The sequence below is a fragment of the Kitasatospora sp. NPDC058046 genome, from assembly GCF_042885595.1.
In the GTDB taxonomy this organism is placed as follows: domain Bacteria; phylum Actinomycetota; class Actinomycetes; order Streptomycetales; family Streptomycetaceae; genus Kitasatospora.
In genome coordinates, this window is record NZ_JBHVRS010000043.1 from 1 (window position 1) to 52,048 (window position 52,048).

The 52,048-nt window shown below is 75.4% G+C and carries 46 protein-coding genes; 16 read left to right on the plus strand and 30 right to left on the minus strand.

Going from position 1 to position 52,048, the window contains the following annotated elements; all coding sequences use genetic code 11:
* Positions 1-154: 154 nt before the first annotated feature.
* From ACFVU7_RS43460 to ACFVU7_RS43475, 4 genes are all read right to left on the minus strand, one after another.
* Entirely contained in the window at positions 155-898 is a 744-nt protein-coding gene (locus tag ACFVU7_RS43460; protein ID WP_074005763.1) for a transglycosylase family protein, read from the minus strand.
* 556 nt (positions 899-1,454) lie between these two features.
* Positions 1,455-2,123 (minus strand): response regulator transcription factor, encoded by a 669-nt coding sequence (locus tag ACFVU7_RS43465; protein WP_049652130.1) that lies wholly within the window; start codon positions 2,121-2,123, stop codon positions 1,455-1,457.
* A 150-nt stretch (positions 2,124-2,273) separates the two neighbouring features.
* The gene (locus ACFVU7_RS43470; RefSeq protein ID WP_388052116.1) at positions 2,274-3,974 is read right to left on the minus strand and encodes a sensor histidine kinase; all 1,701 of its coding nucleotides are present in this window, start codon (positions 3,972-3,974) and stop codon (positions 2,274-2,276) included.
* A gap of 147 nt (positions 3,975-4,121) precedes the next feature.
* Positions 4,122-6,653, minus strand: coding sequence for a SpoIIE family protein phosphatase (locus ACFVU7_RS43475; RefSeq protein ID WP_388052119.1), 2,532 nt, complete (start codon positions 6,651-6,653; stop codon positions 4,122-4,124).
* A gap of 94 nt (positions 6,654-6,747) precedes the next feature.
* On the opposite strand from ACFVU7_RS43475, the gene ACFVU7_RS43480 reads away from it, so the two are divergent.
* The 3 genes from ACFVU7_RS43480 (at position 6,748) to ACFVU7_RS43490 (ending at position 9,182) form a co-directional block, all read left to right on the plus strand.
* A complete protein-coding gene (locus ACFVU7_RS43480; RefSeq protein ID WP_117493083.1) occupies positions 6,748-7,074 on the plus strand; it encodes a DUF4326 domain-containing protein in 327 nt (108 codons plus the stop codon).
* Between the two features lie 104 nt (positions 7,075-7,178).
* Positions 7,179-8,516 (plus strand): PQQ-binding-like beta-propeller repeat protein, encoded by a 1,338-nt coding sequence (locus ACFVU7_RS43485; RefSeq protein ID WP_117492878.1) that lies wholly within the window; start codon positions 7,179-7,181, stop codon positions 8,514-8,516.
* Between the two features lie 30 nt (positions 8,517-8,546).
* A complete protein-coding gene (locus tag ACFVU7_RS43490; RefSeq protein WP_388052122.1) occupies positions 8,547-9,182 on the plus strand; it encodes a uridine kinase in 636 nt (211 codons plus the stop codon).
* On the opposite strand, the gene ACFVU7_RS43495 is transcribed toward ACFVU7_RS43490, so the two are convergent.
* Positions 9,130-9,978 (minus strand): DNA-formamidopyrimidine glycosylase family protein, encoded by an 849-nt coding sequence (locus ACFVU7_RS43495; RefSeq protein ID WP_049659204.1) that lies wholly within the window; start codon positions 9,976-9,978, stop codon positions 9,130-9,132. The two genes, ACFVU7_RS43490 and ACFVU7_RS43495, sit on opposite strands and share 53 nt — an antisense overlap.
* 52 nt (positions 9,979-10,030) lie before the next feature.
* Positions 10,031-10,492 (minus strand): universal stress protein, encoded by a 462-nt coding sequence (locus ACFVU7_RS43500; protein WP_049659205.1) that lies wholly within the window; start codon positions 10,490-10,492, stop codon positions 10,031-10,033.
* A gap of 148 nt (positions 10,493-10,640) precedes the next feature.
* On the opposite strand from ACFVU7_RS43500, the gene ACFVU7_RS43505 reads away from it, so the two are divergent.
* The gene (locus tag ACFVU7_RS43505; protein ID WP_117492876.1) at positions 10,641-11,024 is read left to right on the plus strand and encodes a hypothetical protein; all 384 of its coding nucleotides are present in this window, start codon (positions 10,641-10,643) and stop codon (positions 11,022-11,024) included.
* A gap of 13 nt (positions 11,025-11,037) precedes the next feature.
* Here the strand turns inward: ACFVU7_RS43505 and ACFVU7_RS43510 are convergent, their stop codons facing one another.
* From ACFVU7_RS43510 to ACFVU7_RS43520, 3 genes are all read right to left on the minus strand, one after another.
* Positions 11,038-12,036, minus strand: a complete 999-nt coding sequence (locus ACFVU7_RS43510; RefSeq protein WP_388052125.1) for a zinc metalloprotease — start codon at positions 12,034-12,036, stop codon at positions 11,038-11,040.
* A gap of 93 nt (positions 12,037-12,129) precedes the next feature.
* Complete coding sequence (locus ACFVU7_RS43515; RefSeq protein WP_388052128.1) at positions 12,130-12,825, minus strand: AAA family ATPase; 696 nt, start codon at positions 12,823-12,825, stop codon at positions 12,130-12,132.
* 135 nt (positions 12,826-12,960) lie between these two features.
* A complete protein-coding gene (locus tag ACFVU7_RS43520; RefSeq protein WP_049659071.1) occupies positions 12,961-13,887 on the minus strand; it encodes an LLM class F420-dependent oxidoreductase in 927 nt (308 codons plus the stop codon).
* A 164-nt stretch (positions 13,888-14,051) separates the two neighbouring features.
* Between ACFVU7_RS43520 and ACFVU7_RS43525 the strand changes: the two genes are divergently transcribed.
* Complete coding sequence (locus ACFVU7_RS43525; protein WP_049659067.1) at positions 14,052-14,405, plus strand: DUF6401 family natural product biosynthesis protein; 354 nt, start codon at positions 14,052-14,054, stop codon at positions 14,403-14,405.
* A gap of 38 nt (positions 14,406-14,443) precedes the next feature.
* Here the strand turns inward: ACFVU7_RS43525 and ACFVU7_RS43530 are convergent, their stop codons facing one another.
* Positions 14,444-15,250, minus strand: coding sequence for a TM helix repeat-containing protein (locus tag ACFVU7_RS43530; RefSeq protein ID WP_049659068.1), 807 nt, complete (start codon positions 15,248-15,250; stop codon positions 14,444-14,446).
* A 201-nt stretch (positions 15,251-15,451) separates the two neighbouring features.
* Here ACFVU7_RS43530 and ACFVU7_RS43535 point away from each other — a divergent pair, with 201 nt between their 5' ends.
* Complete coding sequence (locus ACFVU7_RS43535) at positions 15,452-16,216, plus strand: alpha/beta hydrolase (protein ID WP_369808358.1); 765 nt, start codon at positions 15,452-15,454, stop codon at positions 16,214-16,216.
* 28 nt (positions 16,217-16,244) lie between these two features.
* On the opposite strand, the gene ACFVU7_RS43540 is transcribed toward ACFVU7_RS43535, so the two are convergent.
* Genes ACFVU7_RS43540 through ACFVU7_RS43550 form a run of 3 tightly spaced genes read right to left on the minus strand, consistent with a single transcriptional unit; the run spans position 16,245 to position 19,419 of the window.
* On the minus strand, positions 16,245-17,954 hold the full coding sequence (locus ACFVU7_RS43540; protein ID WP_388052131.1) for an FtsX-like permease family protein: 1,710 nt from the start codon (positions 17,952-17,954) through the stop codon (positions 16,245-16,247).
* Positions 17,879-18,616, minus strand: a complete 738-nt coding sequence (locus ACFVU7_RS43545) for an ABC transporter permease (protein ID WP_388052133.1) — start codon at positions 18,614-18,616, stop codon at positions 17,879-17,881. Before ACFVU7_RS43545 ends, ACFVU7_RS43540 begins: the two co-directional genes overlap by 76 nt.
* The gene (locus tag ACFVU7_RS43550; RefSeq protein ID WP_388052135.1) at positions 18,616-19,419 is read right to left on the minus strand and encodes an ABC transporter ATP-binding protein; all 804 of its coding nucleotides are present in this window, start codon (positions 19,417-19,419) and stop codon (positions 18,616-18,618) included. Before ACFVU7_RS43550 ends, ACFVU7_RS43545 begins: the two co-directional genes overlap by 1 nt.
* A gap of 109 nt (positions 19,420-19,528) precedes the next feature.
* Here ACFVU7_RS43550 and ACFVU7_RS43555 point away from each other — a divergent pair, with 109 nt between their 5' ends.
* The gene (locus tag ACFVU7_RS43555) at positions 19,529-20,749 is read left to right on the plus strand and encodes a sensor domain-containing protein (RefSeq protein ID WP_388052137.1); all 1,221 of its coding nucleotides are present in this window, start codon (positions 19,529-19,531) and stop codon (positions 20,747-20,749) included.
* On the plus strand, positions 20,734-21,381 hold the full coding sequence (locus ACFVU7_RS43560; RefSeq protein ID WP_387829590.1) for a response regulator: 648 nt from the start codon (positions 20,734-20,736) through the stop codon (positions 21,379-21,381). Before ACFVU7_RS43555 ends, ACFVU7_RS43560 begins: the two co-directional genes overlap by 16 nt.
* Positions 21,382-21,404: 23 nt before the next feature.
* Here the strand turns inward: ACFVU7_RS43560 and ACFVU7_RS43565 are convergent, their stop codons facing one another.
* The 4 genes from ACFVU7_RS43565 to ACFVU7_RS43580 form a co-directional block, all read right to left on the minus strand.
* Positions 21,405-21,881: a hypothetical protein gene (locus ACFVU7_RS43565; protein ID WP_380744970.1), complete on the minus strand. Its 477-nt coding sequence runs from the start codon at positions 21,879-21,881 to the stop codon at positions 21,405-21,407.
* Complete coding sequence (locus tag ACFVU7_RS43570) at positions 21,878-22,687, minus strand: class I SAM-dependent methyltransferase (protein ID WP_387829588.1); 810 nt, start codon at positions 22,685-22,687, stop codon at positions 21,878-21,880. The genes ACFVU7_RS43565 and ACFVU7_RS43570 overlap by 4 nt, the downstream gene beginning before the upstream one ends.
* Positions 22,684-23,463 carry a DUF2071 domain-containing protein gene (locus ACFVU7_RS43575; RefSeq protein WP_220450150.1) on the minus strand — a complete coding sequence of 260 codons (780 nt, stop codon included), beginning with the start codon at positions 23,461-23,463 and terminating at the stop codon, positions 22,684-22,686. The genes ACFVU7_RS43570 and ACFVU7_RS43575 overlap by 4 nt, the downstream gene beginning before the upstream one ends.
* 260 nt (positions 23,464-23,723) lie before the next feature.
* The gene (locus tag ACFVU7_RS43580) at positions 23,724-24,719 is read right to left on the minus strand and encodes a hypothetical protein (RefSeq protein WP_387829586.1); all 996 of its coding nucleotides are present in this window, start codon (positions 24,717-24,719) and stop codon (positions 23,724-23,726) included.
* 281 nt (positions 24,720-25,000) lie between these two features.
* Between ACFVU7_RS43580 and ACFVU7_RS43585 the strand changes: the two genes are divergently transcribed.
* Positions 25,001-25,681, plus strand: a complete 681-nt coding sequence (locus ACFVU7_RS43585; protein WP_074005775.1) for a hypothetical protein — start codon at positions 25,001-25,003, stop codon at positions 25,679-25,681.
* Here ACFVU7_RS43585 and uppS read toward each other — a convergent pair.
* Both uppS and ACFVU7_RS43595 read right to left on the minus strand, forming a co-directional pair.
* The gene (gene uppS / locus ACFVU7_RS43590) at positions 25,626-27,377 is read right to left on the minus strand and encodes a polyprenyl diphosphate synthase (RefSeq protein ID WP_388052140.1); all 1,752 of its coding nucleotides are present in this window, start codon (positions 27,375-27,377) and stop codon (positions 25,626-25,628) included. The two genes, ACFVU7_RS43585 and uppS, sit on opposite strands and share 56 nt — an antisense overlap.
* Before the next feature lie 183 nt (positions 27,378-27,560).
* Positions 27,561-28,151 (minus strand): cysteine hydrolase family protein, encoded by a 591-nt coding sequence (locus ACFVU7_RS43595; protein WP_049657249.1) that lies wholly within the window; start codon positions 28,149-28,151, stop codon positions 27,561-27,563.
* 164 nt (positions 28,152-28,315) lie between these two features.
* On the opposite strand from ACFVU7_RS43595, the gene ACFVU7_RS43600 reads away from it, so the two are divergent.
* Positions 28,316-29,365: a GlxA family transcriptional regulator gene (locus tag ACFVU7_RS43600; protein ID WP_388052143.1), complete on the plus strand. Its 1,050-nt coding sequence runs from the start codon at positions 28,316-28,318 to the stop codon at positions 29,363-29,365.
* Here ACFVU7_RS43600 and ACFVU7_RS43605 read toward each other — a convergent pair.
* Positions 29,346-30,833: a sensor histidine kinase gene (locus ACFVU7_RS43605; RefSeq protein ID WP_388052146.1), complete on the minus strand. Its 1,488-nt coding sequence runs from the start codon at positions 30,831-30,833 to the stop codon at positions 29,346-29,348. The two genes, ACFVU7_RS43600 and ACFVU7_RS43605, sit on opposite strands and share 20 nt — an antisense overlap.
* Positions 30,830-31,582, minus strand: a complete 753-nt coding sequence (locus ACFVU7_RS43610) for a response regulator transcription factor (protein WP_388052149.1) — start codon at positions 31,580-31,582, stop codon at positions 30,830-30,832. Before ACFVU7_RS43610 ends, ACFVU7_RS43605 begins: the two co-directional genes overlap by 4 nt.
* Before the next feature lie 191 nt (positions 31,583-31,773).
* On the opposite strand from ACFVU7_RS43610, the gene ACFVU7_RS43615 reads away from it, so the two are divergent.
* The 3 genes from ACFVU7_RS43615 to ACFVU7_RS43625 all read left to right on the plus strand — a co-directional run bounded on the left by ACFVU7_RS43615 (position 31,774) and on the right by ACFVU7_RS43625 (position 34,501).
* Positions 31,774-33,153: a ferric reductase-like transmembrane domain-containing protein gene (locus ACFVU7_RS43615; RefSeq protein ID WP_388052152.1), complete on the plus strand. Its 1,380-nt coding sequence runs from the start codon at positions 31,774-31,776 to the stop codon at positions 33,151-33,153.
* 92 nt (positions 33,154-33,245) lie between these two features.
* Entirely contained in the window at positions 33,246-33,716 is a 471-nt protein-coding gene (locus tag ACFVU7_RS43620) for an FMN-binding protein (protein WP_388052154.1), read from the plus strand.
* A 32-nt stretch (positions 33,717-33,748) separates the two neighbouring features.
* Complete coding sequence (locus tag ACFVU7_RS43625) at positions 33,749-34,501, plus strand: FAD:protein FMN transferase (RefSeq protein ID WP_375875767.1); 753 nt, start codon at positions 33,749-33,751, stop codon at positions 34,499-34,501.
* Between the two features lie 83 nt (positions 34,502-34,584).
* On the opposite strand, the gene ACFVU7_RS43630 is transcribed toward ACFVU7_RS43625, so the two are convergent.
* Entirely contained in the window at positions 34,585-35,610 is a 1,026-nt protein-coding gene (locus tag ACFVU7_RS43630) for a hypothetical protein (RefSeq protein WP_388052157.1), read from the minus strand.
* Positions 35,611-35,778: 168 nt separating this feature from the next.
* Between ACFVU7_RS43630 and ACFVU7_RS43635 the strand changes: the two genes are divergently transcribed.
* Positions 35,779-37,104, plus strand: coding sequence for a sensor domain-containing protein (locus tag ACFVU7_RS43635; protein WP_388052159.1), 1,326 nt, complete (start codon positions 35,779-35,781; stop codon positions 37,102-37,104).
* The gene (locus ACFVU7_RS43640; RefSeq protein WP_049659188.1) at positions 37,092-37,745 is read left to right on the plus strand and encodes a response regulator transcription factor; all 654 of its coding nucleotides are present in this window, start codon (positions 37,092-37,094) and stop codon (positions 37,743-37,745) included. Before ACFVU7_RS43635 ends, ACFVU7_RS43640 begins: the two co-directional genes overlap by 13 nt.
* 5 nt (positions 37,746-37,750) lie before the next feature.
* Here the strand turns inward: ACFVU7_RS43640 and ACFVU7_RS43645 are convergent, their stop codons facing one another.
* The 8 genes from ACFVU7_RS43645 to ACFVU7_RS43680 all read right to left on the minus strand — a co-directional run bounded on the left by ACFVU7_RS43645 (position 37,751) and on the right by ACFVU7_RS43680 (position 50,858).
* A complete protein-coding gene (locus tag ACFVU7_RS43645; protein ID WP_388052162.1) occupies positions 37,751-39,916 on the minus strand; it encodes a DEAD/DEAH box helicase in 2,166 nt (721 codons plus the stop codon).
* Between the two features lie 278 nt (positions 39,917-40,194).
* The gene (locus ACFVU7_RS43650; RefSeq protein ID WP_388052165.1) at positions 40,195-41,046 is read right to left on the minus strand and encodes a hypothetical protein; all 852 of its coding nucleotides are present in this window, start codon (positions 41,044-41,046) and stop codon (positions 40,195-40,197) included.
* Entirely contained in the window at positions 41,043-45,659 is a 4,617-nt protein-coding gene (locus ACFVU7_RS43655) for an AAA domain-containing protein (protein WP_388052168.1), read from the minus strand. The genes ACFVU7_RS43650 and ACFVU7_RS43655 overlap by 4 nt, the downstream gene beginning before the upstream one ends.
* A gap of 293 nt (positions 45,660-45,952) precedes the next feature.
* Complete coding sequence (locus tag ACFVU7_RS43660; RefSeq protein ID WP_388052171.1) at positions 45,953-46,951, minus strand: hypothetical protein; 999 nt, start codon at positions 46,949-46,951, stop codon at positions 45,953-45,955.
* A complete protein-coding gene (locus tag ACFVU7_RS43665; protein WP_388052174.1) occupies positions 46,948-47,880 on the minus strand; it encodes an ABC transporter ATP-binding protein in 933 nt (310 codons plus the stop codon). Before ACFVU7_RS43665 ends, ACFVU7_RS43660 begins: the two co-directional genes overlap by 4 nt.
* A 113-nt stretch (positions 47,881-47,993) precedes the next feature.
* Positions 47,994-48,419, minus strand: coding sequence for a GntR family transcriptional regulator (locus ACFVU7_RS43670; protein ID WP_388052177.1), 426 nt, complete (start codon positions 48,417-48,419; stop codon positions 47,994-47,996).
* 131 nt (positions 48,420-48,550) lie between these two features.
* On the minus strand, positions 48,551-50,014 hold the full coding sequence (locus ACFVU7_RS43675) for a DUF2079 domain-containing protein (protein WP_388052180.1): 1,464 nt from the start codon (positions 50,012-50,014) through the stop codon (positions 48,551-48,553).
* 202 nt (positions 50,015-50,216) lie between these two features.
* Positions 50,217-50,858, minus strand: a complete 642-nt coding sequence (locus ACFVU7_RS43680) for an HD domain-containing protein (RefSeq protein WP_117492857.1) — start codon at positions 50,856-50,858, stop codon at positions 50,217-50,219.
* Between the two features lie 112 nt (positions 50,859-50,970).
* Between ACFVU7_RS43680 and ACFVU7_RS43685 the strand changes: the two genes are divergently transcribed.
* Positions 50,971-52,048: GlxA family transcriptional regulator (locus ACFVU7_RS43685; RefSeq protein WP_388052182.1), on the plus strand; the 1,078-nt coding region annotated here is incomplete at its 3' end.

Below are 52,048 nucleotides of genomic sequence, written 5' to 3' on the forward strand. Positions count from 1 at the left end.
GGTGGGCCCTCTCCCCGGGTGGGCGCGGTCCCCCCCCGGGCCCCCGGCCGGGGGCCCCCGCTACGGCCCCCCCACCCGGCGGGCCCGGCCCGCGCGGCCGCCCTGATGGGGGCGGCCGCTCGGCCGGTCGGACAGCCGTCAGTCGGTCAGACGGTCAGACGGTCAGCGTCTGGCCCGGGAAGATCAGGTCCGGGTCGGCGCCGATGGTGCGCAGGTTCTTCTGGTACAGGCTGTCCGTGTCGGTGCCGAACTTGGCCGCGATGTCGCTCAGGGTGTCACCGCTCCTGACGGTGTAGCCGCCCGCGGCGGTGTTCTTCGGCGCGACCGGCGCGGACTGCGCCGGCTTGGCCGAGGGCTGCCCCTTGGGCGCCTGCTGCGCGGCCGCCAGCTTGGCGGCGGGCTTGGCCGCGGGCTTGGCGGCCTTCGTGGCCGGCTTGGCGGCGGGCTTGGCCGCCTTGGCCGCCGTGCCGCCCGAGGTGTCGGCGACGGCCGGGGCGCCGCCCTTGCCCAGGCCCGCCCTCTGCGAGCAGACGGGCCAGGCGCCCGCACCCTGCGAGGCGAGGACCTTCTCCGCGACGGCGATCTGCTGCGCCTTGGTCGCCTTGTTGGCCTGGGAGGCGTACGCGGTCCCGCCGTACGCGGCCCAGGTGGACGGGCTGAACTGCAGTCCTCCGTGGAAGCCGTTGCCGGTGCTGGTGCTCCAGTTCCCGCCGCTCTCGCACTGGGCGACGGCGTCCCAGGTCGAGGAGGTAGCGGCGGAGGCCGAGGTGGCCGTGACGAGGCCGGCCACCGGCAGGGCCGCGACGGCGGCGCCCGCGAGGACCGCCATCCGCACGCGGTGGCGCTTGGTGGTGGCGGTGGTGTCGGTGGCAGCGGCGGTCTCGTGACGGGGATTCATACAGTTCCTCTCGACAAGTCCCGGGTGGGCATGCGGAACCAGGCCCGGGACATGGGCCGGCAGTCTTTCGCTCACCTCACTCGACGGGCGGCCGGACACGTGTCGGACGTGTCGTGCCGCCCCGGTCACCTCCGCACGCCGACGGCCTGTTCGAGCCGGTCTCGTCGGCGGGCACCGCCCTCACGCCGCGGGTCAGTCGGCGGGCAGTGCGTCGGGGTGAACCCGGGTGGCGCTCGTTGCGCCGCCAATGAAGCTAGGGGGCATCACCCGGACGCAGCAAGCAATTCTTCGACGTCGCAGGTCAGTTGACTGTTACCGGCGGTACGGGTCAAAAAATCATGCCCGATTTGACCATTTTTGACCAGATTTCCAAGATCAAACGGTCAAATTCCGTGCCCTCACTCACACCTGTCCGCCCGAGAAAGCCGTCACACCATCCACGCGGAGGAACCGTCAGCTGACGCACCGTCACCACCGCACCCGGAGTTCCCGGTTCCGCGCCGCCATCGAGTGGCATCCGTCACGTCCGACACGTACGGCGACCACGCGAACACCCTCAGCGACGGCCGTCGAGCTCCGCGTCCCGCGCCAACAGGGCCGCCTGGACCCGGTTGTCGCAGCCCAGCTTGGCCAGGATCCGGCTGACGTAGGTCTTCACCGTCGCCTCGCTCATGTGGATCCGCGCCCCCGCGTCGGCGTTGGACAGACCCTCTCCGAGCAGGGCCAACACCTCCAGCTCGCGCGGGGTGAGCACCTCCAGCCGACGCCGCGCCGCGACGGCGCGGGCGGCCAGCGAGGCGCTGCGCCCGGAGGCCAGCGAGTCGACGATGTGCCGGGTCGCGGCCGGCGAGAGGAAGGCGTTCCCGCCCGCCGCCGCCCGGACGGCCTGGATCAGCTCGTGCGGTGCGGTGTCCTTGAGCAGGAAGCCGGCACCGCCCTCGGTCACGGCGCGCAGGACGTTCTCGCGCTCCCCGAAGGTGGTGAGGATCAGCGCCCGCGCGCCGGGGGCGACCTTCGCCAGTTCCCCGAGCGCCGTCAGCCCGTCCATCACCGGCATCTGGATGTCCAGCAGCACCACGTCCACCCGGTGCGCCCGCGCGAGCTCCAGCGCCTCCCGCCCGTCGGCGGCCTCCGCGACCACCTCGATGTCCTCGGCGGAACCGAGGATCATCCTGATTCCGGCCCGGATCAGCGGCTCGTCGTCGGCGACGAGGACTCGGATCACGCTGGTCATTCCCCTCGAACGGTGCTGTGGGCTGCGGCACCCATCCTCACATCCCGGCAGGACCGTTCCGAACCACCCCGATCCGGACCAGCGTGATCCGAAACCGGCCCGGCCCGCCCGGCCGGGGCACCCGCCCGCGCACGGGGTCACTCAGCCCTTGGCCACGTACTCCTGTTTCTCCACCAGTGCCCCGTCCCGGAAGCAGAATCGCGCCACGTGCTCCTCGTTCCAGCCGGCGCCGGGCGCACCGTTCAGGACGAACCAGCGGCAGCGCGCGCCCTCCGGGATCTCCGGCCCTGTCCCCTTATACGTGTCGGTGATGAAGTCGTTGCCGCGCGGCAGCGTCTGCAGCACCTCGGACTCGGCGGTGCCCACCCTGATCTGGTCGTACATCGGCTGCTGCACGGTCGCGTCGTTGGTGCCCTTGACGAAGGCGACCACGCCCCAGACCGCCAGGCCGAGCACGGTCACCGCGATCGCGACCACCCCGAGGGCGCAGCCCATCGCCGGACTGCGCCGCTTGCGCTCCGGCTCCTCGACGGGCGGCAGGCCGTCCAGCATCCAGTCCTCAGCCCCGTCCGCCGTCGCGGCCTGCTCCTCCCCTTCATAGGGGAGCACCGCCGCCAGCCGGAAGCCCTGCTCCGGCGTGGGCCCGGCGTGCACCATGCCGCCGACCAACCGGGCGCGCTCCCGCAGGCCGGTCAGCCCCTGACCGCCGCTGACGGCCGCGCCCACCCCGACGCGTGCCCCCACGAGCTCCGGCGCGCGGGCGTTGGTGACCTCCACCACCAGCGCGTCCGGCTCGTACCGCAGCGCGACGCCGATCGGCGCGCCGGGGGCGTGCTTGTGCGCGTTGGTGAGCGCCTCCTGCACGATCCGGTACGCCGCGTGGTCGACGGCGGCCGCCAGCGGACGCCGCTCCCCCTCCACGGTGAGGTCGATCCCGGCCCCGGCCGCCCGGGAGGACTCCACCAATCCCTCGATCCCGTCCACCCCGCCCCGGGCCGGCGCCCCGGCACCCGCCCCGGTGGCCGCCGACCCGGCGGTGGGCACCCCGCCGGGCGCCGGGGCGGCGGCCGGCACCGCCGTCGACTCGTCGTGCAGCACCCCGACCACCTCGCGCAGCTCGCGCATCGCCGCGACCGCCGCCTGCCGCAGCACCCCGACCGCCTCGCGCTGCCGGTCGGTGAGCGTCCGGTCCACCTCCAGCGCGCCCGAGTGCACCGAGATCAGCGCCAGCTGGTGGCCCAGGCTGTCGTGCATGTCCTGGGCGATCCGGTGCCGCTCGCGCAGCCGCGCCTGGTGCACCACCATGACCCGCTCGCGCAGCAGCTGCTCGTTGCGCTCGCGCAGCGCGTCCAGCAGGGCGCGGCGCTGCGCCCGGTAGCGGCCGTAGAGCGCGGGCAGCACGGCCACCACCAGGAAGGCCCCGAAGGACAGCGGCAGCACCAGCTTCGGCGAGAGCGAGGCGCCCTCCTTCAGAACCCCCGTCATGGTGAACAGCGCCCAGCCCACCACGAAGGTGCCGACCAGCGACCAGACCCGGCGGATCCGCGCCCCGGCCGTCCAGCCCGCGCAGACCAGCATCGGGATCGGGCCGACCGCCCAGCCGGCGGCGGCCGCGACGACGACCAGCACGGTGGCCGGCAGTCCCTTGCGCAGCACCCACGCCACCGCGACCCCGACGCCGACGAGCACCGCCTGGCCGGTGTTGGAGAGCAGCTCCATCAGCGCGGCGAAGCCGCCCATCAACAGGGCGAGCAGCGCCTCGCCCACGACCCGCCGGGGCCGCCAGGGCCCCGGCAGCGCCGTCCGTACCGCCGTGTTCCAGGCCCGCGCGATCGCTTCCACCCGTCGAGGCTATCGGTCCGGCCGGGTCGTCCGCCGTCCTCCTTCGTCGCCGCCCCCGCCGACGAAAGTCGCCTGGTCGGCCCCGTCCCGGTGGCCTGCCCGCCCGGTCCGCACGACGCGGCCGCCGGGTCCGAACGGCGCGGCCGCTCAGCCGAAGGCCGTGAGCAGCAGCGCCACGTCGTCCACCCGGCGGGCGGAGCCGACCTCGCGCAGCAGCCGCTCGGCCGCCTGCTCCAGTCCCTCCCCCGTCACCGCCCGGGCCAGCGCGGCCCGCAGCCGGTCCACGCCCTGGTCGATCGCCACCGCCGGGTCCTCCACCAGCCCGTCGGTGTAGAGGGCGAGCACCGCCCCGCTGCCCAGCCGCAGGTCGCTGACCGGGTAGTCGGCCCGCTCGTCCACCCCGAGCAGCGGCCCGCCCGGGACGTACAGCGCCTCGGCCCGCCCACCGGGGTGGCGCAGCACCGGCGGGAGGTGCCCGGCCCGGGCGATCCGGCCGAGCCCGACGGCCGGGGTGAGCCGGACCAGGCAGCAGCTGGCGAGCAGCCCGGGGTCGAGGTCGAGCAGCAGCCGGTTGGTGCGGGCGAGCACCTCGTCGGGCGGGTCGCCGCCGGTGGCGAAGGCGCGCACGGCGCTGCGCAGCTGTCCCATCGTGGCGGCCGCGCCGACGCTGTGGCCCTCGACGTCGCCGATCACCAGGGTGACGTCCTCGCCCGTGACGATCGCGTCGTACCAGTCGCCGCCGATCTCCATGCCCTGGGTGCCGGGCAGGTAGCGGGCGGTGATCCGGATGCCGGGCACCTCGGGCAGCCGGTGCGGCAGCAGCGCCTGCTGCAGGCCGCGGGCCAGGGCGAACTCGGCGTCGTACAGCCGGGCGCGCTCCAGGGCCTGGGCGATGAAGCCGCCGAGCGCGGTGAACAGGCCGCGCTCCTCCACGGTGAACGGGCGCGGCAGGTCGAAGCCGACGATGCAGGTGCCGACCGGACGGCCGGAGGCGATCAGCGGCAGGAAGGCCCAGGCGCCCATCTCGTCCAGGGCCAGGCCGGGGTAGGTGGCGGCGAGTTCGCGCACCGACTCGAAGAAGACCGGGGTGCCGGTGCGGAGCGTCTCCGCGCCGGGCACCCGGGTGTCCATCGGGATGCCCTCGAAGGCGTCCAGGAAGCCGTCCGGGTAGCCGGTCTGCGAGAGCAGGTGCAGCCGCTGCTCGCGCACCGCGTAGATGGCGAGCTCCTGGCCGCCGAAGGCCGGCAGGAGTTCCTCGGCCACCGCCCGGCAGACGTCCCGGACGGTGACCGCCTCGGTGAGCGCGCTGGCCAGTTGGAGCAGGTGGTGGGTGCCGCCCATCCCCGTGCGGGCGGCGGGCGGCGGCGGGACGGCGGCCGGTTCGGCGGCGCCGGGCGGGGCCTCGGCCGTGACCACCCGGGCGGTGACGCCGTGCGGGTCCGGGTAGAGCGAGAAGGCGAGCCAGCCGTCCGGCGGTCGGGCGGCCAGGAAGGCGGTGGGCCGCTGGGAGAGCTGGGCGGCGCGGTAGCGGTTCTCGTAGAAGGGGTCGGCGAGCCAGGGCAGCGCCTCCCACGGGGGGCGGTGGACCAGGTCCTCGCGGCGGGCCCGGAGCAGCGGCTCGACGGCGCGGTTGGCGTAGCCGATCCGGCCGTCCTGGTCGAGCGCGAACACGCCCTCGGGCAGCCGGTCGACGGCGGCCGCGGCGGCGGTCAGGCTCCGGAGGTCCAGCACCGCGCCGACCAGGTGGGTCCGGCCGTCGGAGATCGCCCGGGGCACCCGGGCCCACAGCTCCACCGGGTACGGCAGGCCGTCCGGGCCGAGCACCCGGACCCGGGCGGCCAGCACCTCGCCGCGCTCCAGCGCGATCCGGGCGGCGGCCCGGAACCCGGGCAGGTCTCCGGGGGCGACGCGACGGCCCAGGGCGGCCACCGTGCCGTCGAACTCCCCGGGTCCGAAGCCGAAGATCTCCAGGAACTGGGTGTCGGCGGCGAGCGACCCGGTGGCCACGTCCCAGTCGAACATCCCGACCCGGGTGGTCGGCACCGACGGCGGCGGCAGCTCCACCACGGCCGCCTCGCAGCCCGGCTCCACCGACTGCCCGGACTCCGCCAACCCGGCCAGGCCGTCGGCCAGTTGGGCGGCCGCCTCGGCCAGCCGCCGGGCCGCCGGCGCCGCCACCCCGTCGTCCGAGGCCGGCCACAGCGCGGTCAGCACCCCGAACCGCTCCCCGCCGCGCCCCACCGGCTCGCAGGCGGAGACGAAGTCGTACGGCAGGCCGACCGCGAGCTGCGGGAAGCGCCGCATGGTGTCCTCGGCGTCGGTGAGGACGACGGCTCGCCCGGTCCGGAAGGCGACCGCGACCGGCAGCGGCCCCGCGGCGGCCACCCGCCGGAACGGGCCCATCACCGACAGCGGCACGCCCGCGATGGTGCGCAGCACCAGCGAGCGGCGGTCCCGCGAGCGCAGGTACACCAGCGAGCCGTACGCCCCGGTCGACTCCAGCACCCGGCGCGCGGCCAGGGCGAGCAGCTCGTCGCGCCGGTGGTCCGCCCGCCGGGCCGTCTCCCGGACGGACGGCGGGGCCGCCCGGCCGGTCTCCGCGCCGGCCCCGGGCTCCGGCGGCCGGTCCGGGCCCGGCCGCGCCCCAGGGGCCCCGCCGGTCGCGTGCGGATGGCGCATGCTCTTTTGCTACGCCCGGCCCGCACCGGTGTCAAGGCGAGCCCGCACCGGCCCCGGGCTGCCCCGGGGCCCGCCGTGCGCCAGCATGGACGGCATGCCGAGCGAACCCCGCCGCACCACCGTGGTCAACCTCAAGGGCCACCGCGACGACCCCGGGTACCGCGACGTCGTCTACGTCGGCCGCGCCATGCACCGCGGCGGCTGGCACCTCGCCGAGTCCCCGCTGCACTGCCCGTACCGCCCCGGCCCGGACCTCACCCGCGAGGAGATGGTCGCCAGGTACCGCGCCCACCTGCTCGCCCACCCCGACCTGCTCGCCCTCGTCCCACCCCTGCGCGGCCACCGCCTCGGCTGCTGGTGCGCCCCGCTCCCCTGCCACGCCGACGTCCTCGCCGACCTCGCCGACCACCCGCCTGCGTGATCCGCTTTCCCCACCTCTTCCACCATTTCGTATGCATAGCGGACTGTTCGATATTCTCCGGGCGGGTGGCGGCGTGGGGCCGCCGGTGGGGAAGCGAGAGCCGTATGCAGTCGTCGTCCGGGGGTCCCGCGAGCGGGACGGCGTGGCAGTGGGACGAGGAGACGGACGGCGGCGGGGCCCCCGAGGACGTGATCGCGGGCGGCGGGGAGCGCGCGCGGCCGAGCCGGCGCCGGCTGCTGCTCGGGGCCGGGGTGCTCGCGGCGGGCGGGGCCGCCTGGGCGTTCGGCCGTTCGGGTGTCGGCGGGGCCTTCCCCTCGCCCGGGCCGACCGGGCCGGTCCCGACCGCGCTGTCCGGGCCGACGCCGCTCTGGACGTACCGCGGCCCGGAGGCGATGACCCCGGAGCGCCTCACCGACCCGCCGAGCCACCCGGTCTACCTCTCCAGGAACGGCCTGCAGGTCCTCGACCACGAGAAGGGCACCGCCGCCCGGCTGCTGGTCTTCGACCCGCCGGCCGCCCGCAGCTGGCCCATCGACGGCGACGTGCTCGGCAAGGTGGTGGTCGGGCCCGACCACCTCTTCACGATCTACGAGGGCCACCTCGACGCCCGGCACTTCACCGACCCGGCCGGCGACTGGAGCCTGCCGCTGCCCGACGAGCTCCAGGGGCAGGTCCGCCTCGCCGGCTACGACCGCCAGGCCCCCGGCATCCTCTACGGCTACGCCTGGGGCCGCCCGCGGTCCGACGGCACCCGGACGGAGAACCGCCTCTTCGCGCTGCGGGTCACCGACCGCTCCCTGCTCTGGTCCGTCCGCACCGAGCAGACGGAGCAGCCGGTCACGCCCGCCACCCACATCGGAGGCGGCCTCCTCGCCTGCCTCCGCTTCCTCGGCGGCCGCGCCGAGGTGGTGGCCCGGGACGCCGCCACCGGCCGCGAGCTGTGGACCGCCCCCGGTGAGGAGGACCTGCGCTGGTGCGTCGCCGGCTCGGGGGGCTTCTTCGTCCCGGACGGCAACGGCGGCGTGCGCAGGCTGCTTCCCGCCGGCGAGCCGGGCTGGACCTACGCGCCCCACCGGGGCGAGTCCTGGCGGGCGCTGCCGCCCCTCGAACACGGCGGCCGGGTGTACGTCCCGTGGGACCAGGGTGTCGTCAGCTGCCTCGACCTGTCCTCCGGCGCGGAGCTCTGGTCCTGCCGGCTGCCGTTCCCGCTGGACCGCCGCAGCCGTCCGCTGGTCGCCAGGGACACGCTGTTCGTCCCGGGTACGGCGGCCGGCGGGGTCAGCGCGATCCACCCCGCGACCGGCGAGCTGGGGTGGACCTTCCACGACTCCGGTCCGGGGAAGGACGTCTGGACCCTCGCCACCGACGCGGCCCACCAGTTCGACGGCACCCGCCTCTACGCGGGCCACGACGACGTCCTGCACGCCCTCCCCCTGAACTGAGCGCCCCCTACGACACGGCAGGACGGCCCGATGCAGGTACGCCCGATCTCCCCCGACAACCTGGCCGAGCTGCTCGCCGACCGCATCGCCGCCCTGCCCGACGCCCGCGGCCGGCGCCTGCGGGTGGCCGTGGACGGCGCGCCGGCCGCCCGCCCCGGGGCGCTCGCCGACGCGCTGGTGAAGCCGCTGCGGCTGCGCGGCCACCCGACGCTGCGGGTCTCGGCCGACGGCTTCCTGCGCCCGGCCTCGATCCGGCTGGAGTACGGCCACCAGGACGCGGACGCCTTCCACGACCTCTGGCTGGACGACGGCGCCCTGGCCCGCGAGGTGCTCGACCCGCTGGAGCCGGGCGGCAGCGGCCGCGTCCTGCCCTCCCTGCGCGACCCGGCCACCGACCGGTCGACCCGCGCCCCGTACACCGAACTCCCGCCCGGCGGCGTGCTGTTGCTGGACGGCGCGCTGCTGCTCGGCCGCTGGCTGCCGCTGGAGCTGACCGTCCACCTGGCGCTCGGCCCGGCCGCGCTGGCCCGCCGCACCCCGGCCGACCAGCAGTGGACGCTGCCCGCCTTCGCCCGCTACGAGGCGGAGACCGGGCCCGCCGCGACGGCCGACGTCACCGTCCGGGTGGACGACCCGCGCCACCCCGCGCTGGTCGAGCGGCCGTGACCTCCGGGGCCGGGCCGCGCTGGCAGTACGGGCACCAGAACACCGTCCGGTCGCGCGGCGGCGAGCCCTGGCGCCCGGTGACGACGGGGGTGACGCAGCGCGGGCAGGGCCGTCCGGCCCGGCCGTAGACCCAGTGCTGGTAGCCGGGCCGGGTGTCGCCGGTGGTGATGTGGCCGGGGCGCAGCTTGTTGGCCTCCAGCATCTGCCGGGCGCGCTCCACCAGCCGGTCGGGGTGCGGGAGTTCGCCGACCTCGGTCCACGGCGTCACGCCCGCGACGAAGCACAGCTCGTTCGCGTAGACGTTGCCGATCCCGGCGAGGTTGCGCTGGTCGAGCAGGGCCTCGACGACCGGGCGCCCCGGGCGGGCGAGGAGCCGGCGGACCGCCTCGACCGGGTCCCAGTCGGAGCCGAGCAGGTCGGGGCCGAGATGGCCGACGATCCGCCGTTCGTCGGCGGTGCGCAGCAGTTCCACGACGGGCAGCCGGTAGCCGACGGCGGTGCCCCGGTCGGTGCCGAGGACGGCGCGGATCTGCCACTCCGGGCCGCCGGTCCACCGCTCGCCGGGCCGGTAGACCACCCAACGGCCGTCCATCCTCAAGTGGGTGTGCAGGGTGAGGCCGCCTTCGAAGCGGGCGAGCAGGTGCTTGCCGCGCGGGGCGACCTCCAGCACCCGGCGGCCGGTGAGGTCGGCGGTGGCGTGCGCGGGCACCCGCAGGTCGGCGCTGGTCAGCGGCTGTCCGGCGAGGGCCTCGTGCAAGTGGGCCGCCACGCGGTAGACGGAGTCACCTTCTGGCATGCCTCCATTCTGGTCCGCGCGGCGGCCCGCCGGGGCACCGCCCCCGGGTGCGCTACTCCGACTGCTCGGCGGCGCCGTGGGCCTCGCGCACCACGACCACCGGGCAGGGCGCGTGCTCGGTGAGGTGGCGGCTGACCGAACCGAGCAGCACGCCGGAGAAGCCGCCCAGGCCGCGGCTGCCGACGACGAGCAGCGCGGCGCCCTTGGCGGCCTCCAGCAGCGCCTGGGCGGCGTTGCCGGGCATCACGCTCTCGGTGATCCGCACGCCGGCGTCGTCGCCGGCCACCTTGGCGACGGTCTCGCTGAGGGTCTTCCCGGCGAGCTCCTCGGGGTTGAAGGCCTCGACGGTCGGCACGCCCGCGCCGGCCCAGCCGTAGAAGGCCGGGTACTCCCAGGCGGCGATCGCGTGGACCGTCCCGCCGACGGCCCGCGCGTAGTCGATCGCCCAGCGCAGCGCCTGCTCCGAGGCGGGCGAGCCGTCCACGCCGACGACGATCCGGGGATTGGCACTCATGCCCTTGCTCCTTCGGTTGCTCCTGATCGGTCCCGACCCTCCGAACATAGATCAAATCGGACAAACGGTCGGTATCTGCCACGCCGGAAGCGGCCCGCCGCATTCAATTCCAGTGCGCGCGGCCCGCGACGCCTGCGAGGATCCCCGGATGCCGCACAAGCCCCGCCGCCGCGCCGGCGGCTTCGCCGAAGTCCTGGCCGCCCTGCCGCCGAAGGAGGAGCACGAGTACTGGAACCTCGACGACCCGCTCGCGTCGGGCGGCTTCGTGGACGCCGGGGGGCGCTACTGGCGGCTGGCCCGCGGCCCGGTGGACCGGCGGCTGGCGAAGCGGCTGGCGGTCGACGCGGACGAGATGACGCTGGGCCTGTGGGGCCGGCTGCACGAGGCCTCCCCGGGCGTCTTCGTGCCCGCCCTGCTCACCCCCGAGGAGCGGCCGGCCGCCTGGCTGGACGCCTCCGCCCTGGAGTACCTGGCGTACGAGTTCCGGGCCTCCGGCGACCGGACGCTGCTCTACCTCGTGGTGCGCTGCTGATCCGCTGTCACCGTCAACTCCGGTAGGCTGCCCAGATGTTGGCCATCCGCTGGACCTGTCCCGGGGTGAACCCGGTCATGCAGGAGTCGTAGCTGTAGTCCATGAAGTTGTGGATCGGGTCGAGCCCCGGGCCGGGGCAGGTGTCCCGGCCCTCGGGGCAGCCGGAGGCGGCGGTGCGTTCGGCCGGAGTGTCCTCCACGTAGTCGCCCGGGGCCCGGCAGCCGTTCTGGAAGGTGTGGAAGAGGCCGAGCCAGTGGCCGATCTCGTGGGTCGCGGTGTCGCCCTCGTCGTAGTGGACGGCGGAGCCGCCCGGCAGGGAGGCGTCGAGCACCACCACGCCGTCGTCGGTCGGGTGCGTCCGGTAGGCGTTCGGGAAGGTCGACCAGCCGAGCAGGGAGTCGCCGAGCCGGGCGGTGTAGAGGTTGAGGGTGCCCTGGTCGCCCTTGCGCAGGGCGGTCTTCATCGCCTGCTCGGCCGAGGAGCCCGGGGTCATGCCGGTGTACCAGGAGGCGTTGTCGCTCCAGTCGGTGCCGACCAGTTCGAAGTGGAACGGGCTCGGGACGTTGCCCTCGCCCTGGCCGCCGTAGCTCTCGTTGAGGTGGTCGATCTGGCCCGCGACGGCGGCCGCGTCCAGCCGCCCCTCGTCGCCGTCGTGGATCACGTGGAAGTAGACCGGGATCGTGGTCGGGGCGGCGGACCGGACCCGGCCGACGCCCAGTTCGGCGAGCCGCTGGGCGAGGTCCGCCTGCATCGCCCGGGCCTGCCGGGGGCTGACCGCGTTCGGGTCCCGGTCCGGCCGGCTGCCGGCCGGCAGCCGCGCCGCGACACCGCCCGCACCGACGACGTCGTCCGGACCGACGCCGTCGTCCGCGCACCGCTCCACCGCCGGAGCGACGGCGGCGCGCTGCGCGGCCGGTGCGGCGAACTGGCTCAGACCGGCCGCGGCGACCAGCGCGGCGGCGCAGGGGAACAGGCGTGGGGCACGCGAGCGCACCCGGGCAGTACGGCGCATCAGCGCTCCTGACAGGGGAGTTGACGGGGTGTCGGCCGCGCCCGTGGCCTGCTCCGGCCGGACCCGCCGGCGCCCGGCGCGGACCCGCCGAGACTACGACGCCGTGAAGTCGATCCCCCGCAGGGCGCGCGCGGCGGCCCGGTCGAGTACCACGGCCGACGCACAGCCGGCGGGCAGCCGTCCGGCCTCCAGGATCCGGCGGCGCAGCCGGGCGACGGCGGCCTGGTGCCGGGCGAAGGCGTAGCGCGAGACGCCGCGCCGGCGCCGCCGCTGCCCGTCCAGCGCCTCGGCCGGGTCGGCGTCGAGCAGCAGCAGGTGCACCCGGCGGCCCTGCCGGGCGGCGGCCCGCACCAGCCAGGCCCGCACCCAGGGCTGGGTGCCGCAGTCGTGCACCGCGAGCGGCCCGCCGTCCAGCACGGCCCGGCGTAACCGCAGGTAGTGGGCGAGCCGGGCCAGCGGGCGGTAGAGCGCGTACGGCAGGCGGCCGGGCAGCCGGGCCGCGTACTCCTCGCGGACGAGCTGGGAGTCGATCAGCGGGGCGCGGACGCAGCGGCGCATCAGGGTGCTCTTGCCGCTGCCGGGCAGGCCGGTGACGACCAGCAGGTCCCCGGCCGGGTAGCGCAGGACCGCCGGCCCGGGCCCGCGCAGCTCGTGCCGGGCGCTCGGGTCGTGCGGCGCGGACGGGTCGGACGGCTCGTAGGAGGCGGGCAGGACGACCCGTTCCCCTGCGGTGCGCGGCGGCGGCACCCTCGGCGCCGCCGCCGTCCGCACCGTTCGCGTCCCACTCACCCGGTCTCCCCCCGCCGTTCCCCTTCGAGGAGCATCGCTCATTCCCAAGAACGAGTAAAGGGCGGAGGTCGGAGCGGGTACGGACGACCGCGGCCGGGCCCGGAGCGTGGCGGCGTCGAGGCCCGGCGGCGGGTGTCAGCCCAGCTGCGGGGCGATCCGGGAGGCGATCAGCTCCAGGTGGTCGAGGTCGTCCAGGTCGAGGATCTGGAGGTAGAACCGCTCGCTGCCGACCGCCGCGTACCGGCCGATCTTCTCGACCACCTCGTCCGGGGTGCCGGCCAGGCCGTTCTCCTTCAGCTCGTCGACCTCGCGGCCGATCGCGGCGGCCCGGCGGGCGACCTCGGCGTCGTCGCGGCCGACGCAGGCCACCATGGCGTTGGAGTAGACCAGGTCGTCGGCGGAGCGCCCGGCCGCCTCGACGGCGGCGCGGACCCGGCCGAACTGGGCCGCGGTGTCGTCCACCGAGGCGAACGGCAGGTTGAACTCGTCGGCGAAGCGGGCGGCCAGGGCCGGGGTGCGCTTGGGGCCGAGGCCGCCGACCAGCACCGGGACGTGCTCCTGGGCGGGCTTGGGCAGGGCCGGCGAGTCGGTCAGCGTGTAGTACTCGCCGGCGAAGTCGAAGGTGTCGCCGAGCTTGGTGTTCCACAGCCCGGTGATGATCGCCAGCTGCTCCTCCAGCCGCCCGAACTTCTCCTTCGGGAAGGGGATGCCGTACGCGGTGTGCTCGGCCTCGTACCAGCCGGCGCCGAGGCCGAACTCGACCCGGCCACCGCTCATCGCGTCCACCTGGGCGACCTGGATCGCGGTGACGCCCGGCAGCCGGAAGGTGGCGGCGGTCATCAGGGTGCCCAGGCGGATGGTGCTGGTGTCGCGGGCGAGGCCGGCCAGGGTGATCCAGGCGTCGGTGGGCCCGGGCAGGCCGTCGACGTCGCCCATCTTCAGGTAGTGGTCGGAGCGGAAGAAGGCGCTGAAGGCCCCGAGCTCCTCGGCGGTGCGGGCGACCTTGAGGAGGGTGTCGTAACTCGCACCCTGCTGGGGTTCGGTGAAGACGCGGAGATCCATGCCGGCCATTCTGGTACGGACCGACCGGTGATCGGCACAGCGCGTCCGCCGCGCCACGGACCGTTTCCGATCCGGCCGGGTGGGGCGGCAGGGGTGGCCAAGGTCTCAGTACGGAACCGTCACGGGCGCCCGTTCCCGCTCGGAGGGTCGCCTACCGTGGACGGATGTTCGCGACCCCCGACGAGTCCTTCCGGCGCTCCCCCGACGAGCCGGCCGGCTGTCCGCTGCCCGGCATCGTGACGGCCTTCACGCCCCGGCTGGCCGAGTTCGCCTTCGAGCCCGGTTTCGTCGCGGCGGTCGACCAGCACGCGGCGATGCTGCGGGAGCTGCTGTACGCGCAGGGGCCGGAGCTCGCGCCCCGGCCCCTGGACCGTGAGGAGTTGTCGGACTACGCGCTGGGTTTCCTGGACGCGCTCGCCGAGATCGGCTGGCGGGAGCCGGTCGGCCACGACTACGCCGTGATCCGGCTCACCGCGATCTGCTGGCTGGTCCGCGAGCAGGGCCTGCTGGGGGTCTGAGCCCCGGCAGGCCCTCCCGGACCGCCCGGTGCGGCGGGCTACCGGTTCTGGTCGCCCTCGATGCCCGGCGCGGGCGGGGTGCCCGGACCGGTCTGGGTGGTCGGCCGGACCGGCTGGTTGGACAGCGCGTCGGAGCGGCCGGCCTGGTAGGCGGTGCCGCGCAGCCGGGCGGTCTCCCGCTCGGCGCCGTCCAGCCACCGCTCCCAGCGCTGGCGCATCGGGATGATCAGGCCGCCGCCGACACCGACCACCAGCACACCGGCGATGGTGGCGAGCGCGGCGATCAGGACCGGCCCGGTGATCGAGGTGGCGATCCCGGCCTGGCCCAGCGCGGCGATCACGCCGAGGCCGACGATGAACGCCCAGACCAGGGTGGAGACCGTCCGGCCGTACGAGGCGCCGGAGAGCGTGCTGCCCACGATGTCGCGCACCGCGTTGGCGATGGCCATCGCGACCACCACGATCACCACGGCGACGATGCCGCGCGGCAGCCAGGCGACGATGCTGTGGATCATCGTGCTGATCGGGTTCGAGCCGAAGACGCCGAACGCCAGCTGCAGGGCCATCAGCAGGACGATGTAGTACACGACCTTGCAGATGATGCCGGTCATGTCGTACTTGGAACCCTGCAGGTGGGCGGCCACTCCGGACCGCTCCGCGACCCGTTCCGAGCCGACCCTGCGCAGCACCCGGTCGAGGATCTTGGCGATCGCCTTGGCCACGAACCAGCCGACGACCAGGATCGCCAGGAAGGCGATGAACTGCGGAATGACCTTGGCGATCTTCGACCAGGCCTCGGTGAAGCCCGACCCGAAATCGACGGACAGTGCGAGCTGCTGAGCCACGGAGTCCTCCACTCGGTGACACGGCGCCACGAGCGGGCGCTTCGGCCCCCCACCCTTCGTGGATAGCAGGCGCCCGCCCCGGCCGCGCGCGCCCGGTGTCCGGGATGGTCCCCTCGGGTGAATGCTCCGGCCGTCCGCACGCGTACAGTGGCGGTTCGGGGGGACGGGCCACGGGGCGGGACGGACGGGACGGTGCGGCAAGTGGGCGGTACGGCGGCGGAGCACGCGGTGGACCACCGGGCGCTGCACTGGCGGGTCCGACCGGAAGCGGCCCGGGCCGCCGTCCTGGTCCTGCACGGCGGCGAGGAGCACAACGTCGCCCGGCCCGGGCGCCTCAACCTCCCGCTGCTGCGGATGCACGGCTTCCTGCGCGCGCTCACCAGGGCGACCGCGCGGGACGGGGTCGCCATCGGCACCGTCCGCTACCGCCACCGCGGCTGGAACGGCGAACGGGCCGACGCCGCACGGGACGCGACCGCCGCGCTCGACGAACTCACCGCGCTGCTCGGGCCGGTGCCGACCGTCCTGGTCGGCCACTCGATGGGCGGGCGCGCCGCCCTCCAGGCCGGCGGACACCCCTCCGTCACCGGCCTGGTCGCCCTCGCACCGTGGTGCCCGCCCGAGGACCCGTGCGACCAACTCGCCGGGCGGGACGTCCTCCTGCTGCACGGCGACCGCGACACCGTCACCCCGCCCGCCGAAACCCGCGCCTTCGCCGCCCGCAGCCGCGCCGCGGGCGCCCGGGTCTGCGGCTACACCGTCACCGGCAGCGGCCACGCCATGCTCCAGCGCCTCCCCGACTGGCACCGCGCCACCACCCGCCTCACCACCGCCCTCCTCGGCCTCCACCCCTTCCCCGCCGAAACCGCCTCCGCCCTCGCCCTCCCACCCGCCTCCCGCGAAGCCCTCACCCTCCCCCTCCCACCCCAGCCCCGCCGCGCCCCGGCCCTCCCGGCCAACCCCTGAGGCGCCGGGGCCCCGCGGGGCCGGTTCCTCAGGCCCGGCGCAGCACCCGCCAGGTCACCAGGCCGGCGGTCGTGCCCGACAGCAGCAGGCAGGCGAGGACCACGGAGGCCAGCGCCGCCGGGTCCAGGTGGAGCGTGACCGGGGCTCCGGTGCTCTGGGCGAGGCCGGAGGCGAGACCGGCCAGCGGCGGGAGGGTGGCCAGCAGTCCCAGCAGGGTGCCGATCGCGGTCACCACGGCCGCCTCGCTCGCGGCCAGCAGGACCAGTTGGCGGACGGTGCCGCCGGTCGAGCGCAGCACGGCGAGGTCGCGGCGCCGGCCGTGGGCGGACAGGGCGGTGCTGTTCGCGGTGGCGATCGCGCTGTAGCCGACGGCCACGGCGATCAGCATGGCGGCCAGGCTGTCGGTCAGCCGGGCGTCGGTGTCGTAGTCGTCCAGGGCGTAGCGGACGGCGTCGTGGACGGCCGTGCCCGGGACGACCGCCACCGGGTCCGCCTCCGACGGGACGAACAGGTCGTCGCCCAGCGCGGCCGGGTCGTGGCCGCGGACCAGGCTCCGGGCGAGGACGAAGTCGCCGCGGGCCGGGTCGTCCGGCAGGATCCCGGCGATGAGCAGCGGGACGGTCGCCCCGTCGGCGAAGCGGACCGGATACTGCTGCCCGGCCGTCACGCCCAGCCAACGCGCCATGGACGTTCCCAGCACCGCCTCGCCGGGCCGGCTCCAGGCCGGGTCGCGGGAGCCGAGGGCGTCGATCACGACGGTCGTCCCGTCGGCGCGGTGGACGAAGGCCCGGGTCGGCAGGGCGGCCTTGCCGACCGGGTGGGCGTCGACCGCCTCGTCGGTGAGGCCCGGGGTGCCGTCGTTGGTGACGATCGCCTGGCCGGAGAGCCGCAGCGCCTGGCCGGCCGGGTAGGCCGCCCGCATCGTCTCCACCGCGCCGCTGAGCAGCACGGCGAAGCCGACCGCCGCGATCACCGGTGCCGCCGCCGCGGCGGCGCGGGACACGCCCGCCGTCAGCCCGGCCCGCAGCAGCAGCGGGCCGGCCGTACCGAGCCGTCGCAGTGGTGCGGTCACTACCCGGCCCACCGGGCCGACCAGGACCGGGGCGAGCAGGGCGGCCGCCGCGATCAGCAGCATGGTGGCGGTGATCGCCAGGCTGATCCGGCGGTCCGCGGCGGCGGTCGCGGTGAGCACCGCGCAACCGGTGCCGAGGCCGAGCACCGCCAGTCCGCCGATCAGCCGGGTGCGGCCCAACTGCCCTTCCCCCTTGCGGCTTTCGCGCAGCGCCTGCAGTGGCGCCACCCGGGCGGCGGGGCGGCTCGCCGCCCAGGCGCCGAGCACGCTGACGCCGACGCCGGTCGCGGCGGCGGTGAGCAGCGGCCAGGCCGTCACCCGCACGGTGAGCCCCGGCGGGGCGACGTCCAGGCGCAGCAGGGCGTCCCGCAGCAGCGGGGCGGCCGCGAGCCCGGCGAGGCAGCCCGCCGCCGAGCCGAGCAGGCCGACCAGCGCGGCCTCGCCGAGCACCATCCGGCGCAGTTGGCCCGGGGTGGCGCCGAGGACGCGCAGCAGGCCGAGTTCGCGCCGCCGCAGGCCGGTGGCGAGGACGAGCATCGAGGCGACCACGAAGCCGGTGGTGAACAGGCCGAGGGTGGCCAGCGCGGCGATCACCTGGGTGCCGAGGAAGCGCCGGTGCTCGACGTGGCGGGGCTGGAGCGCGGCGCGGCCGTCGCCGGTGACCACGGCCGCCCGGTCGCCGACGGCCGTACGGGCGGCCGCGGCCAGGCGGGCGGGGTGTCGGGGGCGGGGAGCAGGGCGATCGTCCGGACGCCCGGGTCGCGCTGCGCGGCGGCGGCGTCGCTGAGGTAGTACCCGGGGCCGTCCACCGTGCCGACGACGGTGAACTCGGTACGCCCGGCGGTGAGGTTGACGGTCAGCCGGGCGCCGGCCGGGACGCCGAGGGACCGGTCGACCACCACCTCGTCAGCGGCCTCCGGCCCGCGGCCGGTGAGCAGCCGGTAGGGGGCCAGCCGCGCCGAGGACCAGCCGTGGCCCGCCTCGGCCGCGCCCTCGTCGGGGACCGGCCTGCCGTCCCGGACGGCCTGAGCGTAGAAGGCGCGGTCCACCACGACGGCCGCCACGCCGGGCGCCGCGCGCAGCCGGTCGGTCAGGGCCCCCGCCTCGGCGGCGTTCCACGGGACGCGGTCCTCAGCACTGCCGCCGCGGCCGGTGGCCTGCGGCGGGAGCACCAGGGCGGTGGCGGCGGAGAGGCGGGGCTGGACGGCGGGCCGGGCGGACTCGTGGACGGTCAGCGTGGCGGTGATCAGCCCGACGCCGACCAGCACGGCGAGCCAGCACGCGAGGTGGCTCGACCAGCGCTCACGGACGTTGGCGACGATCAGCATCACGCCTCCAGCCGGGCCATGCGGGCCGCGACGGCGGCGGCGGCGGCGGCGCGGGCGTGGTCGCCGTCGAGGTCCAGCCGGTCGGCGATCCGGCCGTCCTGGAGGAAGACCACGGTGTCGGCGACGGCGGCGGCTGCCGGGTCGTGGGTGACCATGACCGTGGTCTGCGCCTGCTCGTCCACCAACCGCCGCAGCAGGCGCAGGACTTCGCCGGAGGTCCGGGTGTCCAGGGCGCCGGTGGGCTCGTCGGCGAAGAGCACGTCGGGGCGGGTGACCAGGGCGCGGGCCAGGGCGACGCGCTGCTGCTGGCCTCCGGAGAGCCGGCTCGGCCGGTGCCCGGCGCGCTCGGCCAGCCCGACGGCGCGCAGCGCGGCGGCCACCTCCTCGCGGCCGACGGTCCCGCCCTTCCGGCGGCCCGCGAAGCGCGCGGGCAGTTCGACGTTCTGGGCGGCGGTCAGCGACTCGACCAGGTTGTACGCCTGGAACACGAAGCCGATCCGCCCGCGCCGCAGTTCGGTGCGGCGGCGCTCGCTCTGGGCGCCGAGGTCGAGGCCGGCCAGCAGCACCCGGCCGCCGGTGGGCCGGTCCAGTCCGGCGGCGCACTGGAGCAGCGTGGACTTCCCGGAGCCGGAGGGCCCCATGATCGCGGTCAGGGTGCCGCGCGGAAAGCCGAGCGTGACCCGGTCGAGCGCGGTCACCGCCCCTTCGCCGCTGCCGTGCACCTTGCGGACGTCGTGCAGCTCCACCACGCCGTGCGGTTCGGCGGCGCCCCGCTCCACCCTGGGTTCCCGATGGTTCGTCATGCCGAGGATTCCAGCGGACCCGCGGACCGGGGGCACTGATCCGGGCACCACCGGGAAGGTAGTGCCTGCACTACCCCGCCCGACGGACCACCCCACTATCGTTCTTCGCATGCGTCCGAGAACGGCATGGCAGGCGATGGCCCAACGGCCGTTGAGCTTCCTCGGCTCCGCGTGGCCGTGGCGTTCGCTGGCGTACCTGGCCAGCGGGGTGGTGGTGGGGGCCGCGGCGCTGGTGGTGCTGGCCGCCGGCCTGGTGGCGGGGGCGGTGCTGCTGGTGGTGCTGGTCGGGGTGGCGCCGCTGGTCGGGGTGGTGCTGTCGGCGGTGGCGGTCGCGGCCGTCGAGCGGTGGCGGCTGCGGCTGGTGGACCTGGACCCGGCCGAGGACCCGCACCGGGCGCCGGACGCCCCGGGGCCGCGCGCCTGGGCGGCCACCCGGCTGACCGAACCGGTGACCTGGCGCGAACTGGGCTTCACCCTGCTCTCGGCCGCCGCGCTGTGGTGGCTGGACCTGCTGGTGCTGCTCTTCTCCTTCGGGGTGCCGGCGCTCTGCTTCTCGTCGCTCGACGGCGCCACCTGGCCGTGGTCGGTCTTCGGGGCCCTCGTGCTGCTCGCCTCGCCGTACACGGTGACCTCCTGGGCGGGCGCCCGCGCGGCCCTCGCCCGCACCCTGCTCGCCCCGCGCGACGCGGAGTTGGGCGCGCGGCTGCGGGAGGTGAAGGCCTCCCGGGCGCGGCTGGTGGACGCCTTCGACGCCGAGCGGCAGCGGATCGAGCGGGACCTGCACGACGGCGCGCAGCAGCAGCTGGTCTCGCTGGGGATGACCCTCGGGCTGATGCACCTGGACGTCCCGCCGGGCTCGCCGCTCGGCCCGCAGCTGGCCCGGGCGCAGGAGCAACTCGGCACCGCGCACGAGGAGTTGCGCCGGATCGTACGCGGCCTCAACCCTCCGGTGCTGGCCGACCACGGGCTGGCCGCCGCCGTCCGGGAGCAGGCCGGACGGTTCCCGATCCCGGTCACCGTCGACCTGGACCTGCCCGTCCGGCTGCCCCGGCAGCTGGAGACCGGCGTCTACTACCTGATCAGCGAGGCGATGACCAACATCGCCCGCCACAGCGGCGCCGGCCGCGCCCGGGTCTCCGGCCGCTACCACGCGGACCTGCTCGTCCTGGAGATCGCCGACGACGGCCGCGGCGGCGCGGACCCGGCGCTCGGCAGCGGGCTGACCGGGCTCGCCGACCGCCTCACCGCCGTCGACGGCCGGATGCGGGTGTCCAGCCCGGACGGCGGCCCGACCCTGCTCCACGTGGAGATACCGTGCCGCTTCGGGTGATCGTCGCCGAGGACGCCGTCCTGCTCCGCGAGGGACTGGTCGGCCTGCTGCACCGCTTCGGGCACCACGTCCTCGCCGCCGTCGGCGACGCGGACGCCCTGGCCGCCGCCGTGCGCACGCAGCGGCCCGACCTCGTGGTCACGGACGTCCGGATGCCCCCGGACCACCGCGACGACGGCCTGCGCGCCGCCGTCCGGCTGCGCCGGGAGTACCCCGGGCTGCCGGTGGTGGTGCTCAGCCAGTACGTCGAACAGTCCTACGCGACACGGCTGTTGGACTCGGACGGCGGACGGGCCGTCGGCTACCTCCTGAAGGAGCGGGTGGGCGCGGTCGCCGACTTCATGGCCGGCCTGGAGCGGGTGGCCGGCGGCGGGACGGTGGTGGACCGGGAGGTGGTCCAGCAGCTGGTCCGGCTGCGGCACGACCCGCTGGAGCGCCTCAGCGCCCGCGAGCGCGAGGTGCTGGCGCTGATGGCCCAGGGCCGCTCCAACGCCACGCTCGCGGCGGAACTCTTCATCAGCGACGCGGCGGTGAACAAGCACATCGGCAACATCTTCGCCAAGCTGGACCTGCCGGTGGACGTGGACGGCCACCGGCGGGTCCTGGCGGTGCTGCGCTACCTGGGGGCGTGAGGGCCGCAGAAGCGGGTCGGTTCCTAGACCGTGTGCCAGAGGGCGGCCGCGAAGACCGCCGTCACCCAGGTCCACAGGACGGAGAGGCCGAGGTGCGCGACCGTGCGCAGGCGGTCGCCGCGCCACAGGCGGGGCGAGAAGTAGGCGAACTCGAAGAGCCAGCGCAGGCCCCAGAAGAGGGTCTGGCCGGCCAGCAGGGCGGTGCCGAGCCGGCCGCCGGCGAGCAGGTCGGGGGCCAGGCAGAGCGGGAGCAGGCCGAGCAGGGCGCAGGCGAGGCCGATGAAGAAGAGGTGGGCGTAGGAGACCTGGCGGGTCAGCAGGGTGGTGCCGGCGAGGTCGGCGGGCCAGCCGATGGCGCGGGGCAGGACGGCGTGGACCAGGCCGGCGGTCACGAGGGCGGCGCCGACCAGGCGCAACTGGGCTTCGAGGGTGAGGAGTCCGGGCGTACCGGTCAGTTCGGCCAGTACGGTCAGTCCGGTCGGCCCGGTCGGCCCGGTCACGAGGCGGGCTTCCGGAGGGCGAAGGCGGTGACCAGCCCGGCGATCCGGCGTTCGGCGGCCGGGTGCAGGCCCGCCTCGGCGGCGTGCCGGAGCCAGGTGGCCCGGGGCAGGAAGTGCCAGGCGCCGGGGCCGTAGACGGCGGTGTTGGCGGCGTCCCGCAGGTGCTCGACCAGCAGCAGGGTGCCGCCGGGGCGCAGGGTGCGGGCGGCTTCGGCGAACAGGGCGGTGCGGTCGGCGGGCCGGCGCAGTTCGTGGGCGGCGAAGACGGCGAACACGGTGTCCAGGGTGCCCGTCGCGGCGGGCAGGGCGTCCGGCCGGGCCGGGATGCCGCCGGGGACGGGCGGGGCGTGGCGGCGGGCGCGGCGGATCGAGCCGCTGGAGGTCAGCGCCGGGTCGTACAGGTCGGCGAGCCGTCCGCGGGCCCCGGGGTGGCGGGCGGCGAGCGGGCGGCCGGCCTCGTCCAGGCCGGTGCTGATCACCAGGTGGTCGCCGGGGCCGTCGGGCAGCAGGGCGGGCAGCCAGTCGTAGCTGTGGAGCCCGGAGCGGTCGTAGACGCACCAGGTGGCGAGGGTGCCGAGGGCGAGGTACCCGGCGGCGGTGGCGGCGGCCGCCCGGGCGAGCGCGGCGGCGGGGCCCGGCAGCCGGCGGGCCAGCACCCCGCCGGCGACGACGGTGAACGCGCCGGCGGCGTACATCGGCCAGTTGTAGCGGACGACCTCGCGCACACCCGACGGGCGGGGGCCGTCCGGGACGGGACCGGGGACGGGAGCGGCGACGGGGGCGGCGGGGGCTGCGGGTGCGGTCATCGGGCGGCTCCGGTGAGGGTGCGGCGCTCCCCGGCGTGCCAGCCGTAGTCGAGGCCGGCGACGTGGAAGGCGTTGGCGAGCACCGGCCGGCTGCCGGCCAGCGGGCCGTGGTCGAAGAAGGTGAGCCGGGGCACCTCGACGGCCACCGGGGCGGGTTCCCAGTGGGCGCGGGTGGCCTTGACCACGATCATCGACCGGGTCTGCGGCTCGTACTCGAAGGTGTAGGGCAGCGGGCCGGCGAAGCGGCGCGCGGCGCGGGCGTCCGCGAACGGGCTGCCCGGCGGGAGGGCGGCGGGGGCGCTGCCGAGGTCGGCGCGCACGTGCAGGTCGGCGCGGCCGTCGCCGCTGACCACCTTGAACTCCAGGGTCCCGTCGACCACCCGGGTGCCGATCCGGGCGTGCCGGTAGTGGTAGCGGGAGAAGGCGTTGCCGCCGAGCGCCATCATCCGGCTGTCGGTGTCGGAGCGCAGGATGCGCAGGCCGCGCATGGTGCGGCCGCCGGGGGTCGGGAAGCGGGTGAAGACCCGGTAGCCGGTCAGGATGAAGTCCCGGCCGAGGCGGGCGGGCAGGGCGGCCGGGCGCAGTGCCCGGGCGTCCACGACGGCGGCGGCGACGAAGCCGTGCTCGGTGCCGTCGGGGTCGGTGTAGGTGTCGAGGGCGAGGCCGGGCGGCACCAGCGGGGCGAGCAGGCGGGGCGGCAGGGCGTAGGTGAGGACGAGCGAGTGCGCGAAGCGGGTGCGCATCGCGAAGGGGTGGCGTTGCAGCAGGTGTCGCACGGTCGACTCCGTGGTCGGGTAGGGGGGTTCGGAGCGTGACGGGGCAGCGCGGGACCGCCCTTCGCCGCGGGCCGCGGCGGGGTGTTCTCGCGCTTCCTCATCATGGCGCACGACTTTGAACGTGTTCAACTCGGGGGTTGGAGGGATGGGCGGGGTACGCGAACGCCCGGGGCCCGCGCTGCGCGAGCGCGGGCCCCGGGCGTGGCGGAGGCGGGGTCAGGGTGTGGCGGGGAAGGGCCCCGGCCGTGGCGGAGACGGGGTCAGGCCGGGTCGTCCTCGGGGTCCGGGGCCGGGACGCGGCCGGCCAGCAGGGCGTGGCCGAGCGCGGTGGGGCGGTGGGTGACGGAGCGACCGGTGCGGTCCTTGGTGGTCAGCCCGGAGTCGGCCAGGACGGTGGCGTGCTCGCTCGCGGAGGCGGTGGAGATGTCGAGATGACCCGCCAGGTCCTTGGTGGAGCAGGGCCCGTGGGCCGCGATGGCCTCCAGGGCGGCGGCCCTGGTCTGCCCGAGCAGCGCGGTCAGGGTGCGACTGGGGGTCGGCTCGGGCTCGGCGCGCAAGGGACCACCGATCCGGGCGGGGTACAGGAGCACCGGCTGCTGGGCCGGGTCCTCAAAACGGGCGATGACGGGCCGGCGGGGGCCGAACACGCACGGCTGGAGCAGCAGCCCCCGGCCGTCCAGGCGCACGTCGTGCCGGCATCCGCCGGCCAGCGGGAAGCTCAGCACCGGGCGGCGCCAGGACACCGTCGGGTGCAGCGAGCCGAGCACCCGGTCCGGCTCGGCGATCCGGCGCCGGCGCCCGTGCTCGGTGGTGACGATGGTCTCGATCTGCCGCCGGTACGGGTCGATCGCCCGGGTCTGGTAGTCGGCGGTGACGTTGCCCAGCAGCCTGCGGGCCCGGCGGTCGCCGGCCGCGACGCCCCGGGCGAAGGCGCTCAACTGCCGCTCCCCGCCGACCGAGCGCAGGTGGTCGCGCAGCGGCGCCTCGGGCGCCTGGGCGGTGGCGCTCTCGGTGGCGCCCGGGTCGCGCCGCACCGCGAGGAACTCCGGGATCGCCGTGGGGGTGTAGAGGTCGAAGAGCAGCGCGGTGCGCGGGTTCCAGGAGGCCCGCAGCTGCTCGCGCCAGGCCTGGAAGCGCGGGTCGCGCACCCCGCTGACCAGGGCGTGCACGCTCAGGGAGAGCTCCATCGACATGTCGGGGCGCTCCGCCACCCGGAGCCGCTCCAGGTCGTCCGTACCGAAGATGATTCGCAGCACGGTCGCGATCGTCGCCCGGATGCGGAACCGCCGCAAGACCGTTCGGCGAGAACCGAATCCATTGCCGGGCGGGCGGCCCGAGAGCCGGACCGGACACCCGGCGGGCACCCGGCGGGCGGCCGTCCCGGGGGGCTTCCGCGCCCGGACGAACCACCCCGGCCCGCGCCCCGCTCCCCCCGCACGAGTGGTTTCGTCCCCCGCCTCGGCCCCGGAGACGGTCGGTGGACGGATGATCGCTTCCGGGGCCGTACCGGGCGGCCAGGGAAGGACGGTTCGGGACGATGGGCACGACGCGGCGTTCGCTGCTGGGCGCGGCGCTGGGCGCCCCGCTACTGGGGTGGCTCACCGGGACGGCGGCCGGTGCCGTTGACGGCGGCACCGACCGCACCGGGAGTCTGGGCACGCTCTCCGACGGCTGGGTGGAGGTGCGCTGGACCCCGGAGGCACAGGCCCAGCTGGACCGCTTCCACGCGATGGTGGACGTCGTCGCCCCGGCGCGCATGGTGCTGGACCAACGGGGCCCGGCGGTCCACCTGCCGATCCGCTCCGCCGTGGGCGACCCGTCCCTCGCCAACCCGCCGAAGGCGCACGGCGACGGGGCCCTGGACGGCGGGGTCTCCGTCCGCACCTCCAAGGGCGACTACCGGGTGGTCAACCTGTCCGGCGCGATCAAGGACGGCCTGGGCTCGGGCCGGTGCGAGGTGAGCGGGGCGGAGATGGGGCACCGCTCGGCCTTCCGCTGCGGCCTCACCGAGGGCAAGCTGACGGCCGATCCGGTGCCGGCCGGGAAGCCGATGAAGGTCCGGCTCAGCGGGGTGCCGCTGCGCCCCACCCAGGAGGCGGTGGACGCGTACACCGCCAACTTCGGCGCGCACCCGGTCACCGTGGACACGGTGCTCGCCTACGTCACGGCCCAGGGGACGTACACCCCTCCTCCGGCCGCCCAGGAGCAGAAGGCGTAGCGGGCCGGTCGTTGCGGGGTGTCCGGGACTGGGCGGGCACGCCGCCGCCGAAGCGCCGCTCGCGCACCGCGTACGCCCGGACCGCCCCGCGCAGCCGGGCCAGGTCGTAGTCCGGCCACGGCGTGGGGTCGAACAGCAGCTCGGCGTAGGCGAGCTGCCAGGGCAGGAAGTTGCTGATCCGCTGCTCCCCGGAGGTGCGGATCAGCAGGTCCACGTCCGGGAGGTCCGGGGCGTACAGGTACCGGGCGAGGTCGGCCGGGCCGATCGCCTCCGGGCTGATCCGGCCCGCCACCGCCTCGGCGGCCAGGCTCCGTGCCGCGGCGGCCAGTTCCTCCCGTCCGCCGTAGTCCACGCAGACCGTCAGGGTCAGCGTGCCGTTGTTCGACGTCAGGCTCTCCACCAGCGCGATGGAGGAGGCGAGCGACTCGTCCACCCGGTCCCGCCGGCCGCACCAGCGGATCCGTACGCCGAGCGCATGCAGGCCCTCCGCGCTGCGGGTGAGGCCGTCGGCCAGCGAGTCGAACAGCGCGGTCAGTTCCTCGGGCGGGCGGTCCCAGTTCTCGGTGGAGAACGCGTACAGGCTCAGGTGGCGGATACCCAGCCGCAGCGCCGCGTTGACCAGGCGCAGCGCGGCCCGCTGCCCGGCCCGGTGGCCGTACTGGGCGGGCAGCCGACGGGCCTCGGCCCAGCGGCGGTTACCGTCCATGATCACGGCGACGTGGGCGGGCGCGCCCTCGGGAGGCGCGGGCCGGGCGCGACGGTGGGGCGTGGTGCCGTCGGAGCTCAGCGGGGTGAGGCCCTCGGTCAGGACGCGTGAGCGCAGCAGGGTCACTTCGTCGTACTGGAGCTGGGCGCCGAGCAGCAGGGTGTGCAGGAACGGGCGGCAGCCGGGGGCGGCGAGCCAGGTGGCGGGCAGGGCCTGCTCCAGCAGGCGGTGCAGGTGCCTCTGCTGGCTCTCGACCAGCTCGTCCAGGGCGGCGCGGCGGTCGGGTCGGCGGTCGTCCTGACTCTTGTCCCGGCCGAAGTCGGCGACGGTCAGGCCGAGTCGGCGCAGGTCGTCCCGCGGCAGGTAGCAGCGGCCGGCCGCGAGGTCGAGCGGGAGGTCCTCCAGGATGTCCGCCAGCTGGCAGGCTTCCCCCAGCGCGGACAGCGCGCCCGCCGCCCGCGGGCCCCGCGCGCCCAGCAGCGGGGCCCACAGCTCGGTGACCGTCCCCGCGACGCCCCGCAGGTGGCGGCGCTGGTCCGCGTGGGTCTCGAAGGCGGGCGGGCGGGCGCCGTCGGCCCCGGTGGCGTCCAGGAACTCCTCGACCAGCGCCCGGTCCAGCTCCCAGCACCGCACGGTGTCGACGAAGGCCCGGCGCAGCGGGTGGTCGCTGCGGCCGGCCGCGAGGTCGGCCAGGGTGTCGGCCCGCCAGCGGGCGAACCGGCGCTCGCGCTCGGCGGGGTCGGCGGCGCCCTGGGTGTCCTCGTCACCGTAGGAGTCGGAGTCGGAGTCGGCAGCGGCGTCGTCGGCGATCCGGTCGGACCGGGAGGCGAAGCCGTTGACGGCGTGGAAGTACGGCCGCACCTCGGGCGGCAGCGTGTCGCTGATCGCCCGCAGCGGGGCCTGGTGGGCGGCCATCTCCCGCTCGCAGAGCCGGTACGACTCCGCCAGCTCCGGCGGACCGCCCACCGCTGCCGCCCCGTTCGCCGCCATGCCCGTTCCCCGCCCCTCTCCGCCACCGCGCACCGTGCACCGCTGTTCGCCGTGCGCCGCTGTTCGCCGTGCACCGTCTGGTCAACGAGGCGGCGGCGGATCGGTGGCGATCCGGGCGGACCCACGACCCACGGCCCTCGGCCCTCGGCCTCGGCTCCGCGCACGGTCCAGCCCGGTCGGGCCTCAGCCGAGGTCGGCCGGGGACTCCACCACCACGCCGTACAGGTCGCCGATCGTCGCCAGCGCCGCGCGGTGGACCTGGGCGGCCGTCAGCCCGGTGCCCGCCGACTCCAGCGGGCGGGTGGCGCAGGCGGCGGCCACGACGGTCGGGCGGTTGCCGCGCAGGAAGGCGCCGGCCGTCGTGAAGGCCACGCACATGTGGGTCATGAACCCGGCGACGACGACGTCCCGGCGGCCGGCGGCGTCGAGCAGTTCGCCCAGCTCGGTGCCGACGAAGGCGTCCGGGGCCTGCTTGACCACCACCCGCTCGCCCTCGGCCGGGGCCACGCTCGGGTGGATCCGCCCGATCTCGGCCCGGATGTCGTACGGGGTGCCCTCGCCGCCGTCGTTGATCACGTGGATCACGGGGGCGCCGGCGTCCCGGGCCCGGGCGAGCAGGTCGGCACCGGCGTCGAGCGCCTCCTGCCAGCCCTCCAGTTCCATCACGCCGCGCACGTAGGTGTTCTGGTAGTCGATCATGATCAGGGTCGAGTCGCCGAGCGCGGCGGGCTGCTCGTCGAGGCCGTTGAGGGTGCGCAGGGTCGTCGTGGGCATGGGGTGCCGCCTTCACGGTCGGGAGTCGGGGATCTCGCAGGTCACACCTGGTGCGGCCGGCTTCGAGAACGCTACGGGCGGCGCTCGCGTGTCGGCAATGTCGCCTAACATGCAGATTCCGACATCGACGGGGAAGAGCGCCCCGGGGAACGAGGGGGCAGGCAGTGGCCGCACCGGTTGCGCAACGGCTGATCGTCATCGTGCTGTTCGAGGGCGTCGACCTGCTCGACGTGACCGGCCCGCCCGAGGTGTTCTCCCTGGTCCGCCGGGAGACCGACGACGCGACCGGCTACCGGGTCGTCCTCGCCGCCGAGACGGCGGCGCCGGTCACCACCTCGGCGGGCGTGCGCATCCTGCCCGACCTCACCTTCGACGAGGCCGCCCGGAGCCGGATCGACACCCTGCTGGTGCCCGGCTCGGTCGAGGTGGACGAGCGCCGCCGGGTCCGCGCGCTCACCGACCCGGCGGTGGTCGACCGGGTCCGCACCCTGGCCACCCGCTCGCGCCGGGTGGCGAGCGTCTGCGTCGGCGCGCACCTGCTCGCCGCCGCCGGGCTGCTGGACGGGCGGCGCGCCACCACCCACTGGTCCACGGCCGGCCAACTCGCCGAGGAGCACCCGGAGATCGAGGTCGACCCGGACCCGATCTTCATCCGCGAGGGCGAGGTCTGGACGGGCGCGGGCATCAGCGCCTGCCTGGACCTTTCGCTCGCCCTGGTCGCCGAGGACTTCGGTGAGGAGCTGGCCCTGCGGGTCGCCCGCCAGCTCGTCATGTACCTCAAACGCCCCAGCGGCCAGAGCCAGTTCAGCGTCCCACTGGAGCCCGTGTCGACCACCCGGCGGATCGAGGAGCTGCGCCACCACATCCTGCGCAACCTCTCCGGACGGCTCACCGTCCCGGACCTCGCGGCCCACGCCCACGTCAGCGAACGGCAGTTGACCCGGATCTTCAAGACGGAGCTGGGCACCACCCCGAGCGCCTACGTCGAGTCGGCCCGGGTCGAACTGGCCCGCCACCGGCTGGAGTCCACCGACGCGATGCTCGAACGCATCGCCACCGCCTGCGGGTTCGGCACCGTCGACACCCTGGTGCGCGCCTTCCGCCGCCGCCTCGGGACGACGCCGACCGACTACCGGCAGCGCTTCCGGACGGCTGCCGCACCCACCGCGATCCCCACCGCTGCCAGGGCGACCGTCACGGCAGCCGGACGGTGAACTCCGTACGGCCGGGCCGGCTCGCCACCGTCACCGTGCCGCCGTGCGCCCCGACCACGGCCCGGACGATCGCCAGGCCGAGCCCGGTCGAGCCGGTGGCACGGGAGCGGGCCCGGTCGCCCCGGACGAAGCGCTCGAAGACCCGGTCGGCCAGCTCCGGCGCGATCCCCGGGCCGTCGTCCGTGACGCTCAACTCGACCTGGCTGTCCGCCCGTTCGAGCCGCAGCTCGACCTCGGTGCCGGGCGGGGTGTGGCTCCGGGCGTTGGCCAGCAGGTTGGCCACCACCTGGCTCAGCCGGTGCCCGTCCCCGCGCACCAGCACCGGCTCCTCGGGCAGGACGAGCCGCCAGCGGTGCTCCGGTCCGGCGGCACGGGCGTCGGCCGCCGCGTCGAGGGCGGTCCGGGTCAGGTCCACCTCCTCCTCGGCCAGCGGGCGGCCGGCGTCCAGCCGGGCGAGCAGCAGCAGGTCCTCGACGATCGCCCCCATCCGCAGCGCCTCGGCGTCGATCCGCTCCAGCGAGTGCCGCACCTCGGGCGGCACCGGCCCGGGGTGGCGCAGCGCCAGCTCGGCGTGGCCGCGGACCGCCGCGACCGGGGTGCGCAGCTCGTGGCTGGCGTCGGCGGCGAAGCCGCGCAGCCGCTCCTCCACCGCGTGGCGGCGGGCGAGTGCGCCGCCGACGTGCCCAAGCATCCGGTTGAGCGCGGCGCCGACCCGGCCGACCTCGGTGCGCGGGTCGTCGTCGGGCACGCGCTCGGCGAGCATCACCTCGCCGCTGGCGAGCGGCAGCGCGCTGACCCGCTCGGCCATGCCCACCACCCGCCGCAGCGGGCGCAGCGAGACGCCGACCCAGGCGGCCCCGGCGGCACCGGCCGCGGCGACGGAGATCGCGAAGACGGTGAGCTCCAGGGTCGCCAGCCGCTCGACGGTGTCCTCGGCCGGGCGCAGCGGCAGGCCGCTGACCAGCACGTCGCCGTCCCGCCCGGTGACCGCGCGGACCCGGTAGCGGCCCAGGGCCCGGCCGAGGTCGAGGGTGCGGGCCGGGCCGTCGACGGGCAGGGCGGCCAGCGCGTGCTGCTGGTCGGGGGTGAAGGCGACCCGGTCGTCCTCGTCGCCGGGGCTGTCCACGTCGTCGGCGTCCCCGTCGACCACGCCCGCGGCGGTGACCCGGCCGCCGAGCAGCCGTACGCCGAGGGTGCCGGGGGTCTGGGCCCGGGTGTCGGGGCCGGCGCCCTGGGCGGTGTGCTCCAGGCTCGCGGCGTAGCGTCCGCCGGACTCGGTGAGCTGCTGGTCCAGCCGGTCGACCAGGAAGTGGCGCAGCGCGGCGGTGGTGGCGAGGCCGACGGCGGCGCAGGTGACGACGAGCAGCACCAGCAGTCCGGCGATCAGCCGGGCCCGCAGGGTGCGGGGCACCAGCCGGGCGACGCGGGACCCCAGGCGCTTCGAGGCGCGGGCCTGCGCGCCGCTCACGTCGCGGCCTTGATCAGGTAGCCCGCGCCACGCACCGTGTGGATCATCGGACTGCGCCCGGCGTCCACCTTCTTGCGCAGGTAGCTGATGTACAGCTCCACGATGTGCGCCTGCCCGCCGAAGTCGTACGACCAGACGGCGTCCAGGATCTGCGCCTTGCTGAGCACCTGCCGGGGGTGGCGCATCAGGTGGGCGAGCAGCGCGTACTCGGTGGGGCTGAGCTCGACCGCCTCCCCGCCCCGGGTGACCTCGCGGGCCCGGTCGTCCAGCACCAGGTCGCCGAGCACCAGGGCGTGCGGGGGCGGCTGCCCGGGCGCGGCGGGCGGGGCGGCCCGGCGCAGCAGGCCCCGCAGTCGGACCACCACCTCGGCCAGACTGAACGGCTTGGTCACGTAGTCGTCGCCGCCGGCCGCGATGCCGGCGATCCGCTCCTCGACGGCGTCCCGGGCGGTGAGGAAGAGCACCCGCGCCTCGGGCTGCCCGGCGTGGATGCGGCGCAGCACCTCCAGGCCGTCGAGGTCGGGCAGCATCACGTCCAGCACCACGGCGTGCGGCCGCCAGGCCGCGGCGGCCTCGACGGCGGCCAGGCCGGTGGTCGCGCCGCGCGCCTGCCAGCCCTCGTAGCGGACGGCCCCGCACACCACCTCGACCAGGTCCGGTTCGTCGTCGACGACCAGGACCCGCCAGTCCGGGCGGTCGGCGGTCTCGTCCATGGGGGCTCCCTCGGGCTCGTGCTGCGCGGTGCTCATCCTGGCCCGCCCCGATGAGAAAGCGCTGAGACCCCGGAAAGTGGTTCGTAGACCATCACACTGCCATTGACCTGCATGAACGCCTTCACAGCGGGTCCCGCCGGCCGGCCGGCTCAGAGCCGGCTCAGAGCTTGCGCTGCGATCGTGGGCGGCCCGGCGGCCCTCGCCGCCGGGCGCTGAGGAGGTTCCCGATGAGCACTGCCGCCGCACCGACGTCGCGGCCCGGGCCCCGGCCGGCACCCGACCGCCCGAGGCACCGGGCGGCGCCGCGACCGCCGTTCGCCCTCGACCCGCGCGCGGCGCTCGGCCTGGTCGCCGTGGGCGCGCTCGGCGTGCTCGCGCTGTGGTGGACGGGCACCCCGGCGGTGGTCGGCGCGGCCGGCTGGCTGACCGGCGCCGGCCGGATCACCGGGCTGCTGGCCGGCTACGCCGCGCCGGTGCTGCTCCTGCTGATGGCGCGGCTGCCGCCGGTGGAGCGCGGGGTCGGGGCGGACCGGCTGGCGCGCTGGCACGCCTTCGGCGGGCGGTGGATGGTGGCCCTGGTCTCGGTGCACGTGCTGACGGTCGTCTGGGGCTACGCGCTGACCGACGGGCGCGGGGTGGTCGGCGAGGGCGTGGAGATCGTCTTCCACTACCCCGAGATGGTCAAGGCCGCCCTGGGCACCCTGCTGCTGCTCGGCACCGGCGCCGTCTCCGCCCGGATCGCGCGACGCCGCCTCCCGTACGAGACCTGGTACTACCTGCACCTGGCGACCTACCTCGCGGTGGCGCTGGCCTTCTCCCACCAGCTCGCCACCGGCGCCGACCTGGGCGGCGGCCCCGGCCGGGCCGCCTGGTACGCGCTCTACTTCGGGACGGCGGCGCTGCTCGGCTGGTTCCGGCTGCTGCGGCCGTGGCTGCTCGACCGGCGGCACGGCCTGACCGTCGCCGAGGTACGGCCGGAGGGCCCCGGCGTGGTGTCGCTCTTCCTGACCGGGCGGCGGCTGGACGGACTCCGCGCCGAGCCGGGCCAGTTCTTCCGGCTCCAGTTCCAGGCCCCCGGGCTGCGCTGGGCCGCCAACCCGTACTCGCTGTCCGCGCCGCCCCACCCGAGCTTCCTGCGCTTCACGGTCAAGGACCTCGGCGGGCACAGCGCCGCCGTGGCCGCCCTGCGCCCGGGGACCAGGGTGCGCGCCGAGGGCCCGTACGGGGCGTTCACCGGGCGGCGGCTGCGGCAGCGCCGGGTGCTGCTGCTCGGCGCCGGGGTGGGGATCACCCCGCTGCGCGCCCTGTTCGAGACGCTGCCGGGCGAGCTGACCCTGGTCCAACGGGCCCGGCGGCCGCAGGACGTGCTGTTCCGGGCGGAACTGGCCGATGTCGCCCGGCGGCGCGGTGCGGCGGTGCACGAGCTGCTCGGCTCGCGCGAGCAGGTCGGCGACCTCGGGGCCGCACTGGCCCGGCTGGTCCCGGACCTCGCCGAGCACGAGGTCTACCTGTGCGGCCCGGAGGCGATGGCCGAGGAGGCCGTGCGCGCGCTGCGGGCCGCGGGGGTACCGCGGGGGCACATCCACCACGAGAGCTTTTCATTCTGAGCCCGTCCGCCCGCTGAGCCCGTTCGTTCGCCGAGTCCTTCCGCCCGCTGAGCCCGTTCGGCTCGCCAAGCACCTGAGGAGCGTTGATTTCCATGCGCCGAGCCGTCGTCACCAGCGCCGCCACCGCGGCCGGGGTGGTGCTGCTGCTGTCCCTCAAGCCGCACGAGGCGGCCGGGCCCGCCCCGGTGATCGGCTCGGGGGCGGGTACCGGTTCCGGTTCCGATGTCTCGCAGCCGTCGGAGGCCCCAGCACCCTCCTCTTCCGCCTCCGCCGCGGGCACGGGCGCCACCCGGAAGGTCAGCGGCGACACCGTCAACACCCGGTACGGGCCGGTCCAGGTGCAGGTCACCCTGGCCGGCAGCCGGATCACCGCCGTCGACGTGGTCAAGTACCCGAACTCCGAGCGCCGCGACCGCGAGATCAACAGCTCCGCGCTGCCCGTGCTCAACCAGGAGGCGATATCCGCGCAGAGCGCCGCCATCGACGTGGTCAGCGGCGCGACGTACACCAGCGACGGCTACGTCCGCTCCCTGCAGAGCGCCCTCGACCGGGCCAAGGGCTGAGGCGCCCCGTGCTGCGCCACGCCGAGCCCGTGATGGGCACCGTCTTCTCGATCGCCGTCCGCGACCCCGGCCCCGGCACCGCCGCCGCGCTGGAGCGGATCGCCGAACGGCTGCACCGGATCGACGCGGTGTTCTCCACCTACCGGCCGGACAGCGACATCAGCCGCCTCGACCGGGGCGAACTCGCCCTGGACGACTGCGATCCGGAGGTCCGCGCCGTGCTGGCGGCCTGCCGCGACGTGGCCGCCGAGACCGACGGCCACTTCAGCGAGCGGCCAGGCGGGCGGCTGGACCCGAGCGGCTGGGTCAAGGGGTGGGCGGTCGAGCAGGCGGCCGGCCTGCTGCGCTCCTCCGGCGCCCGGCAGTACTGCGTCAGCGGCGGCGGGGACGTGCAGACCGCCGGCGGCCCGTGGCGGATCGGCATCGCCGACCCCCGGCAGCCGGGGCTGCTGGCCGCCGTCCTCGCCGGTCACGACCTCGCCGTGGCCACCTCCGGCACCGCCGAGCGCGGCGCGCACATCCTCGACCCGCACACCGGCCGCCCGGCCCGCGGCCTGGCCTCGCTCACCCTGGTCGGCGCCCCGGGCACCGGCATCGCCCGCACCGACGCCTGGGCCACCGCCGCGTTCGCCATGGGCCCGGACCGCGCCCTCGCCTGGGCCGCCCGCCGACCCGGCATCGAGGCCCTGGCCGTCCTGCCGGACGGCTCGAAGCGCTGGACGCCGGGCCTGCCCGGGCACCTCCCGGCGAGCGGTCCGGCGGACTGGCGAGCCGCCGTCGGCTGACCGCGGCCGCCCCGAGAACGCTCGTTCCGTATGCGGAACGGTCGTTCCTGGGAATGCCCGTTCCCGGGAACGACCGCTCCGGCCTACGCCCGCTCCTGCCGCGCCGCCCGCCAGGCCTCCCAGGCGACCAGCGGCGCGAGGTACGACCAGCGCTGCGAGCCGTCCGGGCAGGTGCCGCCCTCGACCAGCTCGGAGACCGTACGGCGGGTGAAGGGCACCCAGACGGCCATGTCGTGCTCGAAGGTGCTGTGGCAGGCCTCGCGGCGGCGGTCGATCCCGGCCGCGTCGAGCCGGGACCGGACGGTGGCCACCAGCGTGTAGCAGGAGGCCGGCTCGCTCCAGCCCAGCCAGGTGATCACGGTCGGCCCGACGTCGTCCGGCAGCAGCCCCAGTTCCTCCTCCAGCGCCCGCCGGACCAGCCCGTAGAAGTCCTCGGCGGCGCCGGGCTCGTCGCGGTACTTCATCGTCTCGTTGATCCCGACCGTCCACTGCGCCGGGAAGGTGTTGACCGCCAGCGAGCGGCGGAGCAGCAGCAGCCGGCCCAGCCGGTCCCGCACCGCGACGCAGGCGCTGACCATCGTGGGCGGGGCGACGGCCACGAAGCTCGTCAGTCCCTCGTCCAGGGCCGCGCGCAGCAGCCGGGCCGCCGCCGGGTCCTCCCGGCCCAGCCGGGTCGTGGCCATGCACTCCGCGTAGTCGCTCTCGGCGATGTCCACCTCGCAGACCCGCGCGCCGCCGTGCTCGCCGTGATCGACCGTCAGCCGCGAGATGTACGCCGTCCGGCCCGCCGCACCGGCCGCCCGCTGGCGCGCCACCTCCTCGGCCCACCCGGCCGCGTCCAGCGCGTGCGGGCGCTCCACCCGCCCGCGGTGCGCCGTCACCAGCGTGCCCGGCACCAGCGGCCGGGCCGCGGACCAGGTGATCAGCGGCGCCAGCCCGTCCGCCCGCACGTCGTGCGCCCGGGCCGCCGCTGTCAGGCTCGCCCGCCGGACCCGCGGCACCGGCACCCGGGAGCCGAGCCGGGACCCGCCGAACTTGGCGAAGTCGTACACCAGATTGGTCACCACGCCGAGCAGCAGGGCTCCACCGATCCCCAGCAGCCACTCCATCCCGGTCCCCCACTTCCGCGATCGATCCGCCCATTGTGGAGGCGCCCCGCGTGGCGGCGGAAGGGCCTTCACCCTCGGGGCGGCCTGCGGAGCGATTCCAGGGCGGTCCCGGGGCCGGTGCTAGGGTGATCGAAAAGTCGGCTCGGGGCTCGGAGGCACTGAACAGTCGTGCGGACGCCCAGGATTGACGGGTCCACGGCCCGGCCGACCGTCCGCCCGGGCCGCCCGGGCCCACGCGCCTTCGCCCGGTCCGCGGCACGCCGCTTCCCCGCCGCCGCCCGCTACCTCCTGCTCTGCCTCGGCACCGGTCTGGCCGCGCTGGTCGGGCTCTGCCTGCTGCTCGTCGTCCTCGCCCTCTGCCTGGTCGGCGTGGGCCTGCCGCTCCTCCCGCCGGCCCTGCGCCTGCTGCGCCGCTCCACCGACTTCCACCGACGCCGGGTCGGCGCCCGGCTCGGCGGCGAGCGGCTGCGCGCGCCGTACGGCGACCGGCTGTCCCTACGCGACCCGGCCGTCGGCAAGGACCTGCTCTGGCTGCTCGCCCACGGCACGGCCGGGACGGCCCTGTGCGCCGGCGCCCTCACCCTGTGCAGCCACGCCTTCAACTGGCTGACGGCACCGGTGTGGTGGCAACTGCTACCCGACGAGCGCGGGAAGATCATCCTGCTGACCGTCGACTCCTGGCCGATGGCCGCCGCTGCCGCGTTGGGCGGTGTCGGCTACGCCGCCGTCGCCCTGGTCGCACTGCCGCCGCTCGCCGACCTGCACGCCCGGGCCTCCGGCCGGCTGCTGGTCGCCCGGCCCCGCGTCTCGCTCGCCCACCGCGTCCGGGAGCTGACCACCAGCCGGTCCGAGGCACTGGACGCCCACGCCGCCGAACTGCGCCGGATCGAACGGGACTTGCACGACGGCGCCCAGGCCAACCTGGTGGCCGTCTCGCTCCGGCTCGGCATGATCCGCCGCGCGCTCGACCAACGCCCCGAGCAGGCCGCCGCGTTGGTCGACTCCACCCAACTCGTCGCCGAACAGGCCCTGGAGTCGCTGCGCACCCTGGTGCGCGGCATCCACCCGCCGCTGCTCGCCGACCGCGGCCTGGCCGAGGCCGTACGGTCGCTCGCCGCCCGCTGCGCCGTACCGACCCGGGTCGAGCTGCACAACTCCGAGGCATCCGCAGGCCGTTCCGCCGATCAGTCCGCCGACCCGCCGCCGCGCGCACCGGCCGCCGCCGAGGCCGCCGCCTACTTCGTGGTCTCCGAGGCGCTCGCCAACGTCGCCCGGCACAGCGGCGCCCGCGGCGCCCTGGTCCGGCTGCGGATCACCACCGCCGCCATCGCCGTCCGGGTCGAGGACGACGGCCGGGGCGGCGCCGTCGAGGGCGCCGGAAGCGGGCTGCCCGGCCTGCGCCGCCGGGCCGCCGCGTTCGACGGCACCACCCGCCTGTCCAGCCCGCCCGGGGGCCCGACCATCCTGGAAGTGGAGATCCCGTGCGGATCCTGATCGCCGAGGACAACGCCCTGCTCCGCGAGGGCCTGGTCCTGCTGCTGCACAGCGAGGGACACGAGGTGTGCGCGACCGTCGAGCACGGCGACGACCTGCTGCCCGCCCTGCTCGACCACCGCCCCGACGTCGCCGTGGTCGACGTCCGGCTGCCCCCGGACTTCCGCGACGAGGGCCTGCGCGCCGCCGTCGAGGCCCGCCGCCGACTGCCCGCGCTGCCCGTCCTGATCCTCTCCCAGTACGTCGAACGCGCCTACGCCGCCGAGCTGCTCGCCGACAGCGCCACCGGCGTCGGCTACCTCCTCAAGGACCGGGTCGGCCGCGCCGAGGAGTTCCTCCAAGCCCTGCGGCGGGTCGCCGAGGGCGGCACCGCGATGGACCCGGAGGTCATCTCCCAGCTGATGGCCCACCGCACCGGCCCCGACCCGCTGGCCGCCCTCACCCCGCGCGAGCGCGAGGTGCTCGCCCTGATGGCCGAGGGCCACAACAACCCGACCATCGCCCGGCTCCTCTTCCTCGCCGAGAGCTCGGTGAACAAGCACATCGGCAGCATCTTCGGCAAGCTCGGCATGCCCACCCCCGACACCGGCCACCGCCGGGTCCGTGCCGTCCTCACCTACCTGCGCACGCTCGCCGATTGACGCGTTCAGCCCTCGGCGGCCGCCAGCCGCAGCTGCTCCTCCTCGACGATCAGCGCCGCCAGCGACTGCTCCGACACGTCCACCGCCTCCGGCGTCGACTCCGCCACCTCGCTGCGCCGCGCGTACTCGTCGAACAGCCGGCCCTTCGCCCGCAGCAGGTCCAGCACCCGCTGGTCGACGCTGTCCGCGGCGAGCAGCCGGTGCACCCGCACCCGGCGGACCTGCCCCATCCGGCGCGAGCGGGCCACCGCCTGTTCCTCCAGGGTCGGTTTGACCTGCGGCTCGCACAGGATCACCACCGAGGCCGCCTGGATGTTCAGGCCCACGCCCCCGGCCTGGATCTGGCAGAGCAGCACCGCGTGCCCGGGCGCGGCGCTGAAGCCGTCCACCACGTCCTGCCGCCGCGCCGACTCCAGCGAGCCGTCGATCGGCCCGAACGCCCGCTGCTCCAGGGCCGTTTGGACGGCCGCCAGGACGTCCCGGAAGAACGAGAAGACCACCACCTTCAGCCCGCCGTCCGCCGCCTCCCGGACGATCTCCAGCAGCCGCCTCAGCTTGGCCGACTCCACCGGGTCCGCGTAACCGGCCCGGCGCATCGCCGGGAAGTTGCCCGCCGCGACGGCCGACCGGTAGGCGGCGAGGTCGGCGGGCGAGAACTCCTCCCACTCGTCCACGTGCACCACCTCGGGCAGCTCGGTGAGCACGTCCCGCTGGTTGCGGCGCAGGTAGGCCGGGGCGACGGCCTTGCGGAAGGCCGCCGGCCCGGCGGCCGCCGAACCCTGCCGGACCAGCGGCACCAGCGCGGGCTGGAGGTACTCCACCAGGGTGCGGAACTCCTCCACCCGGTTCTCCATCGGCGTCCCGGTGAGGAACAGCACCCGCTCCACCCGCTCCGCCCAGGCCGCCACCGCCCGGGAGCGCTGCGCGGCACGGTTCTTGACGAAGTGCGCCTCGTCCACCACGACCATCCCGACCGCGGCCGACTCCGCCACCTCCGACGCCTCCAGGCGGCGCAGCCCGTCGAAGGTCACCACCGCGACCCCGCCGTCCCGGAGCCACTCGGCGAGCGCCGCCTCCCGCTCCGGTCCGTGCACCCGGAACGCCCGCAGGGTGCTGCGCGACTCGACCTCCCGGATCCAGTTGATCAGGACGCTGGCCGGGCAGACCACCAGGAAGTGGGTGCTCCCCCGGGCCCGCAGGTGCGCCAGCACGGCGATCGCCTGCACCGTCTTGCCGAGGCCCATCTCGTCCCCGATGATCACCCGCCGCTGGGCGAGCGCGAACCGCGCCCCGAACGCCTGGTAGCCGCGCAGCGAGACCCGGCAGTGGGCGTCGTCCAGCGGCTCGGCCCGCACCCGGTCCGACAGGTCCTCCGGCAGGAACCCCTCGGCCGCGGCGAGTTCGACCCCGGCCTCCTCGACGATGCCGCCGAGCACGCCGTAGTAGTCGGCCGAGCGGAGCTCGAAGTCCGTCCACGCCTCGACCGGGTCGAGCGGCGGACGCAGCAGGTCGACCGAGGCCTGGGCGAACAGCACCGGGACCTCCCGCGCCCCGAACCCGACCAGCGCCTCCGCCAGGGACTCGACCGCCGCCTGCGCCTGCGCCCGCCGCTCCCGCCCGGCGAACAGCCCGCGCAGCACCCCCCGGGCCGGCCCCGCGGCCGCCACCAGCGGCTCGACCTCGGCCAGGACCCGCTCCGCGGTCTCCCGGGCCCGCCGCGCCTCCGGCCCCGCGGCCACCAGCCGCTGGAGCGCCACGACCAGCGCGGAGCTCATCGCGTCCTGCCGCTCGACGTCCAGCCGCACCGCCACCGTCTGCTCGACCGCCCGGGCGATCTGCCCGGCCGCGGCCAGCGCCTGCGCCGCCGTCTGCGCCCCGACCCCCGGGATCAGCCGCAGCGTGTAGCCGGAGGCCTCCACCACCTGCCGCACCGTCCCCAGCCCGGCCGCCTCCAGCGCCCCGACCCGCAGCCGCCCCTCCGTCACGTCCCGGAGCCGCGCCACCGGGATGGCCCCCAACTCCTCCCGCACCAGCCGGTCCCGCACCCCGACGTACGCCACCCGCACCTGCTCCACGGCCCCCCGGTGGTCCGCCACCACCGCCCCGGCCGCCGCCCGCAACCCCTCCGCCTCGGCCAGGACCACCCCGACCCGCCGCCGCTCCCCCACCACCCGACCCCCGCCTCACTCCGCACACCCAGGACGGCACCATGATCCCACCCACCACTCCCCGCCGTCCTGGCCCACGACCGACCGGCGGCCCCGGTGGACACCAACCCCCTCCACCGAAGCCGCCGGCCCCCGCACCTACGGCTCGGGCGTCACCGCGGAACCCGAATCGCCGCGACCGCCCCGTCCTGCTTCAGCGAGACCGGCCGCCGCCGCTTCCTGAAGTCCCACGACTCCTCGGACCACTCCGACCGCGACGCGTGTGCCCTGCGCCGGCACTGCTACCGGGCACGGCCGGGGTGCGTGTCGGCGAGGTCGTTCAGGGCCGCGTTGACCACCTGCCAGCAGATGGCCAGGGTGTCGCGGTCCGGCCGGTGGCTCTCGCGAGCCTCGGCCTTGGGGTGGACGAAGTTCCGGTACTCGCGCAGCTCGTGGCTGAACTTCTCGATGTCCGCGCCGATCCACCCGACCCCGTGACACGCCACGATCAGATCGTGGAGGTTGATGCGGTCCTCCGACTTGCGGCCCAGAAGGGAGGGGTCCCGTTCCACGACGGTCTGGACCAGCACACCCTCCATCAACGAGCCGAGCATGATGATCGCCGCGACGTGGGCGCCGTTGGCGTAGCAGGTGCGTGCCTCGTCCAGGCGCCACTGGAGCAGTTCCGCCATGGCCTCGTCGGCGATGAGGTCCGCCATGACGACCTTCAGCTCGGCGGAGCCGTAGTGCGTCGGGTGCGCCAGCGCCGGGTCGCACGACACCAGCCGGGGGCTGCCGCCGGGGTTCTCCAGCCGGTACCCCTCGTGGATGAGGAAGGTGTTGACCGCCGTCACGACCTCGGTGAGCAGGCCGGGCTCCTCGAGGTACTCACGCGGATCGGCCAGCCTGAGCAGCACCTTCTCGATCTCCCCGGGCTGGTCGCGCCGGGCCATCAGCAGTTCGGCGGCCCACTCCCTGCGGTACTGGCCGTCGTACTCGGGCACCTCCTGCCAGCCGGCCCGCTTGAGGAAGGCCGCGATCTCGAAGCCTCGGCGGTAGAGGAGGTCGTCGTCACCCGCGACGACGCGGGCGAGTTCCTCCAGGGTGTTCTCGTCCAGCGTGCGGTCGTCCTGCCGGCTGTGCGTCTGGGTCATGCCGTTCCTCCGGTCGAATCGGTGTCAGGGGCGGGGGCGGATTCGGCACCGTCCCCGTCGTCGGGGCCCTGTTGCCCCGGCGGCTCGTGGTTCTCCGCGCCTTCGTCGGGCAGTTCGTCGCCCTCCGGCAGTTCCAGTGGCGTCCACGGCCGCGTGTCTTTCGGCGGCGGGGAGGGCCGGGAGTAGTTCGCCGGGCGGATGCCCTGCCGGTCGAGTTCCTCCCACAGGCCCGCCAGGGCCTCGTCCGGGTCGAACCTGAACTCGCTCTCCCGGATGCGCCAGAACCGCCAGCCGACCCGCTGGAGTTCACGGTCGCGCTGCTGGTCGTGCCGGATCTGGTCGAGGGTCGAGTGGTAGTAGTCGCCGTCGCACTCCACGCCCAGGCGGCCGCGCGCGCCGATCACCACCAGGTCGATGCGCTTGCTGCCCGCCGGGTACTGGGGCACCACGTGGTAGCCGCGCTCCTTGAGCCGCAGGTAGACCTGCTGCTCGAAGAGGGAGTCGAAGGGCGGGCGCCGGACGTCGGGCAGCACGGCGCCGAGGTCGGCCGCCTCCGCCAGTGCGGCCGGCGGATTCTGCATGTAGCCCAGGAGGTTGAGCCGCAGGTCCCCGGGTTTGAGCTGGTCCGGCGGCACCGAGTAGAAGAGCCGCATCTGGTCCTGGGCGCGGCTGGCCGCCACGTTGTAGGCCTGCTGCTCGCTGCGCATGCCGCCGGCGATCTTCCGTACCCGGTCGACCACCATCGACAGCAGGATGACGTGCCGCTCGTCGCCCTGGAACTGGGCCGGGGTTCCCACCCGGATGCGGTGGCGCTCCCGGACCGGGGCCGGCAGGCGCTGTTCGATCAGCTGCTCCAGCAGTTTGACCTGGCCGAAGCCCTGGAGCACGATCACGCCCATGGTCTTGTGCTCGTACGCCGGGTCCGCGGCCAGCTCGGCGAGGCAGTCCACGATCGCCTCCGCTTCCTTCGGGTTGCGGATCCGTCCGTCGCGTCCCTCGGTGACCCCGCCCTCGACGTAGTGCGTCAGCAGCGGGTCGAGCCGTTCACCGCCGTACTGCCGCAGCGGGATGAGGCCCGGCGGGGTGTAGAAGGTCTCCGAGGACCAGCCGATGATCTCGGGCATGCAGCGGAAGTGCTCCTGCAGGCGGATGGTGGACGGGAAGAACGTCGACAGCAGCTGGTACAGGTTGGAGTGCGGCATGTACAACTGGCGCAGGTGGGCGGGGACTTCCGGCAGGTGCGCGGACAGCCGGTCCTGGATCTGCTGGGTGCGGCCCAGCCCGGTGACCGGTGGCGTGCACTGCTTGTCGTCGCCGACCACGATGATCCTCGGCGCGAGCCAGAGCAGGAACAGCGCGTCCATGCCGGCCTGACTGGCCTCGTCGACGATCACCACGTCGAAGGCGTCCTGCCTGGGCTTGATCATCTCCGCCACCCGCGCGATGGGCATCACCCAGGCCGGCACCGCTCCCTGGGCGACCTGCATCGCGCTGTGGGCGGCCGCCTTGAAGTGGGAGGCGCTCTTGCCCTTGCCCTTGCCGTACGACGCCATGTGCGTGCGGTAGGCCTGGAGTGCCGAGCGCTGCTCCTGGGTCATCCGCACCAGGCAGTGCAGCCGGCCGTGTGCGGCGGCCAGGTCTCCCGTGAGCTCCTCCAACTTCGCCTCGTGCTCGGTGAGTTCACCGTCGAGGCACTGTTCCCGGCCGGGCGCGCGTTCGTCGTCGATGAACTCGGACGCCTTCGCCCAGGCCCAGGCGTCCCGGAGCCGGGCGAGCCGCTCGTCCCAGGCCGGGTCCTCGGCCTCCGCTTCGAGCCGGCCGGCGAGCGCAGGCGACGCGCTGCGCAGGCCGTCGAGCAACTCCACGCAGCGGCGCCGCCGTTGGTCCCGTTGCTGCGCTGCCGCGAGCGCTTCGAGCTCCTTGGTGTACCGGTCGACATCGCGGTCGCGCAGGGCCTGCGCCATGGCGAGCGCCTCGACCGGCGCGGCCACGCCGTCCTCCCCGCCGCGCAGGAGCCGGTCCCATCGGCCGAGCCGCTCCGAGGCCTCCTCCGCGCGCTGCCGGCCGGCCAGGGCCGCGACGGCCTCGGCGAAGTCCTGCCACGCCTGCGGCCGGGTGAGGTCGAGGTAGACCCCGTGGTGGACCAGGAGTTCGTCGACCTGCTCACGGATCCGGCCGAATTCATCGACCTCCGCGAGGTGTCGGTAGCGCTCGGACAGCGAGGCCAGTCGCACCTCCAGCGGCGCTTCCGGCACTGCCGCACCCACCTGCTCCCAGCGGGCCGCCACGGCGGCGAGGGCCGCGTGCGCGTGCAGATGGGCCAGCACGGCGCCGAGATCGTCGGCGGAGGCCGGCACCTTGCCGTCCACCGTGCAACTGCCGAGGAGCTCCTCGGCCTCCCGCTGCGCCCTGAACGCGAACCGGGTCCGCAGCCTGCGGCCCGCCGACAGCTGCTCCATCAGGGCCGGGATCGTGGCCGCCATCCGGCGGGCGCGCTCGGGGACCAGGAGGTCCGGGAGGACCACCGTGCGCAGACCGACCCGGTCGAGGCCCTCGGCCACCTCGGGGAGCACGCGCGCGACGTCGGCGACACGCTGCCAGAGATCGGGGTGGCGCCGGGCCAGCCGGTCCGTCAGCGCGCGCTCCACCCAGCCCTCGTCGCCCCAGCGCGCGGCCTCCCGGTGAACACCCAGACGGTGCAGTCGGTTTCGGCCGGAGCCCAGCAGCTCGGTCAGCCGGTCCGTGGTGGAGGTCTCCAGGGCGGCCAGGACGTTGCGCACCTCGATCGCCGCCGGTGAGAGACCGTTGACGCTCAACTGGCTCACCGCGAGGGCCGCCGCGACCTGGCCGGACGTCGGTAGCGTCTCCGCCGCCGGGAACACCCCGGACTCCGTCCACTGCCCGGCGCCGTCCCGCAGCAGCGCGAGCAGTTCCTCCGCCTGGACGGGCGAGAGCGGCGGTGCCTCCGGCGCCCGGTTCGGCAGCCTGCCGATCCAGCCCAGCCGCACCGCCTCGTCCTGCACCTTCCGCACGATCGCGGCGAGCGTCCCCGAGTAGCCCGGTGCGACCTCCGGGTGCTGGTAGACCTCCGCTTCCCGCAGCGAGACCACCTGCTCGGTCAGCAGCTTGATCCGGCTGCGCACCTCGTACCGGCGCTGGGTCAGCCGCTGGATCTCGTCCCGCAGCTGGTCGGTGTCGCCCGCCGCCACCCGATCGCTCAGCGCGTTGATGGTGCGTTCCAGTTCGCTGGCACCGTCCTGGCTGGTGGTACTGAGCAGCAACACGCACAAGTCCCTGACAGCCGGCGGGAGTTTGTCCCGGAGCACGGTCAGCGGCTGGTCCTTGGCGCTGGTCACGAGCACCCGCTGGCCCTGGGCCAGGAGCGCGGACACCAGGTTGGCGATGGTGTGCGTCTTTCCGGTGCCGGGCGGGCCCTGCACCACCACGCCGGTGTCCCGCTGCAACCGCTGGAGTACGGAGCGCTGCTGGGCGTTGGTCTTGCCGGGGAACAGCGGCTCGTCGCCGAAGAGCGCCGGCGCCTGCCGCCCGCCCCAGTTCTGCCGGTCCTCGGGGTTCAGCGACATCACCAACTGCGCCAGCCCGAGCGGGGCCCGGCGTTCGGACACCACGCTCTCCGCGATGCGGTCGTAGAACCTCAACACCTCATTGCGGTCCCTGGGCCGCTTCAGCAGGGCGGGCGCGAAGGTCAGCCTGGCGCCCTCATCCGGTCCCGCCGGCGGACGCCAGTTGGTGCTGAACGCCACCGGCCTGGGCAGGACCAGGTCCAGCCACTGCGAGAGGCACTCCAGCGCCTCCTCGCTCAACAGGTGGAAGGGCAGCGCGGAGAGCTCCTCGTTGAACGCCGCCGCACGCTCCGGCACCCAGCCGTCGTCCGCGTCCAGGAAGTCCCGGTCCTCCAGCCGGACCGCTCCGCTCTCCGTGAGGCGTACGGTGATCTGCGCGGTCCGCCGATCGACGTGGGTCTCCACCCGCCGCGAGAGCACGTGCCGGTGGATCACCCCGCCGTTCGGTTCCCGCCAGCTCAACAGGCCTGCGGCGAGCACGAGTTCCTGCTGGTCGTCCTGCCGCGCCAACTGCTGGTGCCAGTGGTAGACCTTCTCGTAGAGCTGACGCCGCGACCGCTCGGACCGCTCCCGCTCGGCCCAGATCCGCCAGCGCGCGAGCCACGGCCCGTACGCCCGCAGGACCTCCGCGGCCTCCTTCCGCGCGACGACCGCCTCGTCGCCCTGCCACCCGCCGGCTCCGCCCGCCGCCGGCTCCCCGGTCCGGTACGGACCCTCCTCCGCGAGCGGCGGGTCCTCGGCATCGGCGTCCTGGCACAGCCGCTCGTCGACCCACCCCTCCAGCACCGGCGGCAGTTCCGGCGCAGCGGCCTGCGGAACGTGGTCCAGGATCAACAACGGACGGTCGTCGTCCCCGGACGGCCGGGGCACCTTCGCCGGCAGGTCGGCCAGCCAGAGCGGCCCCCAGGAACGCGTGTCCCGGAGCCGCTGATGGCTGCTCTGCACGACCTCGCGCAGGAATCCGACCAGCGCGGCGGTCTGACCGATGACATCGGGGTCACCCGCATGTCGTCGTGGAACGCTCACCATTCTCCCTTCAGTCGGTGACGAACGTTCCAGCATGGGGGCGGCCTCGGGGACCGGAAGCCGGTCGGGCCAGAGTGGCCGAATTCCCGCCGACCGATGGCCGACTTTCACTCGGCGGAAATTCGGATGGCCATTTCAACGGCACAGGAAAGCGAACGTATTTCCTGCCATCGAACACCTGAAGAGCCGCCCGACCAGGCGGTTTCGGGCATGGAAAATCCCCCGGCGGTGCCGGGGGATTGACGAGGAATAGGAACTGTCGGCGACGGTTTTCGACGCCGCGGACAACCGTCGCGTCAGGCGCGGATGCGGCGGAAGACGGCGATCAGGAGGGCCGCGGCAAGGGCCAGGAGGATGCCGGCTTCGACGAGTTGGATGGGGGTGAGGTGGGCGGCCGGGTGGAAGCGGAGCCAGGAGGCGCTGGCCGTGTTGCAGGTGGTGTTGAGGGCGCAGGAGTCGGTGGTGACGCGGGTGCCGTCGGGGAAGACGACGCCCTGGTCGATGAGCCAGGCGTTGGTGGGCTGGGCGGTGCCCACGGGGGCCACCTGTTCCACGACCGGGTAGAAGAGCGGGCGGGCCCAGACGACCAGGCCGTGGGCGGTGGCGACGAGGGCGCCGGTGGCGAACATCGCGGGGAGGGTGCGGCGGACGAGTTGGCCGACCAGGACACCGAGGGCCAGCGCGAACAGGGACCAGGCGACCGGGGCGAGGCCGATGGCCGGGTAGGTGAAGAACTGGAACGGCGGGTCGAAGGCGTCCGGACCGTGTGCGATGTCCGTCCACCACACCCAGGTCATCAGGACGGCGATCACACCGCTGACGGCCAGGACGGCGAGGCCGGGGACGGCGAGGCGGACGGCCAGCCAGCGGGCCGGGCTGACGGACTGGGCGCGGATCAGCCGGATGGTGCCGCGTTCGTACTCCTGGGCCAGCAGCGGGGCGCCGATGAACACGCCGATCAGCAGCGGGAGGACGGTGACGGCGGGCTGGAGGACCTCCAGGTACCAGAAGTTGGGGCGGTTGATCGGTGCGAGGAGGGCCCAGCACTCGGATTCGGACCAGGAGTCGGGGTAGTAGCAGCCGGTCCGCCGCAGGACGCCGATGATGTGGCGGAGGGCGACGTGGATCCAGACGAGGTCCGCCACCGCGAGGACGAGCAGCACGCCCAGGGCCCAGAGCAGGAAGCGGTTCTGACGGAGCGTCAGCCAGATGAGCCCGCGCAGGGCGGGGGTGGCGGGCCGCCGGTCGGCGGGTGCGGAGGTGGGGGCCCGGTCGGGCAGGAGGTCGGTGCTCATGCGGCCACCCCGTTCGGGTCGGGCTTCACGCGGTTCGGGTTGTCGGCAGAGGTGTCGGCGGAGGCCCGGAGGTAGCCGAGCAGCAGGTCCTCCAGGCTCGGGCGTTCACTCTCCCAGTCGCCGTCCACCGGCTCGTCGGTGCGGACCAGGGCGACGGCCCGGCGGCCGCTGACGCGCTGCTCGACCACCGTCTCGGCGGCCAGGGAGGAACCCTGGGCGGCCGGCCCGGTGAGCAGTCGGTGCCCGTCGAGGATCTCCTCCAGGTCACCGGCCAGCCGGACGCGTCCGCGCTGGACGAGGAGCAGGTGGTCGATGACGCCGTCCAGCTCGGGGAGGATGTGCGAGGACAGTACGATCCCGGCGCCGCGCTCGGCGGCGACCGACATCAGGGTGCCCATCAGCTGGTGCCGGGCGAGCGGGTCGAGGTCGGCCATCGGTTCGTCGAGCAGCAGCAGGTCGGGGAGCTTGCCGAGGGCGAGGGCGAGGCAGACCCGGGTGCGCTGGCCGCCGGAGAGCGAGCCGATCCGCGCCTTGGGGTTCAACTCGCCCTGCTCTGCGATCTGTTGGGCCACAGCCTCGTCCCACACCGGGTTGAGCTCGCGGCCCATCCGCAGCGTCTCGGCGACGGTGAGGCCCGGGTAGAGCGGCTTGTCCTGCGGCACGTAGGCGACCCGGGCGCGCAGCTCGGGCGCACCGGCGGTGGCGCCGAGCACCCGCACCCTGCCCTCGGTGGGCGCGAGTTGGCCGGCGGCGAGGGAGAGCAGGGTGCTCTTGCCCGCGCCGTTGGGGCCCACCACGCCGCAGATCCGCCCGGCCGGGACGGTGACATCGCAGCCGCGCAGCGCCCAGCCGCCGCGGTACCTCCTGCCGAGGCCTTCGGCCTCCAGGGCCGGCGCCGTCACGGGCGCCGTGGTCGTCGGGTCGTCCACCCGGTCCCCCCACTGTTCTCGGTTCGGTGTTGCCGGGGCGCCGCAGGCCCCGGCGTCGGGGTTTCGGGCCCCCCGATGTCGGAGCCCCGGTTTCGGCCCCCGGTGTCGGAGCCTCAGACCCCGTCGTCGGAGTCGGAGGCCCCAGAAGCAGAGACCCCGGTGTCGAAACGCTGCTCCAGGACGGAGGCCATCAGCGCGGTGATGTCCTCGCGCTCCAGTCCGACCTCCCGGGCCTGGTCCACCCACCCGACCAGGCCCGCCCGCAGCGGCCCGTCCGCCGCCGCCTCCGGCCGGGCGAGCGAGCGCCGGACGAAGGTGCCGAGCCCCGGGCGGGGTTCGACCAGGCCTTCGCGTTCGAGCTCGCGATAGGCCTTCAGCACGGTGTTGGGGTTGATCGCGGTCAGTTCGACCACCTCTCGGGCGGTCGGCAGCTTGTCTCCGGGCTGGAGCAGTCCGAGCCGCAGGGCCTGCTTGGTCTGCTGCACGATCTGCTGGTAGGTGGAGACGCCGCTGCGCCGCTCGATGCGGTACTCGATCACCGGCGATTCAGCCTTTCACTAGTTCAATAGTGGAATGGTGGCGCACGGCGCCGCGCGGGTCAAGCCGGACCCGGGGGGTGTCCGACCTGGGGCCGTCCGCTGCTCGGGGGTTGTCCGGCCCGGGAGGCGGCTCAGGGGCGTTGCAGCAGGAGCAGGCCGTCCTGCTCGACCAGCGGCCGGTAGCCGCGCTCCCGGTAGACGGCCAGCATCCGGGCGGTGTCGGCGGTGGCGCACGGGGCCTGCACGCTCGGGTCGCGCAGGTCGACGGCCACCCACTGCGGGCCAGGGCCCTCCGGCGTCCGGCACACCAGGGTGACCTCCGTCCGGCGGGTGAGCTGGGCCGCCAGCCGGTTGGAGGCGGCCACGGTGGCGTCGTCGGGTATCCGGTGGAGCAGCGCCCGGATCTCGGTGAGCCGGGGCGAGGTGCGCCAGGCCTCGGGCATCACCACCTCGTGCAGCGGGTAGAGCGGCAGCGTCACGGCGGCCACCAGGGCGCTGACGGCGAGTCCGCGCCTGGCCCGGCGCACCTCGACGCGGCGGCGCGCGTCAACCCGGCGCAGGACGTCCACCAGGGCCGCGAACGCGATCGGCATCAGCACCGCGCTGTAGTGGTAACTGACGCCCCAGTAGTGCGAGTTGGAAGAGAACAGCCGCCAGGCGAGGGTGGGCACGCAGAGCAGCAGGAGCGGTGAGCGCAGGCCGATGAAGCCGGCGGTGGCGGCGAGCAGGAACAGCAGCAGCCACTTGACCGGCGGCCAGCCGAGCCGCAGTGGCAGTTCCCAGAGCGAGGCCTGCCCGCCCTGCCCGCCGCCGTCCAGCTGCTGCCAGTAGTCGAAGCTCCCGCTCGGGTTGAACGCCGGGAGCACGACGAGCACGGTGAGCGCGGTCGCGGCGAGCCCGACGGCGGCGAGGGCGAGTCCGGGCAGTGGGCTGCTGTGCCGCTCCCGCCGGGCCTGCCAGGCGATCAGGACCCCGACGGCGGCCACCGTCAGCCCGAGGTCCTCCTTGACCAGCAGCAGCGGCAGCGACCAGAGCGCGGCGGCGAGCGGCCGGCGCCGGCCGAGTGCGGTGGCGGCGAAGGCGAGCAGCGGGACGGCGAAGGCGATCTCGTGGAAGTCGTCGGCCGCCGCCCGGACGATCCCCCAGGAGGCCCCGGTGGCGCAGCCGACGAGCAGCGCCACCCGCGGCCCGGCCACCTCGTGGGCCCAGCGGGTCAGCGGGACGACGGCCAGCGCCATCAGCAGCGCCTGGGCGACGACGAGGGTGAGCGGGCTCGGGAAGGCCCGGTAGGCGGGGGCGAGGACCGCGATCAGCGGATGGAAGTGGTCCCCGAGCAGGTGGTAGCCGGGGCCCTTGAGCGGCACGATCGGCGCCTGCCCGTGGGCGTACGCCCGGACGGCCTGCTCGAAGATGCCCAGGTCGTAGGCCTTGGTGAGGCCGCGCCGGTGCCGGTTGACGGCGACGCAGGCGTACAGCACGGCGAACCCGGCCGCCAGGCCCCACGCTAGCGGGGCGGGGCGGCGGGCGCGGGGCGGTACGGACGGAAGAGCGGCCGTACTCGGAACGGCCCGGGACACGGAGGAGGGAGCGGGCATCGGCAAAGTACCCTTTCACTATTCGATTAGTGGAAGGGTGGTGGAACCCCGAGCCCCCGTCAAACCCGGCCGAGCGACGCCGACCGGGCCCCCGGGCTGCCCTCAGAAGCCCGCGTCCAACGCCCCCGACCAGCGCCAGCGTCCAACGCCCACGGCCGGCGCCCCCGACCAGAACCCCTCCGCCGAAAGCCCCCGCCCCGGCTCACTCCCCCCACGCGGAGCCCTTGATCACCTCCACGAAGTCGCCGCGCTCGAAGCCGGGCACGAAGTGGGCGAGCACGTCCGCCTTGACGTTGCCGAAGGTCGTGTCCGGGCGGCCCTTGATGCCGTCGGTGAACGCGGCCAGGATGCGGTTCTTGAAGTCGGGCCGCGGATGGGCCGCGACCACGGCGGCCCGCTGCTCCGCGGAGATCGCGTGGTAGCCGATCCCCAGCACGTCCAGTTCCACGCCGCGGGTGACCAGGGCGATCTCCGGCGCCATGTGCAACGGGATCTCCGGGGTGGTGTGCAGGGCGATGGCGGTCCAGACCCGCTGCGCCGGCTCGCCGGTGATGCCGTGGGCCGCCAGGAAGCGGCGGGCCTCGTCGGCACCGTCGATCTCGAACCGCTGGTCGGTCCGGGCGAAGCGGCCGGTGAGGCCGAGGTCGTGGAACATCGCGCCCACGTACAGCAGCTCCGGGTCGAACTCCAGCCCCTGTTCGGCGCCGCGCAGCGCCCCGAACAGGAACACCCGGCGCGAGTGGTCGAACAGCAGGGGCGAGGCCGCCTCCCGCACCAGTTCGGTCGCCTCCCGGGCCAGGGCGCTGTCCGGGACGCGCACGCCCGCGATCGTCTCGTTCGTCATGGTTCCTCCGCGTTCATTCGTTTCGGGGGCTGTTCGGTCGACTCCTCCACCCTCGCCCGGTGGCGTACGCTGCCGCCATGTCGGTACGGACAGCCGGACCTCGGATTCGGACATGACGCGCCTGGTCGCCTTCCTCGTGTTCGACGGGGTGACGCTGCTCGACGTCAGCGGTCCGCTGGAGGTGTTCCACCAGGCCGGCCGGCTCGGCCACCCGTACCGGACCGTCCTGGTCTCCCCGGGCGGCGGCACCGTCACCGCCTCCAACGGCGTGGCCCTGGCGGACACCGCCGCACCGGAGGACGTCCAGGGAGCACTCGGCCCCCGGGAACCCCTCGACACCCTGGTCGTCGCCGGCGCCGACCACCTGGCCGCCCGGGGCCCGGACGCACCCCTGCTCGCCGCCGCGGAGGGCCTCGCCAGGCGGGCCCGGCGGGTCGCCTCGGTGTGCAGCGGCGCCTTCGTGCTCGCCGCGCTGGGGCTGCTCGACGGCCGCCGGGCCACCACCCACTGGCGCCACGCCACCGCCCTCGCGCTCCGCCACCCCGGGGTGCGGGTCGAACCCGACGCCCTGCACGTCCGGGACGGCCGCTACCACACCAGCGCCGGCATCAGCGCGGGCATCGACCTCGCCCTCGCCCTGGTCGAGCACGACCACGGCGCCGAGGCCGCCCGCGCCATCGCCCGCGAGCTGGTCGTCTTCGTGCAGCGCCCGGGCGGCCAGTCGCAGTTCTCCACCGCCCTGGCCACCCCGCCGGCCCGCAGCGGCCTGCTGCGCACGCTCACCGACGCCGTCCTCGCCGACCCGGGCGCCGACCACAGCCTGCCCGCGATGGCCGCCGCGGCCGCCGTCAGCACCCGCCACCTGACCCGGCTCTTCCAGGCCGAGCTGAACACCACCCCGGCCCGCTGGGTCGAGCGCGTCCGCCTCGACCGCGCCCAACAGCTGCTCCTCGACGGCCACGGCATCACCGCCGCCGCCCGGCTCAGCGGCCTGGGCAGCGACGAGACCCTGCGCCGCGCCTTCGCCCGCCGGCTGGGCACCACGCCCACCGAGTTCCGCAACCGCTTCACCACCACGGCCGCCCCGAACGGCCCCCGCCGCCCCCCGACCCGGCGCCCCGCCCGCCCCCGCCCCGCCCGCGCCCGCCCCCCGCCCCGGCCCACCGGGGCGCGCCGCGCCCGCCGGCCCG

Bases quoted from the DNA above. Each gene is read 5' to 3' on its own strand.
- ACFVU7_RS43460 (WP_074005763.1), bottom strand. From the start codon at position 898: ATGAATCCCCGTCACGAGACCGCCGCTGCCACCGACACCACCGCCACC.
- ACFVU7_RS43475 (WP_388052119.1), bottom strand. From the start codon at position 6,653: ATGCGCCATCCGCACGCGACCGGCGGGGCCCCTGGGGCGCGGCCGGGC.
- ACFVU7_RS43480 (WP_117493083.1), top strand. From the start codon at position 6,748: ATGCCGAGCGAACCCCGCCGCACCACCGTGGTCAACCTCAAGGGCCAC.
- ACFVU7_RS43485 (WP_117492878.1), top strand. From the start codon at position 7,179: ATGCAGTCGTCGTCCGGGGGTCCCGCGAGCGGGACGGCGTGGCAGTGG.
- ACFVU7_RS43490 (WP_388052122.1), top strand. From the start codon at position 8,547: ATGCAGGTACGCCCGATCTCCCCCGACAACCTGGCCGAGCTGCTCGCC.
- ACFVU7_RS43495 (WP_049659204.1), bottom strand. From the start codon at position 9,978: ATGCCAGAAGGTGACTCCGTCTACCGCGTGGCGGCCCACTTGCACGAG.
- ACFVU7_RS43500 (WP_049659205.1), bottom strand. From the start codon at position 10,492: ATGAGTGCCAATCCCCGGATCGTCGTCGGCGTGGACGGCTCGCCCGCC.
- ACFVU7_RS43505 (WP_117492876.1), top strand. From the start codon at position 10,641: ATGCCGCACAAGCCCCGCCGCCGCGCCGGCGGCTTCGCCGAAGTCCTG.
- ACFVU7_RS43510 (WP_388052125.1), bottom strand. From the start codon at position 12,036: ATGCGCCGTACTGCCCGGGTGCGCTCGCGTGCCCCACGCCTGTTCCCC.
- ACFVU7_RS43520 (WP_049659071.1), bottom strand. From the start codon at position 13,887: ATGGATCTCCGCGTCTTCACCGAACCCCAGCAGGGTGCGAGTTACGAC.
- ACFVU7_RS43525 (WP_049659067.1), top strand. From the start codon at position 14,052: ATGTTCGCGACCCCCGACGAGTCCTTCCGGCGCTCCCCCGACGAGCCG.
- ACFVU7_RS43545 (WP_388052133.1), bottom strand. From the start codon at position 18,616: ATGCTGATCGTCGCCAACGTCCGTGAGCGCTGGTCGAGCCACCTCGCG.
- ACFVU7_RS43550 (WP_388052135.1), bottom strand. From the start codon at position 19,419: ATGACGAACCATCGGGAACCCAGGGTGGAGCGGGGCGCCGCCGAACCG.
- ACFVU7_RS43555 (WP_388052137.1), top strand. From the start codon at position 19,529: ATGCGTCCGAGAACGGCATGGCAGGCGATGGCCCAACGGCCGTTGAGC.
- ACFVU7_RS43570 (WP_387829588.1), bottom strand. From the start codon at position 22,687: ATGACCGCACCCGCAGCCCCCGCCGCCCCCGTCGCCGCTCCCGTCCCC.
- ACFVU7_RS43585 (WP_074005775.1), top strand. From the start codon at position 25,001: ATGGGCACGACGCGGCGTTCGCTGCTGGGCGCGGCGCTGGGCGCCCCG.
- uppS (WP_388052140.1), bottom strand. From the start codon at position 27,377: ATGGCGGCGAACGGGGCGGCAGCGGTGGGCGGTCCGCCGGAGCTGGCG.
- ACFVU7_RS43595 (WP_049657249.1), bottom strand. From the start codon at position 28,151: ATGCCCACGACGACCCTGCGCACCCTCAACGGCCTCGACGAGCAGCCC.
- ACFVU7_RS43610 (WP_388052149.1), bottom strand. From the start codon at position 31,582: ATGAGCACCGCGCAGCACGAGCCCGAGGGAGCCCCCATGGACGAGACC.
- ACFVU7_RS43615 (WP_388052152.1), top strand. From the start codon at position 31,774: ATGAGCACTGCCGCCGCACCGACGTCGCGGCCCGGGCCCCGGCCGGCA.
- ACFVU7_RS43620 (WP_388052154.1), top strand. From the start codon at position 33,246: ATGCGCCGAGCCGTCGTCACCAGCGCCGCCACCGCGGCCGGGGTGGTG.
- ACFVU7_RS43625 (WP_375875767.1), top strand. From the start codon at position 33,749: ATGGGCACCGTCTTCTCGATCGCCGTCCGCGACCCCGGCCCCGGCACC.
- ACFVU7_RS43630 (WP_388052157.1), bottom strand. From the start codon at position 35,610: ATGGAGTGGCTGCTGGGGATCGGTGGAGCCCTGCTGCTCGGCGTGGTG.
- ACFVU7_RS43650 (WP_388052165.1), bottom strand. From the start codon at position 41,046: ATGACCCAGACGCACAGCCGGCAGGACGACCGCACGCTGGACGAGAAC.
- ACFVU7_RS43655 (WP_388052168.1), bottom strand. From the start codon at position 45,659: ATGGTGAGCGTTCCACGACGACATGCGGGTGACCCCGATGTCATCGGT.
- ACFVU7_RS43660 (WP_388052171.1), bottom strand. From the start codon at position 46,951: ATGAGCACCGACCTCCTGCCCGACCGGGCCCCCACCTCCGCACCCGCC.
- ACFVU7_RS43675 (WP_388052180.1), bottom strand. From the start codon at position 50,014: ATGCCCGCTCCCTCCTCCGTGTCCCGGGCCGTTCCGAGTACGGCCGCT.
- ACFVU7_RS43680 (WP_117492857.1), bottom strand. From the start codon at position 50,858: ATGACGAACGAGACGATCGCGGGCGTGCGCGTCCCGGACAGCGCCCTG.